49 protein-coding genes, 1 tRNA gene and 1 riboswitch (1 of these 51 cut by a window edge) are annotated in these 56,949 nt (G+C 60.5%); of the genes, 27 read left to right on the forward strand and 23 right to left on the reverse strand.

Features of this window, described 5'->3' with window-relative positions; genetic code table 11:
* Positions 1-31 precede the first annotated feature (31 nt).
* Both CLV89_RS08185 and CLV89_RS08190 read left to right on the forward strand, forming a co-directional pair.
* Complete coding sequence (locus CLV89_RS08185) at positions 32-853, forward strand: DUF3100 domain-containing protein (RefSeq protein WP_106163177.1); 822 nt, start codon at positions 32-34, stop codon at positions 851-853.
* A gap of 2 nt (positions 854-855) precedes the next feature.
* Complete coding sequence (locus CLV89_RS08190) at positions 856-1,332, forward strand: hypothetical protein (RefSeq protein WP_106163178.1); 477 nt, start codon at positions 856-858, stop codon at positions 1,330-1,332.
* A 254-nt stretch (positions 1,333-1,586) separates the two neighbouring features.
* Here the strand turns inward: CLV89_RS08190 and nrdF are convergent, their stop codons facing one another.
* From nrdF to CLV89_RS08215, 5 genes are all read right to left on the reverse strand, one after another.
* A complete protein-coding gene (gene nrdF / locus CLV89_RS08195; protein WP_106163179.1) occupies positions 1,587-2,564 on the reverse strand; it encodes a class 1b ribonucleoside-diphosphate reductase subunit beta in 978 nt (325 codons plus the stop codon).
* Between the two features lie 108 nt (positions 2,565-2,672).
* Complete coding sequence (gene nrdE / locus CLV89_RS08200) at positions 2,673-4,805, reverse strand: class 1b ribonucleoside-diphosphate reductase subunit alpha (RefSeq protein ID WP_106163180.1); 2,133 nt, start codon at positions 4,803-4,805, stop codon at positions 2,673-2,675.
* Entirely contained in the window at positions 4,787-5,209 is a 423-nt protein-coding gene (gene nrdI / locus CLV89_RS08205) for a class Ib ribonucleoside-diphosphate reductase assembly flavoprotein NrdI (RefSeq protein ID WP_106163181.1), read from the reverse strand. Before nrdI ends, nrdE begins: the two co-directional genes overlap by 19 nt.
* 15 nt (positions 5,210-5,224) lie before the next feature.
* Positions 5,225-5,446 carry a glutaredoxin-like protein NrdH gene (gene nrdH / locus CLV89_RS08210; RefSeq protein ID WP_106163182.1) on the reverse strand — a complete coding sequence of 74 codons (222 nt, stop codon included), beginning with the start codon at positions 5,444-5,446 and terminating at the stop codon, positions 5,225-5,227.
* Between the two features lie 100 nt (positions 5,447-5,546).
* Positions 5,547-5,739: riboswitch (cobalamin riboswitch) on the reverse strand.
* An 82-nt stretch (positions 5,740-5,821) separates the two neighbouring features.
* Complete coding sequence (locus tag CLV89_RS08215; RefSeq protein ID WP_106163183.1) at positions 5,822-6,202, reverse strand: GFA family protein; 381 nt, start codon at positions 6,200-6,202, stop codon at positions 5,822-5,824.
* 448 nt (positions 6,203-6,650) lie between these two features.
* Between CLV89_RS08215 and CLV89_RS08220 the strand changes: the two genes are divergently transcribed.
* Positions 6,651-8,282, forward strand: a complete 1,632-nt coding sequence (locus tag CLV89_RS08220; protein WP_106163184.1) for a PAS domain-containing sensor histidine kinase — start codon at positions 6,651-6,653, stop codon at positions 8,280-8,282.
* Positions 8,283-9,074: 792 nt separating this feature from the next.
* Entirely contained in the window at positions 9,075-9,782 is a 708-nt protein-coding gene (locus CLV89_RS08225) for a trypsin-like serine peptidase (protein ID WP_106163185.1), read from the forward strand.
* 132 nt (positions 9,783-9,914) lie between these two features.
* On the opposite strand, the gene CLV89_RS08230 is transcribed toward CLV89_RS08225, so the two are convergent.
* The 4 genes from CLV89_RS08230 to CLV89_RS08245 all read right to left on the reverse strand — a co-directional run bounded on the left by CLV89_RS08230 (position 9,915) and on the right by CLV89_RS08245 (position 17,568).
* Positions 9,915-11,087, reverse strand: a complete 1,173-nt coding sequence (locus CLV89_RS08230; protein ID WP_106163186.1) for an HlyD family type I secretion periplasmic adaptor subunit — start codon at positions 11,085-11,087, stop codon at positions 9,915-9,917.
* Complete coding sequence (locus CLV89_RS08235) at positions 11,084-13,591, reverse strand: type I secretion system permease/ATPase (RefSeq protein ID WP_106163187.1); 2,508 nt, start codon at positions 13,589-13,591, stop codon at positions 11,084-11,086. The genes CLV89_RS08230 and CLV89_RS08235 overlap by 4 nt, the downstream gene beginning before the upstream one ends.
* Positions 13,588-14,883, reverse strand: a complete 1,296-nt coding sequence (locus tag CLV89_RS08240; protein ID WP_106163188.1) for a TolC family protein — start codon at positions 14,881-14,883, stop codon at positions 13,588-13,590. The genes CLV89_RS08235 and CLV89_RS08240 overlap by 4 nt, the downstream gene beginning before the upstream one ends.
* A 108-nt stretch (positions 14,884-14,991) precedes the next feature.
* Entirely contained in the window at positions 14,992-17,568 is a 2,577-nt protein-coding gene (locus CLV89_RS08245) for an Ig-like domain-containing protein (protein WP_106163189.1), read from the reverse strand.
* Positions 17,569-18,276: 708 nt separating this feature from the next.
* Here CLV89_RS08245 and CLV89_RS08250 point away from each other — a divergent pair.
* The 3 genes from CLV89_RS08250 to CLV89_RS08260 are packed head-to-tail and all read left to right on the forward strand — an operon-like array spanning position 18,277 to position 23,069.
* Entirely contained in the window at positions 18,277-20,211 is a 1,935-nt protein-coding gene (locus tag CLV89_RS08250; protein ID WP_106163190.1) for a PrkA family serine protein kinase, read from the forward strand.
* An 18-nt stretch (positions 20,212-20,229) separates the two neighbouring features.
* The gene (locus tag CLV89_RS08255) at positions 20,230-21,546 is read left to right on the forward strand and encodes a YeaH/YhbH family protein (protein WP_106163191.1); all 1,317 of its coding nucleotides are present in this window, start codon (positions 20,230-20,232) and stop codon (positions 21,544-21,546) included.
* A 5-nt stretch (positions 21,547-21,551) separates the two neighbouring features.
* Positions 21,552-23,069, forward strand: a complete 1,518-nt coding sequence (locus tag CLV89_RS08260) for a SpoVR family protein (protein ID WP_106163192.1) — start codon at positions 21,552-21,554, stop codon at positions 23,067-23,069.
* A 148-nt stretch (positions 23,070-23,217) separates the two neighbouring features.
* Here the strand turns inward: CLV89_RS08260 and CLV89_RS08265 are convergent, their stop codons facing one another.
* Complete coding sequence (locus CLV89_RS08265; protein ID WP_279327875.1) at positions 23,218-24,333, reverse strand: S-(hydroxymethyl)glutathione dehydrogenase/class III alcohol dehydrogenase; 1,116 nt, start codon at positions 24,331-24,333, stop codon at positions 23,218-23,220.
* Between the two features lie 410 nt (positions 24,334-24,743).
* Here CLV89_RS08265 and cueR point away from each other — a divergent pair, with 410 nt between their 5' ends.
* Positions 24,744-25,145 carry a Cu(I)-responsive transcriptional regulator gene (cueR, locus tag CLV89_RS08270; protein ID WP_106163193.1) on the forward strand — a complete coding sequence of 134 codons (402 nt, stop codon included), beginning with the start codon at positions 24,744-24,746 and terminating at the stop codon, positions 25,143-25,145.
* Positions 25,146-25,322: 177 nt separating this feature from the next.
* Here the strand turns inward: cueR and CLV89_RS08275 are convergent, their stop codons facing one another.
* Entirely contained in the window at positions 25,323-26,252 is a 930-nt protein-coding gene (locus CLV89_RS08275; protein ID WP_106163194.1) for a PHP domain-containing protein, read from the reverse strand.
* 1,073 nt (positions 26,253-27,325) lie between these two features.
* Between CLV89_RS08275 and CLV89_RS08280 the strand changes: the two genes are divergently transcribed.
* Both CLV89_RS08280 and CLV89_RS08285 read left to right on the forward strand, forming a co-directional pair.
* Positions 27,326-28,990, forward strand: coding sequence for a tetratricopeptide repeat protein (locus CLV89_RS08280; RefSeq protein ID WP_106163195.1), 1,665 nt, complete (start codon positions 27,326-27,328; stop codon positions 28,988-28,990).
* Between the two features lie 233 nt (positions 28,991-29,223).
* Positions 29,224-29,298 (forward strand) — tRNA-Gln (locus CLV89_RS08285).
* Positions 29,299-30,038: 740 nt separating this feature from the next.
* On the opposite strand, the gene CLV89_RS08295 is transcribed toward CLV89_RS08285, so the two are convergent.
* Positions 30,039-30,263, reverse strand: a complete 225-nt coding sequence (locus CLV89_RS08295) for a helix-turn-helix domain-containing protein (RefSeq protein WP_106163196.1) — start codon at positions 30,261-30,263, stop codon at positions 30,039-30,041.
* Between the two features lie 140 nt (positions 30,264-30,403).
* Between CLV89_RS08295 and CLV89_RS08300 the strand changes: the two genes are divergently transcribed.
* The 5 genes from CLV89_RS08300 (at position 30,404) to CLV89_RS08325 (ending at position 35,960) form a co-directional block, all read left to right on the forward strand.
* Positions 30,404-31,078, forward strand: coding sequence for a DUF805 domain-containing protein (locus CLV89_RS08300; protein ID WP_133166709.1), 675 nt, complete (start codon positions 30,404-30,406; stop codon positions 31,076-31,078).
* Between the two features lie 1,633 nt (positions 31,079-32,711).
* Complete coding sequence (locus tag CLV89_RS08310; RefSeq protein ID WP_243394969.1) at positions 32,712-32,975, forward strand: hypothetical protein; 264 nt, start codon at positions 32,712-32,714, stop codon at positions 32,973-32,975.
* 149 nt (positions 32,976-33,124) lie between these two features.
* A complete protein-coding gene (locus tag CLV89_RS08315) occupies positions 33,125-33,979 on the forward strand; it encodes a DMT family transporter (RefSeq protein WP_106163200.1) in 855 nt (284 codons plus the stop codon).
* 49 nt (positions 33,980-34,028) lie between these two features.
* On the forward strand, positions 34,029-34,799 hold the full coding sequence (locus CLV89_RS08320) for an alpha/beta fold hydrolase (RefSeq protein WP_106163201.1): 771 nt from the start codon (positions 34,029-34,031) through the stop codon (positions 34,797-34,799).
* Between the two features lie 3 nt (positions 34,800-34,802).
* Positions 34,803-35,960 (forward strand): alpha-D-ribose 1-methylphosphonate 5-triphosphate diphosphatase, encoded by a 1,158-nt coding sequence (locus tag CLV89_RS08325; RefSeq protein WP_106163202.1) that lies wholly within the window; start codon positions 34,803-34,805, stop codon positions 35,958-35,960.
* A gap of 184 nt (positions 35,961-36,144) precedes the next feature.
* On the opposite strand, the gene CLV89_RS08330 is transcribed toward CLV89_RS08325, so the two are convergent.
* Together CLV89_RS08330 and purE are read right to left on the reverse strand one after the other, a co-directional pair.
* Positions 36,145-37,242 carry a 5-(carboxyamino)imidazole ribonucleotide synthase gene (locus CLV89_RS08330; protein WP_106163203.1) on the reverse strand — a complete coding sequence of 366 codons (1,098 nt, stop codon included), beginning with the start codon at positions 37,240-37,242 and terminating at the stop codon, positions 36,145-36,147.
* Entirely contained in the window at positions 37,235-37,723 is a 489-nt protein-coding gene (gene purE / locus CLV89_RS08335; RefSeq protein ID WP_106163204.1) for a 5-(carboxyamino)imidazole ribonucleotide mutase, read from the reverse strand. The genes CLV89_RS08330 and purE overlap by 8 nt, the downstream gene beginning before the upstream one ends.
* A 310-nt stretch (positions 37,724-38,033) precedes the next feature.
* Here purE and CLV89_RS08340 point away from each other — a divergent pair, with 310 nt between their 5' ends.
* Positions 38,034-39,224 carry a hypothetical protein gene (locus CLV89_RS08340; RefSeq protein WP_243394970.1) on the forward strand — a complete coding sequence of 397 codons (1,191 nt, stop codon included), beginning with the start codon at positions 38,034-38,036 and terminating at the stop codon, positions 39,222-39,224.
* 97 nt (positions 39,225-39,321) lie between these two features.
* Here the strand turns inward: CLV89_RS08340 and CLV89_RS08345 are convergent, their stop codons facing one another.
* Positions 39,322-39,546, reverse strand: coding sequence for a YdcH family protein (locus tag CLV89_RS08345; protein ID WP_106163205.1), 225 nt, complete (start codon positions 39,544-39,546; stop codon positions 39,322-39,324).
* Between the two features lie 195 nt (positions 39,547-39,741).
* Between CLV89_RS08345 and CLV89_RS08350 the strand changes: the two genes are divergently transcribed.
* On the forward strand, positions 39,742-40,155 hold the full coding sequence (locus CLV89_RS08350) for an Hsp20 family protein (RefSeq protein WP_207796902.1): 414 nt from the start codon (positions 39,742-39,744) through the stop codon (positions 40,153-40,155).
* 3 nt (positions 40,156-40,158) lie between these two features.
* Entirely contained in the window at positions 40,159-40,383 is a 225-nt protein-coding gene (locus CLV89_RS08355; protein ID WP_106163207.1) for a DUF1150 family protein, read from the forward strand.
* A 99-nt stretch (positions 40,384-40,482) separates the two neighbouring features.
* Here the strand turns inward: CLV89_RS08355 and CLV89_RS08360 are convergent, their stop codons facing one another.
* Entirely contained in the window at positions 40,483-40,848 is a 366-nt protein-coding gene (locus CLV89_RS08360; protein ID WP_106163208.1) for a winged helix-turn-helix transcriptional regulator, read from the reverse strand.
* Between the two features lie 296 nt (positions 40,849-41,144).
* On the opposite strand from CLV89_RS08360, the gene CLV89_RS08365 reads away from it, so the two are divergent.
* The gene (locus CLV89_RS08365; protein WP_106163209.1) at positions 41,145-41,615 is read left to right on the forward strand and encodes a nuclear transport factor 2 family protein; all 471 of its coding nucleotides are present in this window, start codon (positions 41,145-41,147) and stop codon (positions 41,613-41,615) included.
* A gap of 92 nt (positions 41,616-41,707) precedes the next feature.
* Here the strand turns inward: CLV89_RS08365 and CLV89_RS08370 are convergent, their stop codons facing one another.
* Positions 41,708-42,748 carry a zinc-dependent alcohol dehydrogenase family protein gene (locus CLV89_RS08370; protein WP_106163210.1) on the reverse strand — a complete coding sequence of 347 codons (1,041 nt, stop codon included), beginning with the start codon at positions 42,746-42,748 and terminating at the stop codon, positions 41,708-41,710.
* A gap of 140 nt (positions 42,749-42,888) precedes the next feature.
* On the opposite strand from CLV89_RS08370, the gene CLV89_RS08375 reads away from it, so the two are divergent.
* A complete protein-coding gene (locus CLV89_RS08375) occupies positions 42,889-43,359 on the forward strand; it encodes an Lrp/AsnC family transcriptional regulator (protein ID WP_106163211.1) in 471 nt (156 codons plus the stop codon).
* A gap of 16 nt (positions 43,360-43,375) precedes the next feature.
* Here CLV89_RS08375 and CLV89_RS08380 read toward each other — a convergent pair whose 3' ends face one another.
* Positions 43,376-44,344: a LysR family transcriptional regulator gene (locus CLV89_RS08380; RefSeq protein WP_106163212.1), complete on the reverse strand. Its 969-nt coding sequence runs from the start codon at positions 44,342-44,344 to the stop codon at positions 43,376-43,378.
* Positions 44,345-44,621: 277 nt separating this feature from the next.
* Between CLV89_RS08380 and dctP the strand changes: the two genes are divergently transcribed.
* From dctP to CLV89_RS08410, 6 genes are all read left to right on the forward strand, one after another.
* Positions 44,622-45,623 carry a TRAP transporter substrate-binding protein DctP gene (gene dctP / locus CLV89_RS08385; RefSeq protein ID WP_106163213.1) on the forward strand — a complete coding sequence of 334 codons (1,002 nt, stop codon included), beginning with the start codon at positions 44,622-44,624 and terminating at the stop codon, positions 45,621-45,623.
* An 83-nt stretch (positions 45,624-45,706) separates the two neighbouring features.
* Positions 45,707-46,270 carry a TRAP transporter small permease gene (locus tag CLV89_RS08390; protein WP_106163214.1) on the forward strand — a complete coding sequence of 188 codons (564 nt, stop codon included), beginning with the start codon at positions 45,707-45,709 and terminating at the stop codon, positions 46,268-46,270.
* A 4-nt stretch (positions 46,271-46,274) separates the two neighbouring features.
* Positions 46,275-47,561, forward strand: a complete 1,287-nt coding sequence (locus tag CLV89_RS08395; RefSeq protein WP_106163215.1) for a TRAP transporter large permease — start codon at positions 46,275-46,277, stop codon at positions 47,559-47,561.
* Positions 47,562-47,578: 17 nt separating this feature from the next.
* Positions 47,579-48,607: a histone deacetylase family protein gene (locus CLV89_RS08400; protein ID WP_106163216.1), complete on the forward strand. Its 1,029-nt coding sequence runs from the start codon at positions 47,579-47,581 to the stop codon at positions 48,605-48,607.
* A gap of 38 nt (positions 48,608-48,645) precedes the next feature.
* A complete protein-coding gene (locus tag CLV89_RS08405; RefSeq protein ID WP_106163217.1) occupies positions 48,646-48,996 on the forward strand; it encodes a RidA family protein in 351 nt (116 codons plus the stop codon).
* 98 nt (positions 48,997-49,094) lie between these two features.
* Positions 49,095-50,339, forward strand: a complete 1,245-nt coding sequence (locus CLV89_RS08410; RefSeq protein ID WP_106163218.1) for an NAD(P)/FAD-dependent oxidoreductase — start codon at positions 49,095-49,097, stop codon at positions 50,337-50,339.
* Positions 50,340-50,378: 39 nt separating this feature from the next.
* On the opposite strand, the gene CLV89_RS08415 is transcribed toward CLV89_RS08410, so the two are convergent.
* From CLV89_RS08415 to CLV89_RS08435, 5 genes are all read right to left on the reverse strand, one after another.
* Positions 50,379-52,799 (reverse strand): GcvT family protein, encoded by a 2,421-nt coding sequence (locus CLV89_RS08415; protein ID WP_106163219.1) that lies wholly within the window; start codon positions 52,797-52,799, stop codon positions 50,379-50,381.
* 129 nt (positions 52,800-52,928) lie between these two features.
* Positions 52,929-53,948: a GlxA family transcriptional regulator gene (locus CLV89_RS08420; protein ID WP_106163220.1), complete on the reverse strand. Its 1,020-nt coding sequence runs from the start codon at positions 53,946-53,948 to the stop codon at positions 52,929-52,931.
* A gap of 35 nt (positions 53,949-53,983) precedes the next feature.
* Positions 53,984-54,265 (reverse strand): hypothetical protein, encoded by a 282-nt coding sequence (locus tag CLV89_RS08425; protein ID WP_106163221.1) that lies wholly within the window; start codon positions 54,263-54,265, stop codon positions 53,984-53,986.
* Positions 54,262-55,416, reverse strand: a complete 1,155-nt coding sequence (locus tag CLV89_RS08430) for an aromatic ring-hydroxylating oxygenase subunit alpha (protein ID WP_106163222.1) — start codon at positions 55,414-55,416, stop codon at positions 54,262-54,264. The genes CLV89_RS08425 and CLV89_RS08430 overlap by 4 nt, the downstream gene beginning before the upstream one ends.
* An 81-nt stretch (positions 55,417-55,497) precedes the next feature.
* Positions 55,498-56,412, reverse strand: a complete 915-nt coding sequence (locus CLV89_RS08435) for a LysR substrate-binding domain-containing protein (RefSeq protein WP_106163223.1) — start codon at positions 56,410-56,412, stop codon at positions 55,498-55,500.
* A 142-nt stretch (positions 56,413-56,554) separates the two neighbouring features.
* Between CLV89_RS08435 and CLV89_RS08440 the strand changes: the two genes are divergently transcribed.
* Positions 56,555-56,949, forward strand: partial view of a 5-oxoprolinase subunit B family protein gene (locus CLV89_RS08440; RefSeq protein WP_106163466.1) — the 5' portion only. The gene runs 376 nt beyond the window's last position; the window shows 395 of its 771 coding nt (coding positions 1-395); it begins with the start codon at positions 56,555-56,557; the stop codon falls past the right edge of the window.

Consider the following 56,949-nt stretch of genomic DNA (forward strand, 5'->3'; position numbering starts at 1 on the left):
GCGCAAATGGAACCAACGGAAGGTAAAATCCATGCATATCAAGGACATCCTGTTTGACTGGCGGCTGCATCTGAGCGCCGTGGTCATCACCGTGATCGCCGAGGCGATCGGGGTTATCAAGGTGCCGATCGGGATCGGTGCGATCTTGTTGTTGCCGTTGCTCTATGCGTTTGTTCTGGGCCTGTTGATCAATCCCAATGTTGTGCGCAGCGCCAAAGTGTGGATCAAGGACCGGGACGTGAGTGCCGCTTCGCCGATGATCGTCATCGCGATCATGCCCTTTATTGCAAAGTTTGGCACAATCATCGGCCCATCGATGTCGACCATCATCGACGCAGGCCCGGCGCTGATCCTGCAGGAGCTGGGCAATCTGGCGACCGTGGTGCTGGCCTTTCCTGTTGCGGTGCTTGTGCTGGGCATGGGGCGCGAGTCCATCGGCGCGTGTTTCTCCGTTGCGCGGGAGCCCAACATTGCAATCATCGCGGATAAATATGGCCTGAAGAGCCAGGAAGGTGCGGGCGTCATGGGCGTCTATGTCATCGGCACGCTCTTTGGCACGTTCATCTTTGCAATTCTGGCGTCGATCCTTGCGACGACCGGAATGTTCTCGATCGACGCACTGGCGATGGCATGTGGTATCGGGTCCGGGTCCATGATGGCCGCATGTTCTGGCGCCCTGGTGAGCGCGGTGCCCGAAATGAAGGATCAGATCCTTGCACTGGCCGGCGCCAGCAACGTGCTGACCTATGCAACAGGCATGTATCTGTGCGTCTTCGTGGCGCTTCCGGTGACGGAGAAACTCTATGACTGGCTGGGCCGCAAGGACGCACCGGCCTCGGCGGCAGGAGAATAATCATGAGCGATACGCAATCCTTCGAAGACCCAACCACCGAGGCAAAGCTGGGCCTGGGCACGCATGCGGCAGCTTTGATCGTCGTCAGCATTGTCGCGCTGGTCGGCAACACGGTGGCGACCGAGAACACCGTTCCGCAGGGGCTGCTCGGGCTGATCGTCCTCTGGGTGATCTGCATGGTCGGGTTGCTGCTGACCGAGTTTGTCCCGTTCAAACTGCCCTCCGTGGCGTGGATATCGCTCGTCGGTATCGTGGCGACCTTGCCCTGGACGCCGGGCAGCGCCTGGGTGCTGGACAAAGTCGGTCACGTGAACTTCCTGACCCTTGCAACGCCCTGTCTCGCCTACGCCGGTATCGCCATCGCCAAGCGCGAGATTGAGATCGCCAAGACATCGGGCTGGAAGATCGCCGTGGTTGCGGTGCTGGTCATGACCGGCACCTATGTCGGGTCTGCCATCGTGGCACAGATGTTCCTGTAAGAGGCAGCGCACAGCAATTGCTCTGAGCCAGATAGCTCCGTCCGACCTGATCGGGCGGAGCTTTTCGTTTTCAAAACGCGCACACGGCTTTTGGGGGATGCTGTCATCTGCGGCCCGCGCCCGAGGGTCCCAAAGCCAGCGCACACCGGCACGCGGTGGGAGGCTCTGAGGGCGTGCAAAATGAGGCCCATCAGAGGGGTAAAGAGCAGAGAGTAAAAAGCCGCCATCCGGTGTCCGGTGGCGGCTTTCTTGGTTCAGAAATCCCAGTCTTCGTCCTCGGTCGCCTCGGCCTTGCCAATCACGTAGCTGGAGCCCGAGCCGGAGAAGAAGTCGTGGTTCTCGTCCGATCCCGGAGACAGGGCCGCCATGATCGCGGGGTTCACGCGGCAGCTCTCATCGGGAAACAACGCCTCGAAGCCGAGGTTCTGCAGCGCCTTGTTGGCATTGTAATGGAGGAAGTTCTTCACGTCCTCGGTCAGCCCCAACCCGTCATAGAGCTGCTCGGTGTAGCGCGCTTCAATGTCATAAAGATCGAACAGCAGCGCAAAGGCGAAGTCCTTGATTTCCTTGCGCTCTGCCTCGCTCACCCGCTCCAGCCCGCGCTGGAACTTGTAGCCGATGTAATAGCCGTGGATCGCTTCATCGCGAATGATCAGGCGGATCAGGTCCGCGGTATTGGTCAGACGCGCGCGGCTGGACCAGTGCATCGGCAGATAGAAGCCCGAATAGAACAGGAAGCTCTCCAGGAACACGCTGGCGACCTTCTTGCGCAGCGGCGAGGCGGTGGCGTCATATTCATCAAGGATCAGCCGCGATTTCGCCTGCAGGTGCTCGTTATCAGCCGACCAGCGGAAGGCCTCATCGACTTCGGTGGTCTGGCACAGGGTGGAAAACACAGAGGAGTAAGAGCGCGCATGCACCGCTTCCATGAAAGCGATGTTGCTCAGGACTGACTCCTCATGCGGAGTGATTGCATCCTGCATCAGGGTCGGCGCGCCAACCGCGTTCTGGATGGTGTCCAACAGGGTAAGGCCGGTGAAAACCCGGATGGTCAGGGTCTGCTCATCCGGGGTCAGCTGCGACCACGACTGAATGTCATTGGACAGCGGCACCTTCTCCGGCAGCCAGAAGTTCACTGTCAGACGGTTCCAGATCTCCAGATCCTTGTCGTCCTGCAGACGGTTCCAATTGATCGCCTTGGGCACGGCACGGGGTTGGGTCATGTCTTTCATATACTCGATCTCAGCAGCTAGGGGCCGCGCCCCTTCATCTTTTTCAAAATACCTCGGGGGAGGCCACGCATGTGGCCGGGGGGCAGAGCCCCCAATCCCAACCTCAGGTTACAGCGAACAGGACACGCAGCCCTCGACCTCGGTGCCTTCCAGCGCCTGCTGGCGCAGACGGATATAGTAGATTGTCTTGATCCCTTTCTTCCACGCGTAGATCTGCGCGCGGTTGATGTCTCTGGTCGAGGCTTCCGCGGGGAAGAACAGGGTCAGCGACAGCCCTTGATCGACGTGCTGCGTTGCCGCCGCATAGGTGTCGATGATCGCCTCGGGGCCGATGTCATAGGCATCGCGGTAATACTCAAGGTTCTCGTTGGTCATATAGGGTGCGGGATAGTAGACGCGGCCGATCTTGCCTTCCTTGCGGATCTCGATCTTGGCGGTGATCGGGTGGATCGAGGAGGTCGCATAGTTGATATAGCTGATCGACCCGGTGGGCGGCACCGCCTGCAGGTTGCGGTTATAAAGTCCGTGCTCCTTCACCTTGTCGCACAGGACGGACCAGTCCTCGCGGCTCGGAACATTGATGCCGGCGCCCTCGAACAGTTCGCGCACGCGGTCGGTCTCCGGCAGCCAGTCCCGGTCGACGTATTTGTCAAAGAAGCTGCCATCGGCATAGGTCGAGTTCTCGAAGCCCTTGAACCGTGTGCCTTTTTCTTGCGCCAGCGCGTTGGAGGCACTGAGCGCGTGAAACAACACGGTGCAGAAGTAGATATTGGTGAAGTCGATACCCTCAGCCGAGCCGTAATGGATGCGCTCGCGGGCGAGGTAGCCATGCAGGTTCATCTGGCCAAGACCGATGGCATGGCCTTCGTCATTGCCCTTGCGGATCGAGGGAACACTATCGATGGCGGACATTTCCGACACCGCATTCAATGCCCGGATCGCGGTGCCGACGGTGCCCGCCAGATCGCCGCCATCCATGGCGCGGGCGATGTTCATGGAGCCGAGATTGCAGGAAATGTCGGTGCCCATCTGCGCGTAAGAGAGGTCATCCGTGAACTCGGACGGGGTGTTCACTTGCAGGATCTCTGAGCAGAGGTTGGACATCGAAATCCGACCGGCGATCGGGTTGGCCGAATTCACCGTGTCCTCAAACATGATGTAGGGGTAGCCGGATTCGAACTGGATCTCGGCAATGGTCTGGAAGAAGGCGCGGGCGTTGATCTTCTTCTTGCGGATCTGCGGGTTGTCCACCATCTCGTGATATTTCTCGGTGACCGAGATTTCCGAAAAGGCCTTGCCATACACCTTTTCCACGTCGTGGGGCGAGAACAGATACATATCCTCGTTCTTCTTGGCGAGCTGGAAGGTGATGTCGGGAATGACCACGCCAAGGCTCAGTGTCTTGATGCGGATCTTCTCATCGGCGTTCTCGCGCTTGGTGTCGAGGAAGCGCAGGATGTCCGGGTGGTGGGCGTTCAGATAGACCGCGCCTGCGCCCTGACGTGCGCCCAGCTGGTTGGCGTAGGAGAAACTGTCTTCCAGCAGTTTCATCACCGGTATCACCCCGGAAGACTGGTTCTCGATCCCCTTGATCGGGGCGCCATGCTCGCGAATGTTGGTCAGCATCAGGGCCACGCCACCGCCGCGTTTGCTGAGTTGCAGGGCGGAGTTGATGCCGCGCCCGATGCTTTCCATGTTGTCTTCCAGCCGCAACAGGAAGCAGGAGACGAACTCGCCCCGCGCCGTCTTGCCGGCATTGAGAAAGGTCGGCGTGGCAGGCTGGAACCGGCCGTCGATGATCTCGCCCATCAGCTGCATCGCCAGCGCAGCATCACCGCGCGCCAGCGTCAGCGCGTTCATCACCACCCGGTCCTCGTAACGCTCCAGATAGCGCTGCCCATCGCGGGTCTTCAACGTGTAGGAGGTGTAGTATTTGAACGCCCCCAGAAAGCTCGGGAACCGGAATTTCTTGGCAAAGGCCGCATCCCAGATCTGGTGGAGGAAACTGCGCTCGTATTGATCAAGCACAGCCGCTTCATAGAAGCCTTCCTTGACCAGATAGGACAGCTTTTCCTCCAGCGAATGAAAGAAAACGGTGTTCTGGTTCACATGCTGCAGGAAATACTGCCGTGCCGCCATGCGGTCGGCGTCAAACTGGATCTTCCCCTCATCATCATAGAGGTTCAGCATCGCGTTCAGGGCATGATAGTCGAGATCGGCGGTTACGCTTGCGTCAAGCATGTCTGGCTCTCCTGTGCTGCCCAGAACCGGGCAAGGCCCGCGCGTATGCGGGTAATGTCTGTTTCGGTTCCCGCCAGTTCAAAGCGGTAGAGAACGGGGACGCTGCACTTGCGTGCGATGACCTCACCTGCAAGGGCAAAGGTCGCACCAAAGTTGCGGTTGCCTCCCGCGATCACGCCCCGCAGGAGGGCGCGATTGCGTGTGTTGTTCAAAAGCCGAATGACCGGCTTGGGCACTGCGCCGCGCCCTTCGCCGTCGGCGAAGGTCGGAGACACCAGTACAAAAGGCGCGTCCAGCTCAGGCGGCGGCCCTGCCTGCGGCAGCCGCAGGGCTTCCAGCCCGAGGCGCTCCACCAATCGGGCCGTGTTGCCCGATCGTGAAGAGAAAAAGACGAGCCCGGCCATCCGATCAGCGCCGGATCAGGCCAGACGGCCGATCAGGTCGGGGCGAAACCCGGCCCAGTGCTCTTGGCCAGCGACAACCACAGGGGCCTGACGATAACCAAGGCCCTGTACCATTTCCATTGCGGCAGCATCTTCGGTCAGATCAATCACGTCGAAAGAAATCCCCTTCGCCTCGAGTGCGCGGGTGGTGGCGGTGCATTGCACACAGGCGGGTTTGGAATAGACGGTGATGCTCATCTGCAAAGGGTCCCTCAGGTTTTGTCTGCTTGGACGAAAGGGGACACGGAACCCGGCGCCGAAACAGCACCGTGTCACGCGTCCGGGCCCTCCGCCGCGGTCGTCGTTGTCTGCTTTGGCAGGTCTCCTGGCTTCACGGCTCAAATGCCCAATCCCGCCTTCCCAATGCGTCTTGCGCATCAGTGGCCCAGGGTGGACTTGCCGCTTACAGTTGCGGGGGCAGCGTCGGTTTTTCACCGATTTCCCTCATTGCTTGCGAGTCGCCTCACAAGAACCAAAGTAACATGATATTGATGCAGATCCAGCAAATGGTCAATATATGGTGTATGGTTTCTTCAGGGAAGTTTTCCACAGAGGCATGTGGATAGCTGCGCGCTAGTCTTCTTGGTGCCGGTTTTGATCGTGTTGCGGGCGGCCGTCGAGCGCAGGAAGCCAGCTTTCACGCCGCTGCACCCATAGTTCATACTCTGGCGCAAACATGTCCGGCTTATCCAAGGCGCCAAGATGCACTTCTATCTCATCGCCGCTTTTGGCAAAAACGGAGGATCCACATGTAGGGCAGAAGTACCGCTCCTGATAGTGGCGCAGATCACCGCTGACGGTCACGTTTTGCTGCAAAAATACTGCGGCGCAGTAAAAGACCGCACCGTGATGCTTGCGGCAGTCGAGACAGTGGCACATGCCAACGCGCAACGGCGGTCCGACAGCTGTGATCCGGACACTTCCACACAGGCAGCCCCCTGTCACCGTCGTCATCTTGCGCCTCCACATCTCGCGTCCACAATAGTTTAGCATGTCGCTTCGGTGTGATGAAAGGTTCTCATGGTGACAGGTTCGCTGGCGGCGGGCCGACGGGGCGGGCGGTGTTCCGTTCGGGAAAGTTCGGAGAACGCCATTTATTGTGCCGCCAGTACATCAGACCGACGCTGTATGCACCGTCGCACCCCGGCAGAGCCCGTAGGCAATCCCGTCCGGCGTTCTTGTCTCTTTGCCGACGACATCCCTCATCGCGAGGGTCTGGGCGCTGGCAGGGATGCAGGCGGATGTCGTCATGCCCAAGGCCGCGCAATTCAGCGCATTTGAACCTCCGGAAGACCTCGATGTTCAATTTTGGTTTAGAGAAACTCGGTACTAGGATATGCTCGGTTAGATGTTGCCCCCGGCATACTGCGGTAGGTGCTCTCCTGCACAAAGGGACAAACGCGTGAAACGACTGCAAGTGAACGAACTCTATGCCATATTGGATGCTATAGGCATGGCGGTAATCGTTTTGGAAGTCGGTGACGACCAGATCCCCCGATATATCGCGATCAACAAACGGTCGCGGGAAATCGCACAACTTCCCGAAAGCGGCTGGTTCGGGAAATCCGCTTTGGAGATATTTGGCGGCTCCACTGGTGCACGTGCCCTTGCAGTGCAGCAGAATGTGGTGCGGACGGCCAAGGCCACGACATATGAGATAAATTTGCCCGCCGTTCTGGGGACGCAGTATATTCGTAACACGATGACCCCGGTTTTTGACGAAGTGGGGAAGCTTACTCATCTGGTGGGGTCCGTCGAAGACATCACCTCTGAACGTGAACGCGATGTTGCTTTGGAACTCACGCGGATCGCCAAAGAGAAGGCGGAGCAAGCGAACAAGGCCAAGGAGAGATTTCTTGCCAATATGAGTCACGAAATCAGAACCCCAATGAATGGGATTCTGGGAATTTGTGAGTTGCTGCAAGAAACGGAGTTGGATCAGGAGCAGTCGCTCTTTGCGAACACAATTTTCAATTCTGCAAATGCGTTACTTAAGATCGTCAATGATGTTTTGGATTTTTCACAGATAAGATCTGAAAAAATCGAACTGCAACCCGAATTGTTCTCACTTCGTAAACTAGTTGAAGACGTCGCAGTGATCTTGTCCGCCAAGGCGGCATATAAGGGGTTGGACTTTCGGGTGACCTATCCCGAGGATGTGTCATCCATATTCTTCGGGGATGTCACCAAAGTTCGGCAAGTGTTGCTGAACCTGATAGGAAACGCGATCAAGTTCACCGATGAGGGACATGTTTCGATCACGGTTTCCGAGACCCCGCAGGCGCTGACATGCCCGCTTTGCGTTGAGGTTTCGGACACGGGATGCGGAATTGAAGAGCGCAAACTTCATAGCATATTCTCTGCCTTTGAGCAGGCGGATGGCTCGCCAAAAACGCGCGCGGAAGGCACCGGGCTTGGGCTCGCGATTTCCAAAGCACTTGTCGAGCGCATGGGCGGCGATATCACGGTCAAATCGAAGTTTGGCGAAGGGTCTACCTTCACAGTTCGGCTTGATTTGACGCCTGGGTCTTTGAGCGACGACGGGGCTCTCGCTGAAGAGGCAGCGGCCTCATCCGCTCTGCTTGCAGCAAAGACAAACACTGATCCGGTTGCCCTGGCAGAAGAGGCGCGGGAAGAGCTGCGCGGAATGAGAATACTCGTGGCTGAGGATAATAAGACAAATCAGCTGGTCGTGGAAAAAATGCTGAGGAACTCCGGTGCGGACCTCCATTTTTCGGAAAATGGCGCCTTGGCTTTCGAGGCCTATCTCGCTGGCCAATACGATTTGATACTGATGGACCTTTCAATGCCTGTCATGGGCGGCTTGGAAACCGTTCAAAAAATCAGACAGCATGAAGACGCAACCGGGCAAACGAAGAGCAAGATTATCGCTCTGACGGCGAACGCTCAGAAAAGCGATGTCAAAGCCTGTAGCGAAATTGGAATGAATGGCTTCTTGTCGAAGCCGTTTAGAAAGCATGAGTTGCTCGCCTGCCTTCATGCCTTGGCGGAAGATGCTACTCTGATGTCGTGAGTGTCAAAGAGGGTTGGAGCCAGCCCAGCAGAGGATCCCCACGTCCGCCGCGCCTCGCTCTTTTGTCATTCGCACCAAGAAGCTTGCGACAGACGCAAGCGACGCCGCATCCGCATCGATCGTCGTCTCCAAACGTTCGGGGTACCTCTTGCCCGTGATGTCGCGCGATTGCCGCAGGGACGGGACCGCGCGAGGATATAGACTGAGGTGTCTATACGGGCCTCAATGCGCTGTCCTGCGGGGCGCTAGGCTGATCGAAAACCAAATGCCAACGCGCTGTTCGGCGCTCCAAGCTCTGCCTCTGGGGCAGGGGCGGAGAAGATCTGCGGGTGGCTGAGGTGGAAGAATGCCCCGTGACGAGGGGCGCGCCTGAAGGCTGATCGGGCTCGACATGTCAGGCGACGGTCTGTCAAATTTTAACGAATAGGCCAGCTCTCGAAACGGCGCGAACTGCTTTGATTGTGGCAAAAGTGACAGATTCTCACCCATCAAGCCCTGATTTTATGAAGATATTACCCTCACATCAGGAGACAATCCGAGGGGATCGGCGCTGAATTCACTACAATTTGTTTTGAATTGCAGTACGTTAGGTTCAATTTGTCCAAATTGTTAACCTTTTCGCCTGTAATCGCTGGCATTTCTGCGATCCTTAACGCCATCTGACCTGAGGTGTTAAGGTATGTTAAGACTGACACAATCAATCCACGTTTTGGTCCAAGGCCAACAGGGGCCAGCCATATTCCAGCCGCACGCCTGAACGAGTGTGAAGAGGTGGGAAAATGGAGTGGAACAATGAGACTGATGCTTGCGATGCTCGCTGCATGCCTGTCTATCGGTGTGTCCGAATCTGCTATGGCAATCGAACGTCGGGCCAGCAGCCTGCCGGGATGGGAAGCCGTGGGGCGGCTGAATATAGCCGGTAAATACATGTGCACCGGTACACTTATTGCGTCAAACTTGGTGCTGACAGCGGCGCATTGCGTCTATGATGCACAGACCGGACGGCGGGTGAACCCGCGCGGCATCCGCTTTGAAGCCGGGCTTGATGGCACTCGGGTCAAGGCCGCGCGTTCGGTCAGCAAGGCGGTCGTGCACCCCGGTTATCGGTTCCGGGCTGGTGGAAATGCGCAACTGGGCAGTGATATCGCGGTCTTGCGGCTGTCCAATCCGATCAGTCGCAACGACATTCGCCCGTTCTCCATGTCCGCCCGTGCGGACCGCGGGGCAAACGTCGATGTCCTATCCTACAGCTACTCGAACGCCACACGGGCCAACAGAGAGCAGAACTGCCAAGTGCTGTCTCGTCGCACCCGGACCCTGGTGATGTCCTGCAAGGTCGATTTCGGCGCATCCGGCGCGCCGGTGCTGGAAATCCGACCGGGGCAGGCGCCCAAGATCGTGTCGGTCATTTCGTCCAAAGCAGCCATGGGGCACCGTCGGGTGTCGATCGGCACCGCTCTTGACCGCACGCTGCGGACAATGATGCAAAACGCGATCTGATCCTGCTCTCGGGTCCAACGCCACCACCGGATGCGATACGCCAGAATGGCTGTCTGCTCCGTCCGGATCTAGAGCGCACAGGACCAGCAGCTTGACGTGTATCAGGTCACGTCGGTTACAAAGCTAAGAAGATCAGGGCTCTCGAAACGCTTCACGTGATTTGTAGAGCGGTTTGAGCAAGTAGCTGAGGATGGTCTTGGAGCCGGTCTGCAGCTCTGCAGTTGCCCGCATCCCCGGACGAATTTCGATTTGCTGCTGACGCGCCGTGAGACTGGAGCGATCCACCTTTACGGTGACGCGATAGTAGGGGGGAGCACGGGGATCGCGTTCATCCTCGAACGTATCCGCCGAGACGATATCGACCTTGCCTCGCAGTGAACCATAGATGGTGTAGTCATAGGCCGTGAGCTTGATGGTCACATCCTGCCCGCGCTGCACATTGGCGATGTCTTCGGGTTTGACCCGCGCTTCCACGAACAGCTCTTCGCCGAGCGGAATGATCTCCAGAATCTCGTCCCCGGGGCGCACCACGCCACCGATCGTGGTCACGGCCAGACTGTTGACGATCCCCGCCATGGGCGATGTGATGACGGTCCGTTGCAGCTGATCCCGCGCCAGACGCTGTTCTTGTCGCAGGGAGGTCAGCTGACGCAGGGTGTCGGAGTATTCTTCCGCAAGCTCCAGCTCTGACTGCGTTCCAATCTCATCGAATTTCGCCTGCGCGTCGCTGACTTTCTTCTTGGCTTCATTGACTTCAAGCAGGGCGACGATCTTCTGCTCATGCAGGGACCGTAGGTTCGAGAGTTCGTTCTTCAGCTGCAGAAGTATCTCTTCGGCGCTGTTGCGGCGGCTGTCGAAATCGCCCTGTCGCGCCTTGAGCAATGCACGTTCCGAGGCGAGGATGGAGGGGGAGCGCTCGGCCAATGTTTCGGGGACATCGAACGAATAGGCGCGCTCGATCTCCGCCTCGAGCCGGTATTGCTTGATCTCCAGCGCGTCGATCTGGTCCTGCAGATCATCCGAGGCCGCGCGGAATTTGGTGTCCTGAAGCTTTGCCAGCACCTGGCCGGCCTCAACGGTGTCACCCTGACGGACGTGGAGTTCTGCAAGGATACCGCCTTCGAGGTTCTGCACGATCTGAGAGCGGGAGGAGGAGACGATCTGCCCGTCTGCGCGCACGATCTCGTCGACGGATGCAAACCCGGCCCAGGTCACGAACAGCACCAGCACCAGCGCCACCAGCTTGATGATGCGGCTGGCCCCATGCGTGCCTTCCAGAATATCCATGTCTGCTGCGATACTCATGACGCTTTGCTCCCGCCGTTCAGATGCGCCAGAACCTCGTCTCGCGGCCCGTCGACGACCATGCGCCCGGCCTGCAGGATCAGTGTGCGGTTGGTCAGGGACAGGATCGGCATGCGATGGGTTGCGATAATCGCGGTGCGATTGCCGAGCCAGCCGTCCAGCCGGCTCACCAGCGTCCGCTCCAGCGTCTGGTCAAGCGCCGCTGTGGGTTCGTCTAGCAAGACAACCGAAGGGTTCTGCAGGTGCAAGCGCGCCCAGCCCACGGCCTGACGTTGGCCGATGGACAGCCCCGCGCCACCGTCGCCGATTTGCAGGTCCAGACCGCGCGGGTGGGTCTGCACGAAGGGGGCGAGGCCCGCGAATTCCAGCGCTTCCATCACACGTTCATCGCTATGTGTCAGCAGGGACAGGTTCAGGTTGTCCCGCAACGTACCGGCAAAGAGCTTTACCTCCTGGCCGAGATACCCGATGTGGCGGCGCAGATCGCGTGGTTCGATCTGGCTCATGTCGGTGCCATCGATCATCACGCGGCCTCGCTCCGGAGTGTATAGACCGGCGAGAAGCTTCAGCAGTGTCGATTTACCCGAACCATTGACGCCCAGAATTGCAATGCGTTGGCCCGGCGTGGTGGCGACCGCGGGCACATCGACGGTTGGCGCGCCATCGGGATCGTAGCGAAACACCACCTCGCGCAGCTCAAACCGGCCTTTGATCGTTTCACGGCGCAGATAGGCACGGCCCTTTTCGCGCTCCTGCGGAGCGGTGGCGATCACGTCGAGCGCATCAAGCGCGGCGCGCACATTGCTCCAGCGCGCCAGTGTGCCAGCGAATTGCGTCAGCGGCGCCAGCGTGCGGCTGGTCAGAATGCCAGTGGCAATGATGGTGCCGACGGTGAATTCGCCCGCAAACACCATATAGGTGCCGAGGATCACGGCGCAGATATAGGTGGCCTGCTGCACGCCCTGGCTCCAGTAGGTGAGGGCGCTGGACAGCTTGCGCTGCCCGTTGGAGGCTTGCGAGGACAGAAGGTTCAGCTCGTCCCAGAGCCGCAGGATGCGTTCCTCGCCGCGCTGGGTCTTGATGGTTTCCATCTCGCTGACCACTTCCTGAAGCAGCCGTCCGCTCTTGGCAGAGGCACCCTGTGCCTGACGGGTCATCGCCAGCATCTTCTTCTGGATGAAGTAGCCGGGCAGCAGCATCAGCACGCCGCCGATGATGATCACATAGACCACAGGGCCGCCGATCGAGGCCACCAGCAGCAGGAAGACGGCGATGAAGGGCACATCCGCCAGCGTCGACAGGGTGGAGGAGGTAAAGAACTCGCGCACCGAGGAAAAATCGCGCATCGCGGCAAACAGACCGGAGGGGGGCAGGGGGCTCTGGTCCATGCGCAGGCCGATGACGCGGCGCATCAGCTTGTGCTGCACCGCCATGTCGACCTGACGCCCAGCAGCATCGGTGATGCGGGCGCGGGCGAGCTTCAGCACACCTTCCATGGTGATCGCCATCAGGGCGCCGATCGCCAGCACCCAGAGTGTCGCCTGCGACTGATGCGGCACCACGCGGTCATAGACCTGCAGCGAGAACAGCGCGACCGCGACGGCCAGCACATTGGCCACCAGAGAGCCGAGCATGATCTCCCCCATCTGACGGCGATATTTCGGAAACTCACCCCAGAACCAATGCGAGGTATCCAGCTGCGGCGTGTGCCGCTGGGCCAGCTGCGAGAGCGTGGCACGTGTGGTCAGGATCTGGCCGGTAAAGTAGGGCATGAAATCCTGCATCGGCACTTCGGCGCGATTGTCGGGGCAGGAGGTATCGTAAATCGTGACGCCTGCCTTGCCCTGCGACAGGACCAGAACCGGTTGCCCGCCCTGCATGATGGCGATGCCGGGCCAGTGGCGCGGCGTCGGGCGTTTCACCTGCTGCACGCGCGCCTTGAGGCCTGCGGTGATCAGCGCGCTCATCATCGCCTCGGGGCGCAGAGAGGCCGGCCCGCTGGTCTGCAGATGCTCGATCATGTCCTGCGGGGCAAGCGTGCACCCGCGCAGTGCGGCAAGGCGGCACATCAGGTGCGCCCGCGCCTTCAGGCGGGCGTGATGGGCGGCTTCGTCGTCTTGGCTGCTGCTGGGAGCCACCGGCGTCGGTTCAACTGCGGCGACGACCTCATCCTGGTCTTTTGCTTCGGTTGCGTCCGATTCAGGGGCGGAGGGGAGATTGGGCAGCGGCTGGTTCGCATCAAATGCAGAACGTGCCGGTGCGGCAGCGGCGTCTGGTTGCGCAGCCGGGGGCGGGGGGCTGGCGGTTTTGTCGTCTTGGCCCGCGACTGGCGCGGGCGCTGTGACCGGCGAGATCATCGAGATCTTCACCGGTGCCTTTTTGCCTTTGTCGCTGCCTTTGCGTTGTTTGGAGGTCAGACCACCGGAGATCGAAGACAGCTTCAGCCCACGTTTGGCGGGCTTTTGCGCAGGCTCATTCTGGCTATGGCTGTCTCGATCCGTCAAATCTTGTCCCCATCCGCCAACAGACCCAGTGACGCGGCGAGCGCGAGCTGGATCATCACAACTTCATATTTTGCGTCGATATAGGCCTGTTCCCGCTTCACCAGTTCTTCGTAGATCGGGATGACGTCCATCACCGGACGTTGTCCGGCCTCGAACTGTGCCTTGAACAGGTTGTAGGTTTCGCGGCTGGCGCGTGACAGCGACAGCGCCTCACGTTCCTGCCGACGATAGGAGGCAAGGCGCTGGATCTCACGGCTGTAGTCACGCCGTGCGTCCTCTTCCGCCTCACCGATGCGGCGCAGGGCCGCCTGTTTGGACGCCTCTACCGCCTTCAGCGCGGCCGGTGTCCCCAGACCAAGCGGTTCCGCAAGGTTCAGCAGCAACCCGCCGCCGCTGCCCTCACTGCCGACCTGACCGGAGGCCGACACCTGCGGCAGCAGCCCGGCGCGCTCCATCTTGGCCTGTTCGATGGTGCGAGTGGCTTCGGATTTCGCTTTGAGGACGCTGAGATAGCTGCTGCCATCGGGGGGCAGGCTGAGGTTCAAACGCTGTGGCGAGGCCTCAAACGTGCGGCCTGTCATGGCCTCAAGCTCGGCGCGCGCGGTGCGGGCCGCATCATTTGCGGTGGCCATGCTGGACTGCACGCCGCTGATCTTGGATTGAACCACACTGAGGTCGGAGCGATCAGACACACCGCCGTTCACGCGCCCAACAACCACCCGTTCGAAATCGCGCATGGTGCGGATGGCGCGATGGGCATAGGCGGCCTTCTCGTCGCCGCGCAGCCCCGACACATAGAGCGACAGCGCGGTCTTGACCCGGTCGTTCATATCCGCAGAGAGGGTGACGGCGGCAACCTCCACATCGGCGGCGGCAAAGGCGCGTTCGGCCTTGCGACGTCCATTGTCGAAGAGCACTTGTTCCAACAGCATGCTGGCCACCATCTCGCCCAGATCATTGAGGCTGACGCTGGGGCGCAGGGAGGGGAGCCAGTTCTTGGATTTGGCCTCTGCCCGCAGCTTGGCGCTGATCAGAGCAGATTCCGACGCGCGTGCCGAGGCGGACAGGGACGCGCTTGCGACCGTGTCATAGCTGCTGCCGGGCTCCAGTAGTGACTGGCGCTGCATCAACGCTGTGATGACTTCGGACTGTGGTGCGTCTTCGGCTTGCGCAAAGTTGCTTTGCAGCGCCGTAGTGTCCTGATCTGCGGGGGTGAGGCCTGGAATTGGCAACCCACACGCCGTCAGGCTGCACAACAGTGCAACGGCAGAAATGCGTCTTGCCAGAGCCATAAAATTCCCTCGTGCCTCAGATGGTCCCGTGGTTGATCCACGGGTTATCGCTGTGTTGCCGCCACCCCGTGAACCTTCGCAAAGGGGAGGGGGCGGCAACAGGCGTTTTTAGATAACGACGTTCACATCGTCTTCGACCAGAAGGCGGGTGTCGCCATCCCCGATCGTGTAGACATCGAAGGTCTCGCCATCCACGGTCTCGGTGCCGGCGGCGACTCCTCCGGTGAGGGTGACGGTATGAGAAGTTCCACCCTCACCAGGACCGACGTTGTCATCCCCGCGGACCACCAGAGTATCCGAGTTTGAGGACATGTTGTTGATCATCTCTTCGGTCAGCGTGACGTTGGCGCCGTTGCCGTTGTCCTCAAACACAAGGTCGAGCGTGTCGATATTGTGCTCGCCAACCGAATTCAGCAGGTCGGAACTGACGGATTGCTGGTCGATCACCAGTACCGAAGATCTGTTGCCTGCGTCATCGGTGCCCTGAATGACCAGATTGGTGCCATCAGCGAGAGGTTGGTCCAGATCCAGCTGCACCTCGACGGCGGAGTTGATCTCGGTAAAGCCAGCCTCTGTCGCGTTGCCGCTGCCATCTAGTGAGAACAGCGAAAGGTCATCATCGGTAGGGTTCAGATAGATGTCGGATATTTCGCCGCTACGGATCGTGACACCGTCGAAATCCGGGGTGTCGACATCTGTATCGATGCTGAAGTCTTGAGTGATGACTTCATCGTTGCCCGCGGGGTCTGTCGCTGTGATGGTCGCCGTCACATCACGGGATGCGGTGCCGAGGTCGTCACCATCAAGCGTGAGGCTCCAGTTGCCGTCGTCGTCCACGGAGGCCGGGTAGTCGGTGCCGTCGATTTCCACCGTGACGGTCGAGCCTTCTTCGACCGTACCTGCCAGCGTGAAGCCAGCGGCCAGCTCATCGGTGTTGACCACGTCATCCGCTGTTTGCAGCGTCTCGGAGCCGTAGTTCACCACCTCGGTATCCAGCGCAACTGTGTCGCTGTCGCTTTCGGTGTTGCCAAGCTCATCGCTGATCGAAGCGGTGACATCCAGGTTTCCGGTGCCCTCGGGAATGTCGCTGGCGGCAAAGTCATAGGACCAGTTGCCGTTCACGTCGGCCACAGTGGTGCCGGAGGCCGTCCCAAGCGTTACCGTGACGGTTTCACCGGCGGTTGCGGTGCCCGTGATGGTGACACCATCGGCACGCTCGTCGTGGTTGATGATGTCATCACCCTCGATCGGTGCTTCGTCGAGCTGCACAAACCCGGCATCGGTATCCACTTCGATGGTGGATGTCGCCGTTGCAGTGTTGCCGACCGCATCGGTGGATGTGACCGAGATATCGGCATCATATTCACCGTCGGGCAGGGAACCTGCCTCGTAGGTCACGGACCAGGTGCCATCCCCATTCGCGGTCGTGGTGCGGGTCACGCCCTCGACAGTGACCTCAACCGACGCGCCGGCTTCGGCGGTGCCGGTGATCGCGACGCCGGCGGCGGCTTCTGCGGCGGTGATGATATCGTCGCCCCCTGAGAGGCCAGTGTCGATGGTGACAGAGGTTTCGGTATCCACTTCCAGCACATCGGAGGAGGTGGTGCTGTTGCCGTGCGGGTCGGTGGTGACGATGGTGATGCCGGTCTCGTATTCACCAGTTGCGATTTCACCCGGTGTGAATGTCACGGTCCAGGTGCCATCCTCCGCCACTGTTGTGGTCTGAGTGGCGCCTGCAATTTCCAGGCTCACGGTCGCCCCGGCCTCACCGGTGCCGGTGATCACCGTGCCGCTGGCCTGTTCGTCGCCGTCAACCACGTCGCCGACAGACTGGGTGCCTTCGGTGATGACGACGGTGGGAGGCTCGCTGTCGATGTCGATGGTGGGACCGTCGAGATCGTCGTAGGTGGTGCCATCGGGGGCCACAACATCCACGACCGTCTCATAAACGCCATCATCGGGAAGATCGTCGGTCGGGACATTCACAGACCAGGTGCCATCGTCATTGACGGTGGTGGTCACGACCACATCGCCGATGGTGACTTCCACGTCTGATCCGGTTTCGCCGGTGCCGGAAATGGTTACGCCGTCCGGGTCGCCTTCTGGCACGTCATAGGTGCCGTCTGCATCATTCACGGTCGGAATGATCGCGCCGGTGCCATCGTCGCCGCCACCGCCGCCGCCGTCCCCATCGCCGCCACCACCTGCGCCTGCGATGACTGCGGCGCCAGCTGCTGCGGCGCCCAGGCCGCCGAGACCGCCAAGCAGCGGTGCGGCAAGCGGTGCCACAACGGGTTCAATACGGTCAACGTCAAGAAAGACCATATCGTCGTAGGCGCTCCATTTCCCTGACAGATCAAGGGGTTCGTAGCTTGCGAACAACATTCCATCGGCCTTGTCCTCGAGGACAACTTCGATGAAATCACCTTCGTCGCTCAGGAACAGGTTCTTCGGACCAGTTGCGGCTGTGTTGTAGAAACCGTCCAGTTCCACGATGGTGCCGTCTGACAAGGTGATGTGCAGATCGTTCCCACGGCGGGCGTAGCTCTCAACATCAGTCGGGTCGAGGTTGAGCGAGATATCTTTCGCGCCAGTTGTGGAAATTACAGATGGAGACCCTTCTGCAGAGGTTCCATGCTGATTGGTGCCCGACGGATTGCGGGCAATAAATGCAACGGTGCTCATGCTAAACTGCTCACTTTATACTTTGCGCGTCGACGTAAAGGTCTCGCGCTGCCTGTTTCAGTTGCCTGTATGTGTCTGCCACGTGCCGTCTTTGCGGCTTTGTTGGGGCCAATATGCATTCCAATTTGCTGACCTGTCCAGACCAAGATTAGGTGACTTCGCCCTGTTTGCCTGCCTAGCGTGCCTCAAATACCTCACTTTTTTGGCCGGGCGGGCCGGTTCATACTCATGTCTGCAGCAATGGTACGAAAAATGGTTAATATCCCATTAACCAACATTGAGGTCGCGCCGGAGGCTGCTGTTTTGCGCAGTCTGTGAGGGTGCGAGCCGGAGCGGTGCTGGCGATCACTGGCCGCTTTGCTCCCGGTTTTGACAGGATCTGTCGCCGAGTTGTGATGCAAAGTTACGGACCATTTCACGAGTGTTAATAGAAAATATACCAAACTTCGTTATGATGAATGGCATATCTAGTGTATGATATAGGTAAATAAATCCGACGCTGTTGCCCTTGGCCCAGACGGAAACCCCTCTACAGTCATATGTATGGAGGGACGCCTGGCCAAGATCACGGTCAAGAGCGCCGAGCAGACTCAAAATAACAACGATAAACGCGGACACCTCAACGGCCCTCGTCAGGCCACTCTGTTCGCGTGCGATCCCGAAGCCCAGGAGGACGGGTAACGACGTTAACCAGGAGGCGAGACCCCGATGAATAAAGTTGCAGAGCTTTTTGCAGAGGCCTATGGCCAGACGCGCGAGCAGGAAATGTCTTTGCAGGACTATCTCACGGCCTGTCGCGACGACCCCAGCATGTACGCCAATGTGGCGGAACGCATGCTGAAGGCGATCGGCGAAGAGGAACTGGTTGACACTTCAAAGGACTCCCGACTGGGGCCGATCTTCCAGAACCGGACGATCAAACGCTACGCCGCCTTCAAGGATTTCTACGGCATGGAGGACACGGTCGAACGGATCGTGGGCTATTTCCGCCATGCGGCCCAGGGGCTGGAGGAGCGCAAGCAGATCCTCTATCTGCTGGGACCGGTCGGCGGCGGCAAGTCATCGCTGGCGGAGCGGCTGAAGCGGCTGGTCGAGGATGAGCCGATCTATGTGCTGAAGGCGGGCGATGACATCTCGCCGATCTTCGAAAGCCCGCTGGGTCTGTTTGATCCGCTGCGCATGGGGCCGATCCTGCAAGAGGAATACGGCATCGCCACCCACCGCCTGCCGGGGCTGATGTCGCCGTGGGCGGTCCAGCGGCTGGATGAATTCGAAGGCGATATCAACAAGTTCTCGGTGGTGAAACTGCACCCCTCCCGCCTGCGCCGCATCTGTGTGGCCAAGGTGGAGCCGGGCGACGAGAACAATCAGGACATCTCCACCCTCGTCGGTAAGGTCGATATCCGCCAGCTGGAACACTTCAGCCAGGACAACCCCGACGCCTACAGTTTCTCCGGCGGTCTCAACCGGGCCACCCAAGGGGTGCTGGAATTTGTCGAGATGTTCAAGGCGCCGATCAAGATGCTTCATCCCTTGCTGACTGCAACGCAGGAGGGCAACTACATGGGGACCGAGAGCTTCGGCGCGATCCCCTTCAACGGCTTGATCCTGGCACATTCGAACGAAAGCGAATGGCAGACGTTCAAGAACAACAAGAACAACGAGGCCTTCATCGACCGGGTGTCGATCGTAAAAGTGCCCTATTGCCTGCGGGTCTCGGACGAGGCGCAAATCTATGAAAAGCTGATAGAATTTTCGGAACTGCGCGAGGCGCCCTGCGCGCCGGAGACGCTGAAAATCCTCAGCCGCTTTTCGGTGCTGACCCGGCTGAAGCCGCATGAAAACTCCAACCTCTACTCCAAAATGCGGGTCTATGATGGCGAGAGCCTGAAGGACACCGATCCCAAGGCCAAGACGGTGCAGGAATATCAGGACCGCGCCGGCGTTGACGAGGGCATGAACGGGGTTTCCACCCGCTTTGCCTTCAAGGTGCTGTCCTCGGTGTTCAACTACGACACCAAGGAGGTCGCCGCCGATCCCGTCCACCTGATGTACGTGCTCGAAGGTATGATAAAGCGCGAGCAATTCCCGCAAGAGGTCGAACAGAAGTATCTGGAGTTCATCAAGACCGAACTGGCACCGCGCTACGAGGAGTTCATCGGCAACGAGATCCAGAAGGCCTATCTGGAGAGCTATACCGAATACGGTCAGAACGTCTTTGACCGCTATATTTCCTACGCCGATGCCTGGATCGAGGAGCAGGACTACAAGGACCCCGATACCGGTCAGCTCTATGACCGCGAGGTGCTGGACGCGGAGCTGTCGAAGATCGAGAAACCGGTCGGCATCGCCAACCCGAAGGATTTCCGCAACGAGGTGGTCAAGTTTGCCCTGCGGCATCGGGCCAACACCGGTTCGAACCCGGCGTGGAACTCCTACGAGAAGCTTCGCGACGTGATCGAAAAGCACATGTTCTCCCAGGTGGAAGAGCTGCTGCCAGTGATCTCCTTCGGGTCCAAGAAGGACAGTCAAACCGAAGGCAAACACCAGGAGTTCGTCGAACGCATGCGCGAGCATGGCTACACCGACAGGCAGGTCCGACGCCTCGTCGAATGGTACATGCGAGTGAACAAGGCGGGCTAACAGGCGGGAGGTGTCTATATGCACCACTTCATCGACAGGCGCGCAAATCCAAAGGGCAAAAGCTTGGGGAACCGGCAACGGTTCCTCAGACGCGCGCGAGAGAATATCAAGGAACGCGTCGACCGTTCGGTGCGGGAAAAATCCATCGGCAAGGGCGAGAGCGTTCCGGAAAACGGTGAGAAAATCACCATTCCTGCCAAGGGGTTGAAGGAGCCGCGGCTCTATCACGGTCCTGGTGGCAATCGCCGCCATGTATTGCCCGGCAACAAGGAGTTTGTGGTCGGCGACACCATCGACCGACCACAGGGCGGCACCGGTCAAGGCGGGCGCAAGGCCTCCGAGGACGGCGAGGGCGATGACGAGTTTTCCTTCACCCTGACGCGGGACGAATACCTTGAAATCCTGTTCGACGGGCTGGAACTGCCGGATCTTGTGGAAAAGGCCACGGTGGAGACCGAAACCATCGGCACCCGCCGCGCCGGGCTGACCACCGCGGGCACCCCCAACAACCTCAATCTGGTGCGCACCATGCGCAACTCCTTGGGGCGCCGCATAGCGCTGCAGCGCCCATCCACCAAGTCCCAGCGCGAGCTTGAGGCGCAGGTGGCCGAGTTGGAGGAGCTGGACGCACGCTCGCCCAGCCAGGAGGATCTGCTGGCGGAGCTGAAGCTCAAGCTCGACGGCATCCGGCGCAAACGCCGGGTGGTGGGCTATATCGATCCGCTGGATCTGCGCTATGACACCTTCGTGCCGGAAAAGATCCGCAACTCCCGCGCCGTGGTCTTCTGCCTGATGGATGTTTCGGGTTCCATGCAGGAACGCGAAAAGGACCTGGCCAAACGGTTCTTCCTGTTGCTGCATCTGTTCCTGACGCGCGGGTATGAGCACACAGAGATCGTCTTTGTGCGCCACACCCATTACGCGCAGGAGGTCGATGAGGAGACGTTCTTTTATGCCCGCGAAACCGGCGGCACCATCGTCTCCACCGCGCTGGAGAAGATGAAGGAAATCATCGATGAACGCTATCCGCCGGACGAGTGGAACATCTACGGCGCCCAGGCCTCGGACGGGGAGAATTTCGGCAATGACTCCGTGCGTTGCCGCAAGATCCTGACCGAGCAACTGCTGCCGGTCTGCCAGTTCTACGCCTATGTGGAGATCGTCGAGGAGGCAGCGCAGATGCTGTTGGACAACAACGAGGCGGGCGAGGACCTCTGGCAGAACTACCGGCAGGTCAAGGGGGAGGTCGCCCATTTCGAGATGCAGCGCGTCTCCGAACCCGGTCACATCTATCCGATCTTCCGGGAGTTCTTCCTGCCCAAGGTGAAAGGCTGATCCACATGCAGACTGCAAAATCCACCGCCACACCGCTTTTCACCGGGCCGGAGTGGACGTTCGAGCTGTTGGAAAAAGCCCGCGACGCCATCGAGAAGATCGCGCTCGAGGATCTGGGGCTGGACGTCTACCCGAACCAGATCGAGATCATCTCGGCCGAGCAGATGCTGGATGCCTATTCCTGCGTCGGCCTGCCGTTGATGTATCACCACTGGTCCTTCGGCAAGCATTTCGCCCGTGACGAGGCGCTCTATCGCACCGGGCGGCAGGGGCTGGCCTATGAGATCGTCATCAACTCCAACCCCTGCATCAGCTACAACATGGAAGAAAACACCATGGCGATGCAGACGCTGGTGATGGCGCATGCGGCCTTTGGGCATAACCACTTCTTCAAGAACAATTATCTGTTCCAGCAATGGACCGATGCGGATGGCATCCAGGATTATCTGGCCTTTGCCAAGAACTACATCGCCGCCTGCGAGGAGCGGTATGGCTACGATGCGGTCGAGGAAATACTGGACGCGGCCCACGCGCTGCAGTCTCAGGGCGTGTTCCGATACGGTCGCCCGCCCAAGCCCACAATCGAGGAACGTCGCGCGATGCAGCAATTGCGCGAGGCCTATGAGAAGGGGCAAAGCGCGCTTGATATCTGGACGGATGTGACACTGGGGCTGAAACGTGACATGGATGCGCCGGACGAGGATCTGGATCACAGCGAGCGGCGCAAGCGGATGAACCTGCCGCAGGAGAACATCCTCTACTTCCTTGAAAAACACAGCCCCGTTCTGGAGCCCTGGCAACGTGAGATTCTGCGCATCGTGCGGATGCTGGCGCAGTATTTCTACCCGCAGAAGCAGACCAAGGTGATGAATGAAGGTTGTGCGACGTTCGTGCATTACTACATCGTCAACAAGCTCTATGATCAGGGGCTGATCACCCAAGGCGCGCTGATGGAGATCATGCACAGCCACACCAATGTGGTGATGCAGCCGGAATATGACGACCCGCGCTACTCCGGCATCAACCCTTATGCGCTGGGCTTTGCGATGATGCAGGACATTCGCCGCATCTGCGAGGACCCCACGGATGAGGATCGAGAGTGGTTTCCGGACATTGCCGGTGATCCGGACTGGCGCAGTGTGCTGCGCAATGCCTGGTCGAACTACCGGGACGAAAGCTTCATCCAGCAGTTCCTGTCGCCGCATCTCATGCGCAAGTTCAAGCTGTTCACCCTGACCGATGATGAAACCCATCCGCAGCTGGTGATCAGCCAGATCCACAATCGTGCAGGGTACAAGACGATCCGCCGCGACCTCGCCAAGCAATATGACCTTGCCTACATTGAGCCGGATATCCAGGTGAGCGATGCGGATCTGAAGGGCGACAGAACGCTGAAGCTGACCCATACAGTGCGCGAGAATATCCAACTGGCCGAGGACGGTCGGGACGAGGTTCTGAAACACCTGCGGCGGCTTTGGGGGTACGATGTGACACTCTCAACCGTCACGACGACGAGTGGCTGACGATTGGACGGGCGCCTTGGGCGCGCACAGGCAGATCACGGATCTGGACGGGGGCTGACTTCAAGACGCTCCATGCCCCGAAGACCTAAAAAACGCGGGCCCCGCCAGAGGTCCGCGTTTTGTCATTTTACACCAGAAGGTCGGGCGATCAGAATTCCACCACCGCCCGGATGGACTTGCCTTCGTGCATCAGCTCGAAGCCTTCGTTGATCTGGTCCAGCGTCAGCTTGTGGGTGATCATCGGGTCGATCTCGATCTTGCCGTCCATGTACCAATCCACGATCTTCGGCACGTCTGTGCGACCGGCTGCGCCGCCAAAGGCGGTGCCGCGCCAGGACCGGCCGGTGACCAGCTGGAACGGACGGGTGGAGATCTCGGCCCCGGCAGGGGCGACGCCGATGATGATGCTCTCACCCCAGCCCTTGTGCGCGGCCTCCAGCGCGGTGCGCATGACGTTGACGTTGCCTGTGGCGTCGAATGTGTAGTCGGCACCGCCGCCGGTCAGCTCGACCAGATGCGCCACCAAATCGCCGCTCACCTCGGAGGGGTTCACAAAATCGGTCATGCCGAATTTCTCTGCCATCTCGACTTTGCCGGGGTTGAGGTCGACGCCGACAATTTGATCCGCACCGGCCAGGCGCAGGCCCTGGATCACGTTGAGGCCGATGCCACCAAGGCCAAACACGATGGCGGTGGAGCCGATTTCCACCTTGGCGGTGTTGATGACTGCACCAATGCCTGTGGTGACGCCGCAACCGATGTAGCAGACCTTGTCAAAGGGCGCGTCATTCCGGATTTTCGCCAGCGCGATTTCCGGCACCACGGTGTGGTTGGCGAAGGTCGAGCAGCCCATGTAGTGGTGGATCGGCGTGCCGTCCTCCAGCGAAAAGCGGGTGGTGCCGTCGGGCAGAAGGCCTTGACCCTGGGTCGAGCGGATCGCCTGACACAGGTTGGTCTTGGGGTTGAGACAGTAGTCACACTCGCGGCATTCGGGGGTATAGAGCGGGATCACGTGGTCGCCGGGCTTCAGGCTTTTGACGCCTTCGCCCACTTCGATCACCACACCGGCGCCCTCATGGCCGAGGATCGCCGGGAAGATACCTTCGGGGTCATCGCCGGAGCGGGTGAATTCATCCGTGTGGCACAGGCCTGTGGCCTTGATCTCCACCAGAACCTCACCCGCCTTGGGGCCTTCGAGGTTCACATCCATGATTTCGAGCGGTTTGCCGGGGGCGAGGGCAACTGCGGCGCGGGTTTTGATCATCACTTTGTCCTTCTTTTCAGACTTTTCAGACCGTTACGCCTGTATGACGAGGCCCGCAAGGGCAGGCGGTTCGCAAAGGGTATCGGCGCGGGGACCGCAGGAGCGGCCGTGTTCTTCGGGGCCATCGGGACCAGCACATGCCATCTCAGGGGTACATCACGCCACGGGGCGTGCGCAACTGCCGAAAGCCCGTGCCGCAGATCGCAAGGCGTCTCCTCCGTCTATAGCGGTGACATGAGGGCGAGAAGGCGCTCAAAACCGACAGAAGCGTTCTTTCCTGCGTCACTGGGCAGTGCTTTGCTCAAGTTTCCGTGGATTGGCTTGAGATTGCCGCCCGTCAGGTCCATCTTGTGACAAACCAGCAGCCCTCTTTCGGAGGGGCAGGACGGGACTTTGGGAGGCGGAAAGACATGAATATCGGCGATGTTGCGGCCAGGTCGGGACTTCCGGCCAAAACGATCCGCTACTACGAGGACATCGGCCTGATCCGCCCCAACCGCAGCGCCAATGGCTACCGCTGTTTTGAAGAGCGCGACCTGCACAAGCTGGCCTTTCTCGGCCGTGCGCGGGCATTGGGGTTCTCGATCGAAGATTGTCGGATGCTTCTGGGGCTCTATGAGGACGACAGCCGCGCCAGCGCGGATGTGAAGCAGCTTGCGCAGGCGCATCTGACCAAGATCGAAGCGAAGATCGCCGATCTGGAAGCGATGCGCGCCACGCTGAGCGAGCTGATCACCTGCTGTGCGGGGGACAACCGTCCCGACTGCCCGATTCTGAAGGATCTTTCCGGCAGCTGCGAAGACGTGGGCTGACACGTCTTTTCAGCTGTTCTGCACATCCCGACCGTTTGAGATTGCGAAGGGGAGGCTCCCGCCCGTTGAAGACGCGCGTCGCGCGCATCTTCGCCCGTTGGGCCGGGCGCCGCGCCCATAGGGGCGCGGCGCGGTCGCGCAATGTCGATGGCTTTGGCGGCTTCGCTGCGGGCAGGATCAGAGTTGCGCGGGCCAGATCGGGTTTGACCAGGCCCGTTTGCCCGCCGCGTCAATGACTGTCACGCGCAGCCAGGGGCTGTGCGTCATTCGGCCAAGCGCGATGGTGGCATCGGTCAGGCTGTCTCCGGTGACCACGTCAGACGCGTTATTATGCGCTTGCACGATCACCTGCGACGCGGCGGAGCAGGACACGCGCACGCGATCCCCTTCATACCAAATGCCGCGGATCTCCGGTCCTTGCGAGGAGTAGAACTGTCCGGATTTAAGCGCAGTCAGAAGATCACCCGGTGTGTTGGCCTTTGCCTTGACCATCACCCAACCGCCAAAAGCGTCCGGCCCCTTGAAGTGGGAGTCATCGGTTGCGATCAGCGTGAGTGCGCGCCCTTCGGACAGCAGGAGGTCCAAGATCGGCATGCCGGTGCCGCGATCCGCAAGGGTATGGGAGCCATGGTTGTAGATCTCCACCGCATGCGCGGCCGTGATGCTGCGTGCGTCCTCTTCGGTCAGGCCTGACCACTGCGGGTGGGCAATGGCGACAAAGGCTCCCGCCTGGCGAGCCCGTTCAGCAATTTCCGGTCCACTTTCCTGTTCTGCAACAGAGCGGAAGTCGGGGGAGTTGGAGGGGGCGAAATCTGCGGGCACGCCAACGGCGAGCAGATGCCACAATTCGCCGTTTTGCTGCGCTCCGGAATGCATCTCGATCCCCAGGAGGGTTGTGAACTCATCGTCGCGAAAGGCGCTTGTGTCAGTGATCGGATAGCCCCATCGCCCGACGAAGTGGTCGGTGAGCGAGATGAAGTCATAGCCTTGCGCCTTGTATCGCCGGCAGACCTCGGCGGGGGGCAGAGCGCCGTCCGAGACGTCTGAATGCGTGTGCAGGTTGCCACGGAAGAAGGAACCGGGGGCATCAAAGGGTGCTAGGAGCATGATTGGGCTCATTTGATAGGAACAATGTTCGGCTGCCCTAGCGTGGTTCTGCAACAGCCGTGTGACCGTGCGTCCGCAGGACAGCGGCGCGTTCTATGTCGCAGGGAAGGGGGCTGGTCGTTGAGGGGCCTCTGGCGCTTGGACGCCGAGAGCAGAGGGTGGTGCAGTCTTGAGGTGGCAGGCTCGTATTCAGGTGCTGTTGGCGGCGGCAAGGCGGTTGAGGGACAGGGACGCTCAATTCCATCTGCACAGCCGCAATATCCGGCCCGCGATTAATTTCTCTGTCGGAGTGGACCGTGGAACTGGGGGCGATGTAGTTGCGATTGCAATATCTCTGAATTGGAGTGGCGATAATATAGGTTTTCAGAGGGTCGCCCCGACCATCTTTGGATCAATCAACATCGACAGAGGCGTAGAGTGCGTCAATGCTGTGGCGCTCGCAAGAGCCAATTCCTCATTGTTCGCGGGGTCTTGGGGCTGTGCTGCAATATACCGCCTTGGTTGTGCGTCATGCGGTCGCCCCAGTGCTTGTGCACAAAAGCCGCGATGTGATTTGCCGTGCGGCGGTCATCGAGGGGCGATTCTGTCATGGCTTTGGTCTTGGCGATGGGGAACGACACCAAAATCCTGCGTCAACGCGTACGTCTTGAGCATCAATGCAGTGATCTGCTGCCCTATCCTGGTTTGGCGCTTCGGCGCATTGGCGGGCCTGAGGCTACTCATGTTAGTCTTGGTTAATTTGGCGCGTTTGTTCGCGTGGGAAGCTTAAACTTTGATTAGCATGTCGAATGACATGTTTTGCAAGCACTTAACGCCCAATGTTAATTTTTTGAGTATTGCAAAGTTTGAATTTTAAAAACTACCTATGGTTGCTTTTGATTGTTTTGTTAACATTCAAAATGCATCATTAATCATTCCTTAATGCATTGAAGTTGCTTGGGTTTGTTTGTTGGATTTTTTTGTTTGTTGATTCCGCGTTTTGCTGCTTTAATGGTGGAAGTGAAGTTGTTGCCACAAGTTTTTTTGCGTTTTTGAGGTGGTGGCATGGTTAACTTGTATGGTGAGGGTATTCGATGGATTTAGTGTTGAAGGTGCGTCAGTACGGAGCATTTGGTGTTTATAAACCTGATGGCGAGCCTATTCAGCTGGGCGCGAAGCATCAGGCGCTGCTGTCGCTTTTGATTACCGCCGAGGAAGGGGTGCGGACCCGAGCCTTCCTTGAACACACCCTGTGGAGTTTTGCTCAGCCGGAGCAGGCCAAGGCAAGTTTGCGCACCGCCTTATCGACCTTGCGAAAGCATATCGGCCCCTCGGCCTCCGCTGCCTTGATGGCAAACAGAGAGCGCGTCACCTTGGATCTCCGTATGATCGAAGTCGAGGCGGACACCACGCGCGGCGCATTCATGGAAGGCTTCGAACTGCCGCATGAACATGTGTTTGCCGAATGGCTCTCGGAAATGCGTTCGCAAACCGCCAGTGCCGCGCCGGCGCCGCTTGATCCGCCCTGGGCGCCGAGGGACCGTAGCCGCGTGGTTCTGGATGAGTTGTTGCCCTCGATCGCTGTGCTGCCCTTTGTTCAACGCTCGCCCGGTGGGTCAACCGCGCCGCTTGGTGCAATCCTGTCTGAGGAGTTGTCGAGACAGCTGTCGCGGAGCCAAGCCTTCTCCGTAACGTCTTACATGGCATCGCGGCAATTCAGCCTCGATGATGTACGACCGGCCGAAGTGTCCTCCGTTGCGGGGGTGAGTTATCTGGTGTCCGGTTCCGTATTCATCAACGGACATGACTTTATTGCCCAGATTGACCTGCATGACTCGCATCGGGAAAAGGTGATCTGGTCGCGTGAGTTTCGCGGCACGCTCTCCGATCTTTTGATGGGTCAGAGCGGCCCGCTGCGCGACGCCACCAGCCAGATCGGACAAACCGTTGTGGGCGAGGCCGTGCGTCTGGTCAGCTTCCGCCCGCTCTCCAATCTGGCAAATCACACGCTGCTGATGGCGTCGATCGTGATGATGCAGAGCAAGCATGTCGATCAGTTTGAGAAGTCCAACGAGATCCTCGATACGCTGATAGAGCGTGAAATGCACCATCCTGTGGTGCTGACCTGGGCCGGGATCTGGCAGGTCATGCGCGTGCAGAAGGGGCTGTCCGCGGATCGTAGGAAAAGCACGTTGATGGCGGAAAACCTTGCCAACGCCGCCCTGGCGCAAGATCCGGCATTTTCCCTTGCACATACGTTGAAGGGGATGATCTCCAGCTACCTGACGTTCGAGTTCGACAGCGCGCAGTATTCTTACGACAAGGCGTTGCAGGACAATCCAAATGAGGCGCTGGCGCTCTTGCTGAAAGGGGCGACGCGGGCGATGCAAAACCATCCCGACGAGGGCATGCGCCTCACCGAGGCGGCGCGCAAACTGACGCCACTGGGGCCGCAGCGCTACTACTTTGACTCGCTGGCCGCCTCTGTGAGCCTGGCTGCGCGGGACTATGATCGGGCGATCGAGTTGGCGGATCAGTCTCTGCAGGAAAATGACAGTTATCCCTCGACGTTGCGCACGAAGGCCATCGCGCTGCAAATGTCGGGGCGGGGCGACGAAGCGCGCGATGTTGTAGAGTCCCTGATGCGGGTGACCCCGGATTTCAGTCTGTCCCGTTACATGCAGGAACACGCCGCCGCCTTTACGCCGTCTGGGCCGGATTGGGCCAGCGCGTTGCGCGAGGCGGGTGTACCGGAGTAGTTCAGTCTCGGGTGGATGCCAGAACCAGCCACTGCAATTTGGGGGGAGCCTACGGGCTCTCTTTCTAATGTGCGGAGCGCTCTCGGGCGCAGTGAGGTTCGGGTCGTTGGTCCTCCGATAGTACTCTGTTTTATTTCAGAAATTTGATGAAATTTCGCGCGTCGGGACTTTTTTGTGAAAAACCACTTGCAGCCCTCCGAAACTCTCATTAGAAGGCCCCACACAGACAGTGTTGGGATGTAGCCAAGTGGTAAGGCAACTGTTTTTGGTACAGTGTACCGTAGGTTCGAATCCTACCATCCCAGCCACCAACTCCTGAACATCGCAGAAAGACCGTTGCCGAGACCCGGTGACCGGAATGCCGCCGTTTAGTGCCCCAGTCTATCGGCAAACCTCGCGACGTTCATCCATGTTCGCCCCAATAACCTTCGGCTACTTAAGGCGGATACTGCGGAGCGTCAGGTTCCGTGCCACCCGGTTCTGGAGGACCTGTTTCGGTCATTGCCGTCCTCGGGGCCTCTGTTCCCTGACCTGACCGTGGGCCGGATCACCAAGGGCTTTACCCGCTCTACGACGGCGGCTGAAGCTGGAGCGTCCGGGGCTGGTGTTTCACTCGTCTCGCAAGTGGTTCATAACCCAGTGCGAAAGGACCGGTGTACCGGAACAGTTCACGGCGTCGTTGGTCGGGCACAAGTCGGCTCGATCGGAGAACGGGATCACCTACGGCATCTATTCCGCAGGTATCTCGGACGAGCAGAAACGGTCGATCATAGACCAGATCCGACTGCCAGTTCTGGTGCCGGGATGAGAGTTCCTGACATTGAAGAGTTCGAGGAGAGGGCCGCTATCGCTGAATACGATGGCGGTCTTTCTCGTAGGACGGCTGAGGATGTCGCGGCTCGGTCTCAGGGCTTCCGGGACGCTGACCACTACTGGCAGTGGTTGGCAGAATATGTGTTGACCCGGAATATGTCGTAACCTTAACCTCGGCGGGCCTTAGCGGGTTCGCCGGGGGGGCTTACTTTGATTTTTCTATCGGGAGTTTCATCTAGTTCGGCTGACCTTCAGGTGGCACCATAAAGCGCCATGGCGGCACTCCGAGAGGTTCAGCCAGCTTCTCAAGTACCTTGATCGTAGGATTGCGGACATCTCTCTCCACCCCGCTTACGTATGTGCGATGAAGGCCGCACTCAAACGCTAGCCCCTCCTGTGAAAGGCCAGCTTGTTCGCGGAAACGCTTGAGGTTTTGACCCACGAGCCTTCGGATTTCCATGTCGGCAGCAAGGCCAGCTTGTAGGCTTATAATCTACAGACTCTGAGTCTCATTTGGGCGCTTCAAAATTACGCGGGGCAGACCACGCATACGCGGGTCATGATTTCTTCCTCGAGTTCGAGATCATTTCGGAGAGAACTATGGATCGACTGCTTTTTACCTTCATCAGCCTCGGAGTGCTTGGTGGACTAGCATATTTCTACCTGCTTCCTGAGCGGCCTAGCATGACATACTGGGTCTACGGGTGGCTCATCCTATCCGGCTGTTTGGTCTTCATCCGTGCGATAGAATTGGCTTCAGAACGCATCTGGAGAAAGGTGGCGACGCCTGAGCGAAAGAAACAAGCTCAAGAGTTGGTCACCAGTGCGAGTGACGCTTTGGTATCCGCTGCGGAGGAAAGCCTAGAAGGTGCGTCGAACGCTCAACAGAGCGCAACGAAAGTTGCGAACCACGTGGTGTTGCCAGCAGCAAAAGGCCTTTGGGGCGACATCTTACCAGTCGTGTCCTATTTACTCGCGTTCTCAGGGCAAGCATCTCGGTTGGAGTACCTCACTGCCCAGGCAGTGTCCGGCATCGCTATCATCATTCTTCTCACCGTTATTTGGACCACTGGTTCTGAATTGACCGTGATTTTTAGTTTTATCCTTCTAATCGCGGCCTCAATGGCTCAACTGGCTTTTGGCTTTCGGCGGACGCGCGACATAGGCGTTAACCAGTGGTGGTTCTTGCTAGTTCTTGTCCCTCCAGTGAACCTTGCAGTGCTCGTAGCATTGCTGGTTATCCCGACTGACGAGTTCAAAGGCAAAGGCTTCTAATCACCCCCACACCACCTGCTAGCGGGCCTCAGGTCCGCCAGCGCCACCTTGTCCGTCCAGGCCGCCGTCGGTATTCTAGCGGGGCTCTAGCCGCCACCTCCAGCACCAGTCCGCCCCAGCTTCGCTGACCGGTCGGAAAATGTGAGTCAGATCATCGGGACGCAAGGCTTCCTACCATCCCAGCCACCTTTTCTCTGCTATGATCTCCGTACAGGTTGCAAACCTATCAGGTTCAACTTGGAATCCTGGCCGAGCAAGGTCGACACTCGGTGCTATTGCGAACGCCTCGCCGCGCTGAATCCTTCCGAACTGACAGACATGTGTGCCCGCTGGCATCGTCCGTAAGTTGATGTCCGCCCCCCCCCCGCCCCCGGAGAGCGCGGGTAAGTCCAACTGGTATCTGGCCGACCTGCACTTCGGACACTGTGGCATCAGTGACGTCTGCCAGCGCCCTTGGCTGTTCGGTGGGATGACCATTCTGCAGCGTCAGGGAAAGCGATCAGGCTTGCGGTGCCTTCTGGAGCAATGTCAACGCTGCCCTATCTGGCAACAAACGTGATGCTCTATTGGAGCCGGCAGGCTATGGCATTGGACTGCCTCATGTTGCGGGCACAGGCGTTCTGGCCAAAAGGGCGACGCCCACTGCAGGACAGCGGGCGGTTACGCGCGTCTCGGCCCTGGTCCTCGACGATGTCGTACGAAGTCGAACTCCGCAGAGTGGCCGTTAAGATAATGGTCTTTTGTGGCTAAATCCGGTGCCTGGAGCGTGGAGGAGAGAGCTGCGAATAGGCCGTTTCAGACCTGCGTCTCTGCCACGCATTTAGCGGACGCACGGCGTTTTTCGCGCTCTGATTTCAAGATTTCTCTCTGGTATCAAGAAAGCCGCTACAGACGGTGGATCCTGTCACTTTGTGGCCGGGAAGGCCAAACGTTTGACCTTCTAAATGTCAGGTCAGGTTGCGCGTTTTCGCCTGCGCAAACGCACTCTGGGTGCCACTACCGGAGATGCTGTGCCCGCGGACCCAGTACGCACTGGTCAAATCGAGATGGTGCGCTCTCCATCGACGATTTTCGCCAATGCATCACGTTGCAGGCCGACACGTGATGCGGGGGGTCGTTTTGTGCTGGGAATTGCGGCCGTGTGCGAGGTTCCACTCGCGCGGCTCTGCACAGGGCTCAATGTGTCTCATTCGCCACATTTGATTGTGTTGGGACAATTTAGGACTACGCGCGGGCTGAACCCGCATGCTAGCAAGACAATGTGTTCAAGCCAAGGTAGAAGGAGGCACGACATGACCATTGTACGCATACAGTTGCGCCTCATCGCCGGACGGATCGCTGGCTCATGTGCTGGCGCCCTCGCGCGGGGCCCACAGACACGCTGCTAACGCAGGTGCTGTTCGATATTCGGCTTGCTTGAGCTGAACGCAATTTCCACTTCATGACAGACCGCATGTCTCACGCCAACTTGGCCGTGTTTGATGCCCATTCTTCTGCAACCATGGTCGCGATTTCGCGCCTTTGATTGCGATGGCCTGGCCGTATCCGCTGTGTTTCGGCGCATTCGGGGACGGGGTCTGTCCAACCATCAACTTATTGATCAAAGGACCGCCCGTATTGGGTGGAATGCAACATGACACCGATTGGACCTGACTTGATGTCCCCGAACCCAAGTGCCAGCCCGGCGCTTGCCCGCCTCGTTGTAGAGGAGCATTTCCGGTCGCTCAGCCTGATGCGCCGGATGGGGTTGGCTTTGCGGCTGGTCGCGCTGCGTCGCGCGCCGCCTGCCGGTACGCTGGGGGCGGGCCTGAGCGACCATATCCGCAACGATATCGGCTTACCCAGTGGATATGAGCGCGTCGAGCCGCCGCAATGGTATCCACCCCCTCTCTACTGAGCGCACCCCTGCCGGGCATCACGGTGTCTGGCAGGGGACACAATGTGGTGCAGAGATAGTGACTCCGCCGCATGCGTCTTTACCTTGACGTAATGGGGCGAGGCTGTTGTCTGGCCCTGTCCGTTTGGGACATCGAAAGGATCCCGCAGATGCGGCTGTTTGCCCTCACATGCCTTGTCATGATTGCCTTTGCCGCAAATTCCATCCTGGGTCGCTGGGTGATCGGGTCGGAGTATATGGATGCAACCGGGTTCGGATTGCTGCGTCTGGCATCCGGGGCGGCCGCGCTGTGGCTGATGTGCGCGGTGCAAGGCCAGCGCCCGGCCGAGGATCGCTGGCGCTCGATTGCGGGCGGCGCAGCCCTTACACTCTACATGGTTGGCTTTTCCGTGGCATATGCCGCCTTGGATGCAGGGCTTGGGGCGCTGATCCTGTTCGGCGTGGTGCAGGTGTCGATGTTCGGTTGGGGGATTGCGCGACGCCAGCCTGTGGCGGGCCTGCAGATCATCGGCGCCGTGATCGCACTTGCGGGGCTGGCCTATGTGGTCTGGCCCGGCGGTGACGTGCGGGCGCCGCTCTGGGCGGTTGTCTGCATGGGGGCCGGGGGGCTTGGCTGGGGGATCTACAGCCTGCTGGGCCGGGGCGCGTCGTCGCCATTGGCCGCCAGTGCGGTGAATTTTTTGCTGGCGACGGGAATGATCCTGCCGGCCCTGTGGTTTCTCGGCGGCGGCACTGTGGTCACGGCATTCGGATGCCTTCTGGCGGTGATCTCAGGTGCGGTGACCTCCGGGATGGGCTATGCGCTATGGTACCGGGTGCTGCCCCAGATTCCGGGTCCGGTGGCCGCCACGGTCCAGCTGAGCGTGCCGGTCATCGCCATTCTGGCAGGCGCGGTAATTCTGGGAGAGCCCATAGGCGCGCGGTTGACCCTTGGCGCGCTTGTCGTGCTGGGGGGCATCGCGGTGGTGATCCTCTGTGCTCCGCGCAAGAGCCGCGCGCGCTGAACAGACTGAGGGCTTCCACGAAGCCGGTGCAGGGCTTATGTGCTGATCTATGCTTCGTCTATATCTCATCCTGATCTTGATCCTCTCTGCACTCTCTGCCCGCGCGCAGGAGGCGGAGACGCAAAAGGGCTGCGTCATTCTCCTGCATGGTCTGGCGCGCACGGAAACCTCCTTTTTGCTTATGGAGGAAGCGCTGAGCCAGCGTGGCTATGAGGTGGTGCGCCCGGGCTACCCCTCGACCGAGCACACGGTGGAGCGGCTGGCGGATGCGCTATTGCCGCGCGCCTTTGACGCCTGCACCCAGACCCCCGTACATCTTGTGACCCACTCCATGGGCGGCATTCTTGTGCGCCACTGGCTGTCGCACACGCGCCCCGTCACATTGGGTCGCGTGGTCATGCTCGCGCCGCCAAACCAGGGCAGCGAACTGGTAGACGAAATGGGAGATTGGGCGGTTTTTGATCTGCTGCACGGACCGGCGGGGCAGGAACTCGGCACCGGGCCTGACAGCCTGCCCAGACGTCTGCCGCCAGTCGACTACCCGGTGGGTGTGATTGCCGGCAATCAGTCCCTGAACCCGGTGTTCTCGAGCATTCTTCCAGGCGATGACGATGGCAAGGTGTCTGTCGCCAGTACGCGGGTGGAGGGGATGGCATCCCAGTTGATCCTGCCGGTGACGCATACCTACATGATGAACAATCCGCGTGTGATCGCGCAGGTGGTGCAGTTCCTGGAGACCGGTCGCTTTGAGCCTTCGCTTGGGTGGCTTGATGGGGTATTGGGCCGGGACTGGGATGGTGGTCTGAACGGAGTGGACTAGGACATGGGGACGGATGGAACGGTGGCGCTGCGGCTGGTGGGCGCAGATGTGTTGCATGACACCGGGCTGGAGCGTCGCGGTGTCTTGAGCCTCGCCGAGGGGCTGGTGCAGGACACATCGGACGCGCGCGAGGTCGATCTCACAGGATATCGCATTCTGCCCGGCATCATCGATCTGCACGGCGACGGGTTCGAGCGCCATGTCGCCCCGCGCCGGGGCGCGATGAAGCAGATGGGCGAGGGGATCCGCGCCACCGAAGCGGAACTGGCAGCCAATGGCATCACCACCGGCGTGCTGGCGCAGTTTTTGTCCTGGGAGGGCGGGCTGCGTGGCCCGGACTTTGCCGCGCAGGTTTTTGCCGGCCTCGCCGAGGTGGCCGATCAGCTGGTCACCGACCTGATCCCGCAGCTGCGATTTGAAATACACCAACTCGATGCCTACTCCGACCTTCCGGCGCGCATCGCCGACTGGGGTGTGCCTTACGTGGTGTTCAACGATCACCTGCCGCATGATCGACTGGCCGAGGGCAAGAAACCGCCAAGGCTGACCGGGCAGGCGCTGAAAGCCGGGCGAAACCCGGAAAAACACTTTGAAATGCTGCTTGAGCTGCACGCCCGCCGCGCCGAGGTGCCCGCTGCGCTGGATGCGCTCTGTGACACTCTGCGTGCGCAGGGGGTGCGCCTCGGCAGTCATGACGATCAGACAGAGGCAGATCGCGCTTGCTGGCGGGCGCGCGGCGCAAGGATCTCGGAGTTTCCCGAAACGGCAGAAGCGGCCGAGGCCGCGCGTGCCGCAGGCGATCACATCATTCTCGGCGCGCCAAATGTGGTGCGCGGTGGCAGCCACAAGGGCAATGCGTCGGCGATCGAGTTGATCGCCATGGGGCTCTGTGACGCGCTGGCCTCCGACTACCACTATCCCAGCCCGCGGCGTGCGGCGTTGATGCTCGCAAAAACCGGTGTGTTGGCCCTGGAACAGGCATGGGCGTTGCTGGCAAGCGGACCTGCCCATGTGCTGGGACTTTCGGATCGCGGCGTGCTCTCGGCTGGAAAGCGTGCGGACCTGGTGATCCTGGATGAGGCCGATCAGGTCGCGGCCACCCTGTCTGGCGGTCGTGTCAGCTATATGAGCGGTGCCATCGCGGCCCGTTTCCTCGGCTGAGGTAAGCCGGGGTTTGCTTCATCTTTTCTGAAATACCTCGGGGGTTTGGGGGCAGAGCCCCCATTCCTGCCACACCGCTTTCGCCTGCGGCGGGCGGGGGAGCGCCGCGCGTCAGGCCCGATGGGCCCTCCTTGCGGCGCGGTCATCCGGGCCTTGGGCCCGAATGACACATGTGGCGCGGGTGTCAGTAACCTTCGCGACCTTCGGTATGGTTGACGCGATTGAAATGACCCATCTTTCGACCCGGCTTGACCTCGGCCTTGCCATAGAGGTGGAGCGCGCAATCTGGATCGCGGGCGAGGTCGGCGATGCGTTCCACATCCTCACCGATCAGGTTCTCCATCACGACATCCGCATAGCGCGCGCCATTGCCGATGGTCCAGCCGGTGATGGCGCGGATGTGCTGCTCGAACTGGTCTATCGTGCAGCCTTCCTGGGTCCAGTGGCCGGAGTTATGCACCCGCGGTGCGATTTCATTCACCACCAGCCCGTGACCTGTCACAAAAATCTCCACCCCCAGCACGCCGACATAATCCAGTGCGTTCAGGATCTTGCCCGCCATCAACACCGCATCCATGCTCTGGTTGGTGTTGAGGTTTGCAGGCACCGTGGTGGTGCTCAGAACGCCCTCCAGATGCACATTCTCGCCCGGGTCATAACAGGCCACCTTGCCATTGAGGCTGCGCGCGGCGATCACTGAGACCTCATGGCTGAACGGCACGAACCCTTCCAGCACCGCCGGGGCACCCTGCATGGCGGCCAGCGCCGCAGGGGCTTCGCTCAGGTCGATGATGCGCATCTGGCCCTTGCCGTCATAGCCGAAGCGGCGGGTCTTGAGGATCGACGGCGTGCCGACCTGTTCCAGTGCCACCTCCAGATCGGCGGCATCATTCACTTCGGCAAAGGGCGCGGTGGCCAGCCCGAGATCCTGCAGGAAGATCTTTTCCGTCAGCCGGTCCTGCGAGACTCGCAGCGCCTCGCGGTTCGGTCGGATGGGTTTCAGCGCCTCAAGGATGTCGAGGGCAGAGGTGGGGATGTTCTCAAACTCGTAGGTGATCACATCGACGGTCTCGGCAAAGGCGCGCAGGGCGGCCTCGTCCTCGTAGCCGGCGGTGGTCACCTTGTCCGCCACATGGCCTGCGGGCGGATTGGCAGAGGGCTCAAAGATATGGGTGGTGAAGCCAAGGCGGGAGGCCGCAACCGACAGCATGCGGCCCAGCTGGCCGCCGCCGAGAATGCCGATTACGGCGCCGGGTTCGAGGATTTGGTCGAGATCAGTCATCGGTAGGCTCCTCGGGAATGGAAGCGGCAAGGGCGTCGCGCCAGGCATCAAGCCGGGCGGCAAGGGCGGCATCGCCGGTGGCGAGTATTCCGGCGGCCATCAGGCCCGCATTGGCGGCCCCGGCAGCGCCGATCGCCATGGTTGCCACTGGAAAGCCCTTGGGCATCTGCACAATGGAATAGAGGCTGTCGACGCCAGAGAGCGCGCGCGTCTGCACTGGCACGCCAACCACCGGCACACGGGTCTTGGAGGCCATCATGCCCGGCAAATGCGCAGCACCGCCGGCGCCGGCGATGATCACATGCAGCCCGCGGTCAGCGGCGGTCTTGCCGTAGTCCCACAGCCGGTCCGGCGTGCGGTGAGCGGAGACGATGCGTGTCTCATAGGCCACGCCCAGCTCGTCCAGGATGTTGGCTGCTTCCTTCATCGTGGGCCAGTCGGACTGGCTCCCCATGATGATCCCTACTTTGATGTCGGCCATGTCTCGCCTCTACAGTGGAAGGAGCGCGCACCTTAGCGAAATCACCTGAAATGGCAATGCGCTGCGGCAGCTGATTTGCTGCATCTGCAAGATGGGCGTCGCAGGGGCGCCGGGGCGGGCACTGAGAGGAGGCATCCTTGCATCGAACCGCAGCCGGCAGCCTTGAGGGGTGCGCGCTGACCTGATGCATGAAATCTGCGGGCGCCAACCTGATGTGAAGCAGAGATCGCGGTATGTTGATCTTGCAGCAAGTATGGGCGTAAGCCGTCGCTTGCGGGGCATGCCGCGCCGAAGACGAAGGGACCCAGCCATGATCCTCAATGCCGCCATTGTGTTGGTCAGCGCGCTTGTCGGGGCTGTCCTGATGCTGCCCAGGGTCGCAGGGGCGCGGATCTGGCGGGGGACGGTGACGCCGCTGGCGTCGATCATCGGCAGCGGATTCCTGGTACTGGGACCGATCCTCGACACACACTTCGGCATCTGGGCTCCGGCCGTCATGGCCGCACTCTGCGGGGTGGCCTATACCTATGGCGCTGCCGTGCGCTACAATATCGCATGGCTCGACGGGACGGGAATACGCGACCAGCTGGATCTGCGGCTGGAACAGCTCGGCTCGCTGGCGCTGGCTTTTGCCTACTTCGTCTCGGTCGCCTATTACCTGAACCTTCTCGGCGCTTTTGCCGTCAGCCTCACGGATCTGGGGCCGGAGCAGGGCCGGGTGGTCACCTCTGGCGTATTTCTGCTGATCCTGCTCGTGGGCTGGACGCGGGGCTTCGGCGCGCTGGAGCGTCTGGAGGAGGTCTCGGTTGGCGTGAAGCTGGCCATTATCGCCGGGCTTCTGTTCGCGCTGGGTTGGCGTTTTGTCACGCAGGCGACGACAGGTGCGTTGGTCCTGCACATGCCCGACATCCTGGGATGGCAGGCGGTCACGCTGGTCTTTGGCCTGCTGGTCACGGTGCAGGGGTTCGAGATCTCGCGCTACATGGGCGCGGAGTATGACGCGGGCACGCGTATCCGGTCGATGCGCTACGCCCAATGGCTCTCATCGGCGATCTACATGCTCTATATCCTGTTTCTGACCTTTCTCTATCTGCCGGGGCAGGGCGAGCTGAGCGAGACATCAATCATCGCCTTTACCGCGCTGGTGGCCCCGATCTTGCCGATTCTGTTGATCGCGGCGGCCCTGAGCGCGCAGTTCTCTGCTGCCGTGGCTGATACCGGGGGGGCGGGCGGATTGGTTGCAGAAGTCAGCGGCGGTCGGGTTCCAGCCCGCGCGGTCTATGCGCTGCTGGCCGGGGCAGGGCTGACGATGACATGGGGCATGAGCGTGTTTGAAATCATCACATACGCCTCGCGGGCCTTTGCCTTCTACTACGCGCTGCAGTCGATGCTGGCAGCCCGCCGCGCCTATGCGGCGAACGATGGGCGGCGGGTGGCCCTGTTCGCGGCGTTGTCGGCGCTGGGCATGGCGATCATGGTGTTTGGTGCGAGCGTGGAATAGGCGCGCGCTATCGGCGGGTCATTCGGGATAAGCCGCCGGGCAGTTCTGTCAGTGACACGGCCTGTGGTGCGCCGGGACTTGGCGTCGGGACCTGGCCTCAGGCGATGATATCCGGCAGAAGACGGTCTTCGATCAGCGAGATCTTGTCCTTCAGCACCAGCTTCTGCTTCTTGAGGCGGCGGATGGTCAGCGGATCAGCCGTCGGTTTCTCCTCGAGCGCCTGAATGGCCTCATCGAGGTCTCTGTGCTCCCTGCGAAAGACTTCAAGCTCCACCCGGAGGACGTCTTCGGTTGCCATCGACAGATTGGACCGCTCGTTCATTTGCGACTCTTGTTAAGGACAGTGAAACAATAACCACATTAGGCTCTCTGTGATCGCAGTGCTAGGGGCGACTGCGCATGGAAAGACGAACCTGGGACTTGTGAAACGGCAGATACATCCCATATCCTATAACATATCGGTTGCCATATTGGGACCGGAAGAAAACGTCGCTTTCGAATTAAGGACGAAAATACAGTGTCGAAACTTACCTTGGGTTCATACCCGCATATGCTGGGCTTCGAGCAGCTGGAACGCCTGCTGGAGCGTTCTGCCAAATCCGGCAATGAAGGCTATCCCCCTTATAATATCGAACAAACTTCGGACGACTCTTACCGTATCACCTTGGCGGTGGCCGGTTTCGCCGAAGCTGATCTGGCGATCACCGTCGAGGATCGGCAGTTGGTGATTCGAGGGCGTCAGAGTGATGATTCCGATGGGCGGATCTTCTTGCACCGGGGCATCGCCGCCCGCCAGTTCCAGCGCATGTTCGTGCTGGCCGATGGTGTAGAGGTGGGCGAGGCCGTGATGGAAAACGGCCTGCTTCATGTGGACTTGACCCGATCACGACCCGAGACAGTTGTACAAACGATCAATATCAAAAAGGGGTAAATCATGCAGACACCTGTAGAGATGGCTGAGACGGGCGGACGCACCGTTTACGTGAAGACGGTCGCCGTTACTGATCTGCCCAAGGATGTTCAGGCCTCTGTGCCCGGACGCAAACAGCTTTACGCGGTCCATGATGAGGCCGGCGAACAGCTGGCCCTGGTGGCCGACCGCAAGATGGCCTTTGTGCTGGCGCGCCAGCACGACTATGCGCCCGTAGCGGTTCACTGACCCTTTTGCGATGACGCCCGCCGGGCAAACGGCGCGCGAAAAATGACAGACGTGACCCCGCATCTTGAGAAAAAGGTGCGGGGTCTTTTACTTTTGGTATCAGGGATGTGGAGGGCTCACCCGGCGTCTCGATTCTACAATTGCGCGGTGATTTGCATCCGCCCATTCGATCAGGACAGCCAAGGGCTCCATTATCGAACGTCCCAGATCAGTCAGCGCATATTCTACCCGTGGCGGCACCTCCGGATAGAGCGTGCGCAGCACGAGCCCATCCTGCTCCAGCCGTTTGAGTGTCTTTGACAGCATCTGCTTTGACACATCCCCGATCTCGCGCATCAGCTCGTTGAACCGCAGCGTCTTCTCCGCCAGTGCTTCCAGCACCAGCAGGCTCCATTGATCGCCGATCCGGTCAAGGACATCCCGGATGGGGCAGGGTTGGTCAAAGGTAAAGGGCTCAGTGCTCATGTGATCGGTCCTGTGAAAGCTGGGGGAGGTCACTGAGCAGTGACCTGGTCACCATATGGTGACTTCTTGTGCGGCCCGCCCGGCGCTCCTAGCTACCGGTGTGTAGGCGAGAATTGGTCTATCCTACATACCGGTCGTCGGCGCGTGGGAGAACCCAATAGTGAACACCCCAAAGGCTGATACCCCAGCTTTCGACCGTGCCTTCCCCTGAAAAACGCGACCTCTACGCCGATGCCCGGACACAGATCCGCATCGGGCCGTAACGCTATTGAATGATAACAATGATGGAGCACCACATGCAGATCCATACCTTCAAATCCACTCTGATGGCCCTCGCCATTGCCACTGTCCCTGCCTCCGCAATGGCACAGGATGCAGCGCGGGATCTGGCAGCGGAAGAGGCCAACCGCAAGCTGGTGGTCGCGTTCTATGACCAGTTCTTCAATGCGCATGAGACAGAAGAGGCAGCCACGGTCGTCGCCGAGGATTACATCCAGCACAATCCCGGCGTGCCGGATGGCAAAGAGCCCTTTGTGTCATTCTTTACCGGGTACTTCGCTGAAAACCCGGAATCGCAGGCCCGCATCGTGCGCAGCGCAACCGATGGCGATCTTGTCTGGCTGCATGTGCAGTCGACCAATGGCGACGCGGATCCCGGCGAGGCGGTTGTCGACATCTTTCGGGTCGAAGACGGCATGATTGTGGAGCATTGGGACGTGATTCAGACCGTTCCGAGCGAAGCGGCCAACGACAACACCATGTTCTGACGCAAGGGGCAGCGAGAGCCGGCAGGGGCAGCACCGTCAGCCGGCTCTCAGTATCGAACTGCGATGCTGCGGTCCCACCGGGGCGGCTGGCGTCAGAAACGGGTGATGACCGTCGCGCCGATCGATTGAAATTTATCCATGTTCACCAGGGCGGCGGGCGCTTCATCGAGGCTGATCTGATCGCCGATCAGCCGCTCAGGCGCGAGCTTGCCGGACTGGATCATGTCCAGCATCGCGCCATAGCGATGCGCCTGCATGCCGTGCGAGCCGAGGATTTCCAGCTCCTTGCCAATGACCTTGGCCATGGGCACCTGCGGCGCGGTATGATCACCCAACATCAGGCCCACCTGGATATGCTTGCCTCTTGGGCGCAGGTTCTGGATCGAGTTGAAGCAGGTCACCGGGTGCCCCAGCGCATCCATCGACACATGTGCCCCGCCGCGCGTCATGTCGATCACTGCGTCAGCCACATTGGCAGAGGTGGTCCCGTTGACGGTTGCCACGGCCCCAAGTGACCGGGCCAGCGCCAGCTTCTGGTCGTCTATGTCGATGGCGATCACATTGGCGCCTACCGCATTGGCGATCATCACCGCCGACAGCCCGACCCCGCCGCATCCGTGTACCGCAACCCATTGCCCGGCCCCGGCCTTGCCCTGATCGACCACGGCCCGAAACGCGGTTGCAAACCGGCAGCCAAGGCTGGCTGCGGTGGCGAACTCCATGCTTTCGGGCAACGCGACAAGGTTCAGGTCCGCCTGGTGGATGCCGACATATTGGGCAAAGGACCCCCAATGGGTGAACCCCGGTTGTTCCTGATTGTGGCACACCTGTTGATGGCCGGCATGACACTCCGAACAGGATCCGCAACCGGAGATGAAGGGAACCGTGACGCGGTCTCCGACGTGCCAGTTGGTGACGTCCTTGCCCACGGCCTCGATCACCCCGGCCAGCTCGTGTCCGGGCACATGCGGCAGGTCGATGTCGCTGTCATGCCCCATCCAGCCATGCCAATCGCTGCGGCATACCCCGGTGGCCTCAACCTTGATGACGACGCCATGGCGCGCGGGCGTCGGGTCCGCCACCGTTGCGACTTTGGGGGCTTGCCTGAATTTCTCGAACAGGACGGCTTTCATCGCAGGGATCCTTCTTGAGTCGATGCGCTGAGGCCAATCTACCTCAAAGTTAAGAAATGGCCTTGCTTTTCTTGATCGATGTGGCGGAATTCATGAGGTAATCTGCCCTGATTTCAGCGGTTGAGAGGGGATTCTGCTCAATGGATCGAATTGACAATGTGAATGCAGATCTACTGGATCTGCTTCAAACCGATGGCCGCATGAGCAACGCCAAACTGGCCGAGCATCTGTCGATGAGCGAAACCCCTTGCTGGCGACGTCTCAAGCGTCTTGAGGAAAGCGGTATCATCGAGGGCTATCAGGCCAATCTCAATCGGCGGAAGCTGGGGCTCGGGGTGATGGCCTTTGTGCAGTTGAGCTGCTCGGAGCACGACCCGGACGCCACGGCGGAATTCCAGCGCATCATCGAAAACACCCCCAGCATTTTGGCCTGTCACAATACCACCGGAGCGGATGATTTCCTGCTGATCGTGGTGGCGCGCGACCTCGACGATTACAGCGTGTTTGTCGACACGACGCTGCGCCGTCTACCGGGTGTGACGAGCATTCGCTCAAACCTGTCGCTGCGAGAGATGAAGTCGTCGAACAGGCTGCCGATCCGGCCCGGCTGATCGCCCGCCCGCAGTTTCAGGCGTAGGTTCGGTCTGAGAAGGGCGTTGTTTCCAGGCGTTCAATCAGGCTCTGCAGCAGCTTGTCCTCGGCGCGGTTGCGTACCGTGGCAGGGTTCCAGATCAGGTAGACGTCGACCTCCGGCAGATCTTCGAGGGGCGGCACCTGCCACAGCAGCCCGTCGCGCAGATCTCGTGCCACCACATGTTTGGGCAGGGGACCGATGCCCAGGCCGGACATGATCATCCGGCGCACTTCTTCCAGGTTTTCCGACACGCCGGTCACTTGCGGCGCAAGAGCGGCCCGCGCGCGCAGCAGGGTGACGTCCTGCAGTGCATCCTGCAGGCGGTCGTTGTCGAACACCACCGCCCCGTGGCCCTTGAGGTCATCCAGCGTCAGATCCTCACGCCCGAACAGCGGATGGCGTGGGCCGCAGAACAGGCCGAAGACCTCGCGATACATCGGAATATAGCGCAGGTTCGGGTCCTGGTTGCGGACCAACGCAAGGGCAAAACTCACCCGTTTTGCGGCCACGGCGGCAATGGCATCCATGCTGGTGATCACATCGATCGACAGGCTGGCCTGTGGGTGGGCGGCATAGAAATCGCCGATCACCTCGTCAAACAGCGGGCAGATCACGTGGCTGGCGACCGCAATCCGCACATGGCCGCTGATGTCCGGTGTGACGTCGCGCATCAAGGTGGCCAACCGCAGGATGGAACCGTTGATGTTCACCGCCTCGCCATAGAGCAGTTGACCGGCCTCGGTCAGAGCAAAGCGACCGGGGGAGCGGTCAATCAACCGTTGCCCAAGACGGTCTTCCAGTTTTTTAAGCGCAACCGAGACGCTGGGCTGTTTCAGGCGCAGGCGCTCTGCCGCTTCGGTGATGGATCCGCTTTCGGCCAGCACAACAAATGTGCGCAGAAGGTTCCAGTTCATTTCCCGTGCGAGGCGTTCAGGATCAATATGTGGAGCGCGCGCTATCATGGATGACCTCGTGGCGGGAGGGAAGTTGATTTAAAATCAACAGTATAAATGGATCTTGTCCGTGCTGTGTGCAACAGGGCATCTTTCCTCTCACCATGGCATAGATTGAAACTATGTCTAGTTTATCAATTATCTATTTGATCTATTCGGCCAGTCTCCGCACCTTTCCTGTCAATCGGCGGGGATCCCCGGCGCATCGTCAGAAGCGGCTTCAGCCGACAGATGGGCCATTCGCGGGATCCTTTTCGCCACAACAACAGGGAATGGAGTTTTTCTCATGCGTAAGTCACTTATGACCACCGCAGCCACGGCGGCTGCTTTCACCCTGTCGCTGGGCGCGGCGGAGGCTGCCGACATGCGGCTCAAACTCGCGGGTGTTGTCCCGGTTGAACACTTCGGCAATGACATCCTGAAACAGATCGAAGCCGATATCGAAGGCGCCGATGTGGGCCTTTCAGTCACGTTGTTTGAGGCGGGGCAGCTTGGCTCCGGCGAGGAGCTGTTCGAGGATGCCGCGCGCGGCAATGTCGATCTGGTGCATTCCGTCATCTATGCCCACCGCGATCCGGTGTTGGAGATCAATTCCTTGCCCTATCTGGTGTCGAGCTTTGACGAGATGGAGAACATCTATCTGAACAAGGACAGTGCCTTTAACGAGATCTTCGGCGAACGGCTTGAAGGGCTGGGGCTGAAGCTGCTGGCCAACGCACCCGAAGGGTTTATCGGCGTGGTTGCGGAAAGCCTGCCCGAAAACGCAACCACCGTGGGCGACAAGGGCGTCAACATCCGCGTTTGGTCCAGTCAGGTGATCAAGAACACCGTGGAGGCCATGGGCTTTAACGCCACCACGATGAACTGGGGAGAGGTCTTCCCGGCGATCCAGTCCGGCGTTGTGGATGGCGCGATCTGCTGCACCGCGCAGCTGGCCTATAGCGCCTTTGCGACCTCTGATGTGGGCAAGTATTTCATCCCCTATGGCGCAGTGGTCGAGAACACCACCTACTACGCCTCCATGGAGACATGGGAAGAGATGAACGACGAACAGCGCGCAGCGGTGCAGACGGCGTTCGACAAGGCCGCACAGAGCTATTTTGCCGAGGCCAAGGCCAATGAAGCGGGCTATCTCGATAAGCTCAAGGAAACCGGCTACGAGGTGGTCGAGGTCTCTGACGCCGAGCGCAGCGCCATTGCCGAAACCGTGCGCGAGGATGTCTGGCCGGGTATCGCAGAGATCGTCGGTCAGGATGTGATCGACCGGTTGATGGCTCCCACGAACTGATCTCCTAGACGTCAAACTGATGTCAGCAGGCCCCGGAATGCGGGGCCTGTGTGTCCCTATGATCTCTTGACGGTGAGCGCGCCATGAAAGACCTGAGCCAGGATTTGCCGCCGGGGCTGGCCAAGCTGGTCCGCACTCTGCTGCGGCTTCAAACCATCTACATCTGCTTTGGCTGTCTCGCCATGGCACTGACCTTTTTCCTCGTGGTGGTGTTCAGATATGGCTTTAACGCCGATCTGTTCGCCTATGAGGAATGGCTGCTCATCATCTGCTTTTGGCTCTATTTTATCGCCGCCGCCATGGGCACTTGGGAGGGCGCGCATGTGAACGCCGACCTCCTGGATTTCGTGATCGTTGACCCCGCAAAACGCCGCGCCCGCGCGATCCTGATCACCGGGATCGAACTTTTGGTGACCTTGGTGCTGTTTTACTGGGCCACGGTCATGATGATCGAAGAGATCGGGGATTATCCGCGCTATCAGACCACGATCGCCTTGCAAATTCCGTTCTTTGTGCCGCGTGCGGCGATCTTTGTCGGCTTTGGTCTGATGGGGGTCTACAGCGCGCTGCGGCTTTTTGTTTTCCTGAAACTTCCGGCTGCGCGCTTCGCCGTGCCCGCCGACACTGATAGCGCACGCGGAGCCTGAGCCCATGATTATCCTCGGCAGTCTGTTCATTCTCTGCGTGTTGCTTCTGATCGGGGTCAGCGTGCCTTTGTCGTTCGGCGGCGTGCTGGTCTTTATCGGCGTCTTTGGCGGTCATGACGTGACCGGGTTCATGCCAACCGGGCATTGGAAGATGAACTCCATCGTCCTGCTCGCGATCCCGCTGTTCATCCTGGCCGGCGCCATTATGGAGCGGGGGCGTATCGCCGCACCGCTGGTCTCCGTGGCGGAGCTTCTGGTGGGGCGTCTCCACGGTGGGCTGAGTGCGGCGGCGGTCTTTGCCAGCGGCATCTTCGGGTCGATCTCCGGCTCGGCGGCGGCAACGCTCACTTGCATCGGGTCGATCATGATGCCGCATCTGAAGGCGGCGAATTACCCGCGCGGCCCGGCGGCGGCGCTCATTGTGGCGGCCTGTCCGCTGGGGCTGCTGATACCGCCGTCCTCGTCGCAGATCCTTTATGCGTGGGTGGCGCAGCAATCGGTGCTCAAGTGTTTCCTCTCGACCGTGGTGCCGGGGCTGATCCTGATTACCCTTCTGTGCATCGTGAACTATGTGCTGATGCGCAAGGCAGACCTGAAACTGCTGGAACGCCCCGCAAGCTACCCGCAGGAATTTGTGCGGCGCGGGGGGCGCGCCTTCCCGGCACTGTTGATGCCGATCATCATTCTGGGTGGCATCTACGGCGGCATCATGACCCCGACCGAGGCCGCAGGGGTGGCGGTGATCTATGCCATTCCCGTCGGCCTGTTCATCTATCGCGGCCTCACGCCGCAGAACATCTGGCCGACCCTGCGCTATGCAGGCACTACGATTGGCGTGGTGATGCTGATGGTCTTTGTTGTGGTGATCGTCAGCCGATTTTTGGTGTTCGAAGACATCCCCGGCATGGCGAAGGATCTGATCTTCTCGATCTCGGACAACCCGATCGTGATCCTGCTGATGGTCAATCTGGTGATGATCCTCATCGGCATGCTGATGGATGACATCTCGGGGCTTTTGCTGTCGGCGCCGCTCTTGTTGCCCATCGTGCAGAGTGCCGGCATGGACCCCGTGCATTTTGCCGCTGTCCTTGGCGTCAATCTCGGCATGGCCAATATCACACCGCCCACGGCACCGCTGTTGTATTTGGGCGCCAAGGTCACCGACACGCCAGTCAGCGAGATGTTGAAGCCCACCTTCATCATGATCGCATTTGCATGGTTGCCGACACTGCTGATCACCACCTTTGTGCCGCAAGTGGCGCTGTGGCTGCCCAATTTTGTCTTTGGCTGAGGCCTGAGGAGACCGACATGAAAGCGATCTATGATCCCCGCCAGCGCGCCCATAATCCCAGCCAGTTCATGGCCTATGGGGTGATGAAGCCAAACCCGGAACAGCCCGAACGCACCGAGATCCTGCGCTCGGGCGCGGAAGCGGCAGGCTGTGCATTTGCCGCCCCAAATGACGCAGGCCTTGGCCCCATCGCTGCACTGCACTCGCCGGAATACCTGACGTTTCTGCAAACGATCCATGCCCGCTGGAGCGAGGTTGAGGGCGCAGGTCCGGAGGTGATTTCCCACATCAAGCCCGGTGATCGCCGCGACAGCTATCCGCGTTCTGCGCTGGGGCAGGCGGGCTATCATCAGGCCGATACCTCCTGTCCGATCAATGCCGCGACATGGGGCTCTGCCTATTGGTCGGCGCAGACCGCGATCAGCGCCGCGGGTCTGGTCGCGAATGGCGAACACGCGGCCTACGCGCTGTGCCGCCCGCCGGGGCATCATGCCTTTGGCGATATGGCGGGGGGCTTTTGTTTCCTCAACAACTCCGGCATCGCGGCGCAGCTGTTGCGGGATCGGGGCCTCAGACCAGCGATTTTGGATGTGGACGTGCATCACGGCAATGGCACGCAGGGACTGTTTTATGATCGCGACGATGTTCTGACGCTTTCGATCCATGCTGATCCGGCAGACTTCTACCCGTTCTTCTGGGGCCACAGCTCTGAACGCGGCGAGGGCCGGGGGCGGGGCTATAATCTCAACCTGCCGCTGCCGCGTGGCACCGATGATGCGCCGTTCCTGGCCGCGCTTCAGACCTGCCTTGACCGGGTGCAGGCCTTTGGTGCGGATGTGCTGGTCATTGCGCTGGGCCTTGATGCCTCCAAGGACGATCCGTTTCAGGGCTTTCAGGTCACCGGCGACGGGTTTGCCCGCATCGGCGAGGCGATCGCCCGCGCCGGGCTTCCGACGCTTTTTGTGCAGGAGGGCGGTTACATTTCCGACAGTCTCGGCCATAACCTCACCCGTGTGCTTGGCGGATTTACATCTGCCGCGCGCTGACAAATTTCCTTTTAATCCTCAAACCATAGAGAGCTTTCATGAGCGATATCACCTACGCCCACACCACCCAACGTATGAGCCAGATCGTCACCCATGGCGACACCATCTACCTCGCCGGTCAGGTCGGCACCGCCGGGGCCAGCGTCACCCAGCAGACGCAGGACTGCCTCGACAAGGTCGACGCGCTGCTGGCGGAGGCCGGGTCTTCCAAGGAACGCGTCCTGCAAGCCACCATCTGGCTCGCCGACATGGGCGATTTTGCCGAGATGAACGCCGTGTGGGACGCATGGGTGCCCGAGGGCCGTGCGCCTGCGCGTGCCTGCGGTGAATCCAAACTCGCCACGCCCGAGTTCACGGTCGAGATCCTGATCATCGCCGCCAAAGGCTGATCGCGGCGGGCAGGTTGCCCGACCCATGACACCAATGCGTAGGCCCGCTGAACATGGCGGGCCTGCGTGGAATTCTTTGCCTGCAGGAGCCCTCTCTCATGTCCGAAATTCTGGTTCTTGGTGGCGGAATGGTGGGCATTGCAAGCGCGCTGGAGTTGCAGGCACGCGGCCACGCGGTCACGGTTGTCGACCGCAAACCGCCGGGGCAGGAGACAAGCTATGGCAATGCGGGTCTTATTCAGGCCGAGGCGGCAGAACCTTATGCCATGCCCCGCGCGCTGCCAGAGATCCTCGATATCCTTTTGGGGCGCAGCAACGATGTGGTGTGGTCGCCGCGCGGCGTGCTGAGCCAGCTGCCCGCGCTTTGGCAGTACTATCGCTCTTCGCATCCCCGACGGCATCAGGTGCTGTCGCAGCCCAATGCACAACTCATCCGCAGCGCCTGCGCCGATCACGACCGCTGGATCAAACTGGCAGCCGCGCAGGATCTGATGGCGCAGGATGGCTACCTGTCGGTGTTTCAGGAGGCAGCAGAGTTCGAAACCATGGCCCGCGATCTCGACCGGCTGCGGCACGCCTATGACATCGACACCGCGACCCTCAGCGGCTCGCAGGTGTGCGAGGCCGAGCCGGTGTTTCGCACGCCGCCCGCTGGGGCCATCCACTGGAAAGAGGTCTGGAGCTGCGCCGCCCCGGGCGAGTTGGTCACCCGCTACGCAGAGCTGTTCCAGAGGCAGGGCGGACAGATCCGGGTCGGCGATGCCAGCACGTTACGCCGCGTCGGCCACGCATGGCAGGTGCAGGCAGATGCAGAGCGGATCACCGGCGAACACGCGGTCATTGCGCTCGGGCCGTGGACACCGCCGCTGTTGGCTGAGCTGGGCTACCGGGTGCGGATGATCATGAAACATGGCGCGCACCGCATGTATGCCGGGACTCCAACGCTGCGCCGCCCGGTCTTTGATGCCCGCCACGGGGTTGTGCTCTGCAGTATGAAGGGCGGCTTGCGGATGACGTGCGGCGTGGCGCTGGAGGCCTCGGGCCGGGTGCCGGATGTGCGCCAGCTTGATCGCGCGGCGGAGGGACTGCCCGCCTACATGGACCTCGGCGCGGCAGAGCCGGGGCCGATCTGGCGTGGCACACGCCCCTTTTTGCCGGACATGCTGCCAATGATTGGTGCCGCCCCCCGGCATGACCGTCTCTGGTTTCATTTTGGCCACGGACATCAAGGTTTTACGCTTGGCCCCACCACAGCACGTCATCTTGCCAATCTGATCGAAGGCGGTGACCGGGCGGCAGTTGCGGCACTCCTGCCAGAAAACCGCCCGGCTGTTTTGTCGTGATGGCGCCACGATCTCATGGCGCAAGGATGTAACCCCTGATCAGGCGCGCAGGCGTTCGCCCTTCGGGTCAAACGGCGGCTCCGAAAGGATCACCGCCTTGTGCGGGCGACCCAGCACCATCACCTCGACCTCGTCGCCCGCTTTTGCACCCTTCACATAGCCAAGCGCCAGCGACATGCCGACGGTGTAGCCATAGGTGCCGGAGGTCACCCGGCCGATGCCGACACCGTCCTTGAAGATCGGCTCACCACCTGTGGCATCGGCGTTGGAGGCGCTGACATCCGCCTCATTCAGATGCAGCAGTACCAGTTCCTCGCGCGCGGGCGTGGCCAGAGCGGCCTCGGCGGCGGCTTTGTTGAGGAAGTCCTTCTGCATCTTGCACAGCCGGTCCAGGCCGACCTCCTGCGGGAAGTATTCGGGGCTGTATTCCCGGCTCCAGGAGCCATAGCCCTTCTCGATGCGCATCGACATCAGGGCCCGGCCACCGACCGGGCCTGCGCCGACGTCGCGCCCGGCCTCGATCAACGTCATGTAAAGCTTTTGCTGGTCTTCTGTGGCGCAGTGCAACTCCCAGCCGAGGTCCCCGGTGAAAGACACCCGCAGCGCCAACACATTGATCCCGTCCAGCATCAGCCGCTTGCTGCGCATGAAGGGGAAATCCTCGGTGGCCAGCGACTCGTTCGTCATGCGCTGGAGCATCTCGCGAGAGCGTGGCCCGGCCACGTTGAAGCCGCAGACCTCCTGGGTCCGGCTCTCAAACGATGTGCCCTCGGGCAGGGGGACTGCGCCGAAGAACCGTTTGTGATAGCGTTCAGCCATGCCGGAGCCGATGACCCAGAACTCGTCCTCGGCGGTGCGGGTGACGGTGAAATCCCCGGCAATGCCGCCGCGTTTTGAAATCAGCGGCGTCAGGCAGGACCGGCCCACCGATTTTGGCATGGTGTTGGCAAAGACCGCGTTGAGCCAGGCTTCGGCGCCGGGGCCCTTGCAGAGGTATTTGGCAAAGTTCGAGATGTCGATGATGCCCGCGCGCTCGCGCAGCATCTTGCATTCCGCGCCCACCGGCGCCCACCAGTTCTGCCGGGTGAAGCCATTGGTGTCCTCGGTGCCGGGCTGATCGGCAAACCACAAGGGGTGCTCCCACCCGGCGTTGAGACCAAAGACCGCGCCCATCTCGCGCTGCATCTCGTAGATCGGGCGGGTGCGGGCCGGGCGGCCAGCGCTGCGTTCCTCGTTCGGGAAGTGGATCGCGAAACGGTGCGCATATTGATCCTGCACGCGGGCCTTGGTGAAGTCCTTGGTGGCCCAGTCGTCAAACCGCGCCACGTCCCAGGCGAACATGTCGTATTGGGTCTCGCCCTCGATCATCCATTGCGCCGCCATCAGCCCCATACCGCCGGATTGCGAGAAGCCGGGGATGATGCCGTTGCAGCAGAAATAGCCCTGCATTTCCGGCACCGGGCCGAACAGAACGTTTGAATCCGGCGACCAGATCATCGGTCCGTTGATGACGCGCTTGATGCCTGCTTCGCCCACCAGCGGCAGGCGCTCGATGGCGTTCATCATGTTCTCTTCGATGCGCTCCAGATCATCCGGGAACAGGTCATGGGCAAAATCGAGCGGCGTGCCCTCTTCGGCCCAGAACTTCATGTTCTTCTCATAGGCACCGACCAGCAGCCCGTTGCCTTCCTGACGCAGGTAGTATTCGCCGTCGCGATCCGACACCGAGGGCAGGCGGCGGTCCATGTCCGCCACTTCCTTGATGGTCTCGGTGACAAAATACTGGTGCTCGGTGGGCTGCAAGGGCAGGTCCAGACCGGCCAGTTTGGCAACTTCGCGCCCCCAGAGGCCGGCGGCATTCACCACCCAGTCGGTGCGGATGTCGCCCTTGGGGGTCTTGACGATCCAGCTGCCGTCTTCCTGCTGTTCGGTGGCGGTGACGGGGGTGAAGCGATGGATTTCTGCGCCGCGTTGGCGGGCGCCGGTGGCATAGGCCTGGGTCACGCCCGACGGATCCACGTTGCCGCCATCGGGTTCATACATCACGCAGCGGATGCCGTCGTAATTCACCAGCGGGTTCAGCTCCTGTGCCTCTTCGATGGAGATCTCGTAGAAATTCATGCCGTAGAGCTTGGCCTTGGCGGCCTGCAGGCGCAGCTGGTGTTCGCGCGCTTCGGTCTGCGCCAGGTAGAGCGAGCCGGGCTGGAACACACCACAGCCCTGTCCTGTCTCTGCTTCCAGCTCTTTATACAGCGTCATCGTGTAGTGCTGAATGCGGGAAATATTGGTGCTGTCGTGCAGCCCATGGATATTGGCCGCCGCGTGCCAGGTGGAGCCGGAGGTCAGCTCGTCCCGCTCCAGAAGGACCACGTCGGACCAGCCGAGCTTGGTCAGGTGGTAGAGGATGGAGCATCCGATGACCCCGCCGCCGATCACGACGGCTTTGGCTTCTGTACGCATGATATTGGTGCTTTCACTGTGCTGGTGGTGGAGGTTGGCTTGCGGATCAGTGTTCCACTGCGGTTGGCTGTGGGACAACGTCGAAAATTCTCATCCCCGCATGAGGTGAAGTAACCCGAAGGCGCGCGGTCATTCCGCCGCCAGAGTGAGGGCCGGCCTCTGCGGCAAGGCATGGTCGCGCAGGGCCGCATTGGCGCGGCTGCGTTGCGGGTCGGCGCGGTCGGCCGAGGGGCTGCGCCCATAGGTGCGCCGGTAGATCGCGTTGAAGGCGCTGGCGGTCTCGTAGCCGACCGAAAAGGCGACCTCCGACAGCGGGGTCTCGGTGTGCAGTACCTTCTGGCGCGCCGCATCCAGCCGCAGCTGGCGGTAATAGGCGCCCGGCGTGGTGGCCATCTCCTGCTTGAAGATCCGTTCGAACTGCCGCAGGGACAGGCCCACCAGATCGGCAGCATCCTGGATCAGCACCCGGTCCTCCAGATGGTCGGCAAAGAACTGCACCGCCTCGCGGATCGGGCGCGGCAGCATGTCCCTTGTCTGGTTGCGCGAATGGCCGGGCAGCAATTGCGGCGCCCCCTCGCTGCGCTGGGTGGCATGCTGGAACCGGCAGGCGACCTCCACGGCGATCTCGGCGCTGGTGTGCTGGGCGATCAGCGCCAGCATGTACTCAAACACCGCCGCCGCGCCGCTGATGCTGATGCGGCCTCGGTCCTCGCAGAACAGGGTGGGGCAGACCTCCAGCCGGGGAAAGCCTTCGCGCACCGCGTCGGCATAGGTGAAATGGACGCTGCATCTCACACCGTCGAACAGGCCGGAGCGCGCCAGTGCAAAGATGGCGCCATTCACCGCGCCGACCTTGCCGCCCTGCCGCAGCAGGCGGCGCAAGGTGGCGTTGCTGGCGGCGGGCTGGGCAAAACCGCCGTCGGCCGCCGCAAAGGTCAGCAGCACATCGCTGCGCGTCACGGTTGCCAATGCGCCCGCCGGGGTCAGGCTCAACCCGCTGCTGGACACCACCGCGCCGCCATCCTCGCTGACGGTTTGCCAGTCGAGGGCCGGGGTGCCGTTGATGTCTTCGGCCACCCGCAGCGCGTCGATCGCCAGCGACAGCGGCGCCAGTGGAAATCCTGGCAGGCAGAGAAAGGTGATGGTCATCGGGGAGGCTCCCAAACTCGGGTGGAGGGACCGTATCACTCCAGCGGCCAGGCGCGGCCATAGGCCACCAGCCTGCGGTTCAATTCATGGGCGCGCGCCACTCCGGCTTCGAGTGCAAAGACGAAGGCCTGCGTCAGGAAAAAACAGGTCGCATCCACATCACCCTCCACCTCCTTGCTGTCGGCGGCGATGGCGTAGAGGTCGACGAGCCGTTCAAGATCATGCTGTGCATGGGCGGCGAGGATGGCCGCATGCAGGGCTGCGGCCTCCTCGGGGCGGATCGTGGCCCAGATTTCGGATGTCCACTCCTGCGTCATGTGGCGCGGCCCGTCTCGATCTGCGTGGCAACCCAATGGTGGAAGTTATGCGTCGGCCCGTCCATTGCAGGCGAGAAGCGCCCGCCGTCGAACATCGGCCCGTGACGGCCCTTCTGCATGCCCTCGACGACAAAGATGTCTTCCTCGAACACCGTCTTCCACAGCTGCGCGTTCTGGTGGCGCATATGGTCGAGACCGGCGGTCTGCTCGCCGGACTTGGCGTAGTAGATCTCGATATGCTCCACCGTGTTTTCGCAATCCTTCGGCTCCAGCACGATGGCGAAGGTATGGTCCCGCTGCACGCCCAGCAGCACGTTGGGATAGACCGCCACATATTCGCCGCCGGTGTCCCATTTGTCGCTCAGGTCGTCGAAGTCCGGAAACACCTCGCCCTCGGCGCCCTGCATCTGGCGATAGACCAGCGTGCCCTGACCGGAATACTTACCGCGGGACTCGATGTTGTAGTGATCCTCCAGTCGGGAATAGCTGTTGAGACCCGGATGCACCCAGGGCAGGTGGTAGCTTTCGCAGTAGTTCTCCACCGCCAGTTTCCAGTTGGTCTTCACCTCAAGCTGGAATGAGCTGTCGATGCCGCCGTGATAGAGCGGCTTGTCGAATTCCTGCCAGCGTTCGATCAGATCGGCGTGGACCTCATCGAAGGGTGCGGCGTTGCCGTCGATATTGACGAAGATCACGTCCTGCCAAACATGGCTGCGGAAGGTGATCAGGCCCAGCTCGTCCATCTTGACGTCTTCATGGGTGTTCTGACCGACGCCGCCCACATGCGGGGCCGCCCGCAGCTTGCCCTTCAGGCTGTAGCACCAGCTGTGATAGGGGCAGCGGATGGTGCCGCGGATGTTCTTGGGTTCGTCCACCAGGACCATGCCCCGGTGGCGGCAGGTGTTCTGATAGACATGCACCGCCCCGTCCTGATCGCGCACCAGCAAGAGCGGCACGCCGAGGAAATCCACCGGCTTGGCGTCGCCGGCCTCGGGGATGTCCTTGCCAAAGCCGATACCGGACCAATTGGCAAACAGCACCGACTGGCGTTCCTCGGCAAAGACCACCGGGTCGATATAATGGGCGTTGGGCAGACCGTTGGCCCGGTTGACCGAGGTCATCACGGACTCGAGCGAACTTGGCTTGTTCATCACACTCTCCTGCAGACTGAAGTTGAGAGAGCATGTGGCCGAGGTCAAATTCGCTCAATATCGGAAAACCTCACTCACAGGTTAGCTGGGTTCATCCGTGATCTCTCGGGCTGTCGCAATGATCCAGTCGCGCAGCATCAGCGCATTGGGCGTCAGCTCCTCTTCCGGCTTGCAGATCAGATAGAATTTTTGCGGGGCGGACAGCACATGCGGCGTCACAATACGCAGGTCTCCCCGGTTCAGCAGGGGGGAGATCAGCTGTTCCCACCCCAGTGTCAGACCGGCGCCGTCCTGAGCGGCCTGCAGCGCGATGGAGTAATTGTTGACCCGAATGCCGGAGGCCACCGGACCCTTGTAGCCCAGCTGGCGGAACCAGTCGTGCCATTTGGTCCAGCTGATGTCATCGCCTTCGAGATGGATCAACCGTTGGCGTGCCAGAACCTCCAGATCCGCGTCGGCCAGCTCCTCGGCCCGCTCCGGAGAGGTCACTGGCAGCAACCGGTCGCGGTAGAGGGGGTATTGGTCAAGCCTCGGATCCCGTTCACGCCCATACCAGATGTAGAGATCCATATCCGCCGAGGTGGTAAAAGCCCGATCCCGCACCACCTGGTTGATGTTGATTTCGGGGTGGTCACGCCAGAAGCGGATGACAGCGGGCGACAACCACAGCGAGGCCATCGCGGTGGTCGAACCGACAGTTACCACGCCGGAAGATCCGTGATCGCGGATGGCCTGCAGGCATTGGGACATGCGGGTGAAGGAGGCCGCCAGCGTATCATAAAGCGTCTGTCCCGGTGGCGTCAGTTCCACCCCGCGATGCTTGCGCTTGAACAGGGTCACGCCCAGTTCGCCTTCCAGCGCCTTGACCTGATGGCTGACCGCGCCCGGTGTGACCGAAAGCTCTTCGGCGGCCTTCTTGAAACTCAGATTTCGCGCCGCCGCCTCAAAGGCGGTGAGCGTTGTCAGCGGCGGCAAATCATAGTGGCGGCGAGACATGGGCGGCGCTCGTAGCTTGAATGAAAGTCACGCGAGTATGGGCGTTCATGCGAGGCTTGACGAGTGGGCTTCCCGACAAATGGCCAGTCACATCCGACATTTGGGTCTGGTGTTTCGGCTTGACCGCTGGCAGTCATACGGCATGACAAACGCGCAGCCCACATCGCCGCCACAGGGGCAGACATCGGATTGGCCACAGGTGGCCACTGCCGGTTTCGACGGTCTTGTCGTGCGGTTTGCCGACACCCTCAGCGAACCCGCCAACCGCGCGGCGCTGGCCTTTCGCGTCGCGGTCGAACGCGCAGGTTGGTCAGCGGTGCAGGAAACCTCGACCTCGCTGGTGTCCACCTATCTGCGGTTTGACCCGCTCGGCACCGCCCACGCCGAGATGATGCAGCAGGTCAAGACCCTGTTGGCGTCGCGCGACTGGTATGATGCCGCGCTGCCCGAGGGGCGCAAGCTGTGGCGCGTGCCGACCGTGTTCGGAACCGATCTGGCTCCGCAGCTGGCTGAGGCCGCAGAGCGTGCGGGGCTCAC

This window comes from Tritonibacter scottomollicae (assembly GCF_003003215.1).
GTDB classification, from domain to species: Bacteria; Pseudomonadota; Alphaproteobacteria; order Rhodobacterales; family Rhodobacteraceae; genus Epibacterium; species Epibacterium scottomollicae.

Coding starts and splice junctions, on each gene's coding strand:
- CLV89_RS08185 (WP_106163177.1), top strand. CDS start 32: ATGCATATCAAGGACATCCTGTTTGACTGGCGGCTGCATCTGAGCGCC.
- CLV89_RS08190 (WP_106163178.1), top strand. CDS start 856: ATGAGCGATACGCAATCCTTCGAAGACCCAACCACCGAGGCAAAGCTG.
- nrdF (WP_106163179.1), bottom strand. CDS start 2,564: ATGAAAGACATGACCCAACCCCGTGCCGTGCCCAAGGCGATCAATTGG.
- nrdE (WP_106163180.1), bottom strand. CDS start 4,805: ATGCTTGACGCAAGCGTAACCGCCGATCTCGACTATCATGCCCTGAAC.
- nrdI (WP_106163181.1), bottom strand. CDS start 5,209: ATGGCCGGGCTCGTCTTTTTCTCTTCACGATCGGGCAACACGGCCCGA.
- nrdH (WP_106163182.1), bottom strand. CDS start 5,446: ATGAGCATCACCGTCTATTCCAAACCCGCCTGTGTGCAATGCACCGCC.
- CLV89_RS08215 (WP_106163183.1), bottom strand. CDS start 6,202: ATGACGACGGTGACAGGGGGCTGCCTGTGTGGAAGTGTCCGGATCACA.
- CLV89_RS08225 (WP_106163185.1), top strand. CDS start 9,075: ATGAGACTGATGCTTGCGATGCTCGCTGCATGCCTGTCTATCGGTGTG.
- CLV89_RS08230 (WP_106163186.1), bottom strand. CDS start 11,087: ATGAGTATCGCAGCAGACATGGATATTCTGGAAGGCACGCATGGGGCC.
- CLV89_RS08240 (WP_106163188.1), bottom strand. CDS start 14,883: ATGGCTCTGGCAAGACGCATTTCTGCCGTTGCACTGTTGTGCAGCCTG.
- CLV89_RS08245 (WP_106163189.1), bottom strand. CDS start 17,568: ATGAGCACCGTTGCATTTATTGCCCGCAATCCGTCGGGCACCAATCAG.
- CLV89_RS08250 (WP_106163190.1), top strand. CDS start 18,277: ATGAATAAAGTTGCAGAGCTTTTTGCAGAGGCCTATGGCCAGACGCGC.
- CLV89_RS08255 (WP_106163191.1), top strand. CDS start 20,230: ATGCACCACTTCATCGACAGGCGCGCAAATCCAAAGGGCAAAAGCTTG.
- CLV89_RS08260 (WP_106163192.1), top strand. CDS start 21,552: ATGCAGACTGCAAAATCCACCGCCACACCGCTTTTCACCGGGCCGGAG.
- CLV89_RS08265 (WP_279327875.1), bottom strand. CDS start 24,333: ATGATCAAAACCCGCGCCGCAGTTGCCCTCGCCCCCGGCAAACCGCTC.
- cueR (WP_106163193.1), top strand. CDS start 24,744: ATGAATATCGGCGATGTTGCGGCCAGGTCGGGACTTCCGGCCAAAACG.
- CLV89_RS08275 (WP_106163194.1), bottom strand. CDS start 26,252: ATGCTCCTAGCACCCTTTGATGCCCCCGGTTCCTTCTTCCGTGGCAAC.
- CLV89_RS08280 (WP_106163195.1), top strand. CDS start 27,326: ATGGATTTAGTGTTGAAGGTGCGTCAGTACGGAGCATTTGGTGTTTAT.
- CLV89_RS08295 (WP_106163196.1), bottom strand. CDS start 30,263: ATGGAAATCCGAAGGCTCGTGGGTCAAAACCTCAAGCGTTTCCGCGAA.
- CLV89_RS08300 (WP_133166709.1), top strand. CDS start 30,404: ATGGATCGACTGCTTTTTACCTTCATCAGCCTCGGAGTGCTTGGTGGA.
- CLV89_RS08310 (WP_243394969.1), top strand. CDS start 32,712: ATGACACCGATTGGACCTGACTTGATGTCCCCGAACCCAAGTGCCAGC.
- CLV89_RS08315 (WP_106163200.1), top strand. CDS start 33,125: ATGCGGCTGTTTGCCCTCACATGCCTTGTCATGATTGCCTTTGCCGCA.
- CLV89_RS08320 (WP_106163201.1), top strand. CDS start 34,029: ATGCTTCGTCTATATCTCATCCTGATCTTGATCCTCTCTGCACTCTCT.
- CLV89_RS08325 (WP_106163202.1), top strand. CDS start 34,803: ATGGGGACGGATGGAACGGTGGCGCTGCGGCTGGTGGGCGCAGATGTG.
- CLV89_RS08330 (WP_106163203.1), bottom strand. CDS start 37,242: ATGACTGATCTCGACCAAATCCTCGAACCCGGCGCCGTAATCGGCATT.
- purE (WP_106163204.1), bottom strand. CDS start 37,723: ATGGCCGACATCAAAGTAGGGATCATCATGGGGAGCCAGTCCGACTGG.
- CLV89_RS08340 (WP_243394970.1), top strand. CDS start 38,034: ATGATCCTCAATGCCGCCATTGTGTTGGTCAGCGCGCTTGTCGGGGCT.
- CLV89_RS08345 (WP_106163205.1), bottom strand. CDS start 39,546: ATGAACGAGCGGTCCAATCTGTCGATGGCAACCGAAGACGTCCTCCGG.
- CLV89_RS08355 (WP_106163207.1), top strand. CDS start 40,159: ATGCAGACACCTGTAGAGATGGCTGAGACGGGCGGACGCACCGTTTAC.
- CLV89_RS08360 (WP_106163208.1), bottom strand. CDS start 40,848: ATGAGCACTGAGCCCTTTACCTTTGACCAACCCTGCCCCATCCGGGAT.
- CLV89_RS08365 (WP_106163209.1), top strand. CDS start 41,145: ATGCAGATCCATACCTTCAAATCCACTCTGATGGCCCTCGCCATTGCC.
- CLV89_RS08370 (WP_106163210.1), bottom strand. CDS start 42,748: ATGAAAGCCGTCCTGTTCGAGAAATTCAGGCAAGCCCCCAAAGTCGCA.
- CLV89_RS08375 (WP_106163211.1), top strand. CDS start 42,889: ATGGATCGAATTGACAATGTGAATGCAGATCTACTGGATCTGCTTCAA.
- CLV89_RS08380 (WP_106163212.1), bottom strand. CDS start 44,344: ATGATAGCGCGCGCTCCACATATTGATCCTGAACGCCTCGCACGGGAA.
- dctP (WP_106163213.1), top strand. CDS start 44,622: ATGCGTAAGTCACTTATGACCACCGCAGCCACGGCGGCTGCTTTCACC.
- CLV89_RS08390 (WP_106163214.1), top strand. CDS start 45,707: ATGAAAGACCTGAGCCAGGATTTGCCGCCGGGGCTGGCCAAGCTGGTC.
- CLV89_RS08395 (WP_106163215.1), top strand. CDS start 46,275: ATGATTATCCTCGGCAGTCTGTTCATTCTCTGCGTGTTGCTTCTGATC.
- CLV89_RS08400 (WP_106163216.1), top strand. CDS start 47,579: ATGAAAGCGATCTATGATCCCCGCCAGCGCGCCCATAATCCCAGCCAG.
- CLV89_RS08405 (WP_106163217.1), top strand. CDS start 48,646: ATGAGCGATATCACCTACGCCCACACCACCCAACGTATGAGCCAGATC.
- CLV89_RS08410 (WP_106163218.1), top strand. CDS start 49,095: ATGTCCGAAATTCTGGTTCTTGGTGGCGGAATGGTGGGCATTGCAAGC.
- CLV89_RS08415 (WP_106163219.1), bottom strand. CDS start 52,799: ATGCGTACAGAAGCCAAAGCCGTCGTGATCGGCGGCGGGGTCATCGGA.
- CLV89_RS08420 (WP_106163220.1), bottom strand. CDS start 53,948: ATGACCATCACCTTTCTCTGCCTGCCAGGATTTCCACTGGCGCCGCTG.
- CLV89_RS08425 (WP_106163221.1), bottom strand. CDS start 54,265: ATGACGCAGGAGTGGACATCCGAAATCTGGGCCACGATCCGCCCCGAG.
- CLV89_RS08430 (WP_106163222.1), bottom strand. CDS start 55,416: ATGAACAAGCCAAGTTCGCTCGAGTCCGTGATGACCTCGGTCAACCGG.
- CLV89_RS08435 (WP_106163223.1), bottom strand. CDS start 56,412: ATGTCTCGCCGCCACTATGATTTGCCGCCGCTGACAACGCTCACCGCC.